The sequence below is a fragment of the Pseudoduganella sp. GW821-FHT05F09 genome, assembly GCF_059419605.1.
This window is the reverse complement of record NZ_JBWKSD010000013.1, coordinates 1-56,096: the sequence shown is the minus strand read 5'-3', so window position 1 is coordinate 56,096 and position 56,096 is coordinate 1. Positions and strand designations below refer to the sequence as shown.

Sequence of the window (56,096 nt, the reverse complement as noted above, 5' to 3'; positions counted from 1 at the left end):
GCGCCGCGCGCCATGTCGGTGAACTGGCAGCCCAGGCGGCGGTTGGATTTGTTGTTGAGCAGCGTCAGGTCCAGCGAGTTGCGGATTTGCAGGCTGGTCACCACCGGGCCGACTTCCGGCAGTTCGATGCGGCAGTCCGTGTACTGCTTGCCGATGCTGTCGCCCAGCAGCAGCTTGTTGTCCAGCATGGCGATGCCGCCGCAGCTGATGTCGGCCAGCGGGAAGCTGCTGCTGCCGCCGCCCAGCTCGGCCGGCAGCGGGATCACCACGCGCACCGGATTGCTGACCGGCGTGCTCATGCGGTAGTACTCGCGGCGCTGCAGGCGTATCAGCGCCTGCGGCAGGGCGATCTTCAGCGCCGGCGCGCCTTCAAAGGTGCATTTTTCCACCCGTTCGCTCTCGAACAGGATGCGGATCTTGTCCAGCGTGGTCTCGTAGGACAGCGACTTGGCGGCCAGGATGCGCTGGTTTTGTTCGGTGTTGATGGAGCAGTCGAGGATGACGCTGTTGTTGTCGGCGTCCACTTCCAGGATGGACGTGACGCAGACGTCCGCTTCGCCTTGCACCAGCATGCGGATCAGCTGGTTTTTCTCGCCGATGCTGCGCAGCAGCGCAATAATTTCCCTGCGCGACACTACCTCGAAGTCATGCCAGTTTTCCAGGTCCGCGTCTTGTCTGTTTGATTGCATTATTGTTCTTCTTGGTCTCTAAGTGGAGAGCTGGTATCCGGGGCCGGGGGCGGGGGCTGGCCGGATTTTTGCGCTGATTCAATATGATATAGCCACGCTAGTAGTTCCGCAATTGTGCGGTACAGCGCGGGGGGGATTTGTCGATCCAGATCAACATCCATTAGCAGAGACACAAGCTCTTTGGACTCGTGGATGTGCACGCCGTGCTCGTTGGCAACGTGGATGATCTGTTCGGCCACCAGGCCGCGTCCCTTGGCCACCACTTTCGGGGCCGGAGAGTCGTTCTTGTAGGTCAGGGCGACGGCGCTTTGCAGCGGGCGGCGCGGGGCATCATTCGCCATGGGCGTCTCCGGGCAGGGCGTCCACCGCCGGCACGGCCGCACCGTCCACGGCGGCGGCGCTGCCGCCTTCGGGCGCGATGCTCAGCGAAGCCAGCGGCGAGCCGGCCGCTTCCATGGCCAGCTGCAGCTGGCCGGACCAGGCGCGCAGGGTGGCCGCGCTGTCGTCGTCGCCGGTTTGCACCTGGATATGGACTTGCTCGCCCACCAGCGTGACGGCGGCCGAAATGCGGCCCAGCAGCGGCAGGCGGAAGCGCACGCCGCTGCGCCACACCGCGTCATTGTCCCGCCCTTCCTCCTGGCCTTGCTGGCTGTGCTGGCCGCCGTCGCGCTGGTCGCGCTGGATTTCCCATTGCATGGGCTGGCCCGGCCAGGCCTGGCCGTTCCACTGCACGCGCTGCTGCTCGTGGGCGTGCAGCTGCTGGTTGATCAGCTGCGCCGCGCTCAGGTCCGGGCTGGCCAGGGCGGCGCGGGCCAGGGTTTCGCTGGTCTGCGGGCCGCCTTGCGCGGCGGGTGCGTGGGGACGCTGGTTTTGCGGTTCGCGCATCAGTTCCTGCAGCGGGCGTTTGCCTTCGGCCCATTCGGCCACGTGCGATTCGTAGAACAGGCCGCTTTCGCCCAGCGCGCTTTTCAGGTTGTGGGCCAGCTGCTCGGCGTCCGGCACGCCGGCCGACACCAGCGGCGTCTTGCCGTTGATGGTGGCGGGCACGCCGGGGCCGTTGTAGGCCGTGGCCAGCGCGCTGGCGATGGTGCGGGCGGCCGCACTCAGTGTGGCGGCGGGCGCGTCGCGGCCCAGGTCGGGCAGCTGGTCGGCCGGCGTGAGCGGCGCGCGGCCGAGCAGGGTGGCGGCCAGGCTTTGCGGACGCACTTGTCCGGCTGGCGCGGCATTGCCGGACTGGGCTGCGGCGCCGGCGGCCGCCTGCGCAGCGGCTTGCGCCGCTGTCTGCGTGGCGCTTTGGGCGGTGGACTGGGGCTGGGCTGGCGGCGCGGTCTGGCTTTGAACCTGGCTCTGAACCTGGCCCTGAGTCTGGGCTTGAGCTTGCGCGTTCGCCTGGGCCGCCGTTTGCGGATTGGCTTGCGTGGCGGCTGCGCCGGCCTGTCCGGGCAGCCCGGCCTGGGCCTGGGCGGCGCCGGGATTGGCTGCCGCCGCTGCGGCCGGATTCGCTGCCGGGTTCGCAGCCGGATTCGCTGCGGCATTGGCAGGGTTGCCCGCCGCATTGGCGGCGCCGCCCGCTGTGCCGGCGGCGTTGCCGGGCAAGCCGGCCTGGCCTTCGCCGGGCAGTCCGCCCGCCGCTGCGCCGGGCTGGGCAGCCGTGCCCTGGCCGGGCGCTGCGGGCGTGCCGGGCTGGCGGCCGGATAGCGTGGTGGTGTCCTGCGAGGGCAGGCGGCCCGGCGTGGCGGCGGTATCGGGATTGGCGCCGGGCGGCAGGCCGGCTTCGGTGTAGAGCTGGGTGGTCTGGCCGCCCTGCGCGGGATTGCCCACCTGGAAAGTGGGCCGGGGCGTGACGGTGATCAGGGTGAGCGGTACTTCGGCGCCCACTTGCGCGCCGCCCGGCAGCAGCATGCGGGCCGAGTTGCCCGCCACCCGCACCAGGTAGCTGCCGTCGTCATACTTGGACAGCACTTCGCCCTTCAGCGGCTGGCCCACCAGCCCGCTCAGCGCGCGCTGCAAGCCAGCCTGGCGCGCGTCGCTGACGGGAATGGCGGCCGGCGCGGGCGACAGGGCGCCGACAGGCCTGACGCCGGCGGCGTCCAGACGTGGCGGCAACATGGGCTGTCCCTATCCCGGCGTCAGACGCTGCCGTAAGCGTTGACCAGGCGCCGCTCGGTGCCGGCGCTGTTGATCAGGGCGGACAGCTGCGCCATCCACGGCATGGCCAAGTCGCGGATCTGGCGGTCGGCGGTCAGCATCTGGCGGATCAGCTCGACCTTGCGCTCGCGTTCGGCGCCCTGCAGCGGAGCCGGATTTTCCTGTCCCTGCAGGGTGCGCACATGGCTGGCGCAGCGCTGTTCCAGCACCATCAATTCGTCCCATTCGCCCTGGGTGGCGTGCGCCAGCATGCGTTCGGTCAGCGCGGCCATGTCGGCGTACACGGATAAAACTTCTTGATTCGTCATCATAAATCAGGCGCTCGCGTATTTATTGGTTTGGGTGGGGGCGGTGGCGGGCGCTTTCACGGCCGGGGTGTCGCCGATCTGGTTCCAGGCGTCGCGCAGCTCGGTCAGCAGGCGCTGCACTTCCTCCAGGATGGCCGGATCGTTCTTCAGGTTGGCCGTCAGCAGGCGGCCGCTCATGTATTCGTACAGCGCGTCCAGGCCTTCGGCGATCTCGCCGCCCACTTTTTTGTCGAGCGCGGCGCGCAGGCCGCTGTCGATAATCATGATGGCCTTGGAAATGGCCTTGCCTTTTTCCCCGATATTGCCGGAGCGCATATTCAGCAGGGCGTTGGTGATGGACACCAGCGCGCCGTCAAACAGCATGACGATCAGTTTGTGGGGGCTGGCTGCGACCACGCCGGTCTCCATGCCCACTTTTGCATAGGCATTGACGCCAGTTTGCCTTGATCCGAACATACTTTATCTCCTGTTAATACGGTTACTTGCCGTGCGATTACTTGCTCAGGGCCGCGAACTGCTGGGCCAGGAACGAGGCGGTGGTGCTCAGGCTCGACAGGGTGGTGTCGAGCGCCGTGTATTGTTTGCGGTAGCGCGCTTCAATATCGACCAGCTTGGCGTTGAAGGCGTCCTTCTGCTTGCCGATGTCCTTGACCGAATTGTTCAAGCCGTTGGTGCGGCCGCTGAGGATGCCGGTGCCGCCCAGGTAGGTCTTGGCCAGGTTGTCCATCTGGTAGGCATAGCCCTGCGAGAAGCCGATGGTGCCGCGGCTGCCGATGGTGTCGCCCTTGATCTCCAGCTTCAGGCCGGCGGTGGCGGCGCCGGGCGCGCCGGTCAGGTTCTGGCCGTCGCCGGTGGCGGCATAGCCGCCTATGGTGCCGGCCACGTCCACGCCGTCGACCGAGGTGGCGGCGCCGAAGATGTCGGCCACGGCGGTGCCGGTTTCGCTGGTCAGCGTGATATTCGACTTGCCGCCGTACTTGGTGGACGACAGCGCCAGCGTGCCGTCGTCGTTGACCTTGACGGCCACGGTGGAGCCGGCGTCGGAGAAGCGGGTGGTGCCGTTGATCGAGGCCTGCAGCAAGGTGGCCAGCGCTTCCGGCGTGTAGCTGCCGGCCGTCAGCTTGACGGTGGCGGTGTTGTTGCCGTTGCTGGGCAGGGTGTCGTTCAGCTTGACGGTCCAGGTGGTGTCGGCGGCGATCACGGTGGTGGCCGGCAGGGCGGCCGCGCTGGTCAGCGCGCCCTGGGTGGCCAGGCGCGAAATTTCGATCTCGTAGTCGCCCGCCTTGGTCTGCGAGGTGGCGCTGACGAAGGCAACATTGCTATCGCTGGCGCGGCCCACGGCGGCGAACAGGCCGGCGATGTCGTTGAAGTTGCTGGTGATGGCTTTTTGCAGCTTGCCCGAGTCCAGCGCCAGCGAACCGTCCTTCTGGAAGGCGATCCCGACCTGGGACAGCGAGGTCAGCTTGCTGCCCTCCAGGCCGGTGATCGCGCCGGTGAGCTGCTTGCGCAACTGCGACTGCAGGGTCTGCACGGTGGAGTCGCCCAGCAGCACGCCGCCGGTCTTGGTTTCCGCGTTGTAGCCGTTCAGGCCCTTGATCTGGTTGTTCAGGTCGTTGTACGCCTTGACGAAGCCGTTGATCGACGTGGTCAGGGTGGAGGTGTCGCGCGCCACGGTCAGCGTGGCGCTGCCGACCTTGCCGGCGGTCAGCGAAATGCCCTCCAGCGCGCCGGTGATGCTGCTACTGCTGCTGGTGACGGCGATGCCGTTGACCACCGCCTTGGTGTCCTGGGCGGCGGTTTTCTGGCTCAGGTTCTGCGCCCCGGCCGGGTCGTAGCCGAGCAGCGCCACGATGGCCGGGTCGGCCGGATCCGCGCCGTCGCCGCTCAGGCTGATCTTCATGTTCGAATTGGCCCCGGTGGCGCTGGAATTGAGCACCAGGTGGAAGGGGGTGCCGGTGCTGCCGTCCGAGACGATGGAGGCGGTCACGCCGAAGTTGGCCTTGTTGATGGCGTCGCGGATGCCCTGCAGCGTGTTGTTGGTGCTGTCGATGACGATGTTGCCGCTGCTGCGCGTGCCGTCCTGCGTGAAGGCCGCGCCCTGGTAGGCGCCGCCGATGCCGGCGGCCAGGCCGGCGGCGGTGGGATTGCTGCCGCCCACATTGATCTGGGTGCCGTTGGCCGAGACCAGCGAAATCGAGCTGCTGGCGATGGTGTTGAAGCCGGTGTTGGCGGTGCCGCTGTTGCCGATGCCGCCGGTGACGGCGCCGCTGACGGTTTCCGTCACGGCCAGGTTGGAGCCGTCGGCATTGCTGAATTTCAAGTCGCCGGCGGCCGCGGTGCCGGTGTAGGTGATGTTGGCGTTGTGCAGCGCCTGCGTCACGCTGTTGCTGCCGCCCAGCAGCGCGTCGAGCGAGGCGGCGTCGATGGCGCCGCCGGCGCCGGCTTCCTGGCTGGCCAGCTCCACGCCGCCCACGCTGAGCGCATAGCTGCCGCCGCCGCTGGTGTCCACCGCGCCGAAGGTGGACGCGCCGCCGCTGCCGAACAGGGTGGCGCTGGTGACGGTGGGCGCGGCCGTGGCGGACACGCCGGTGGTGGTGCTCTTGGCGTTGATGGCGTCGGCCAGCAGCTTGGCGCTGCGGGTGCTGCCGTCGGTGAGGATGGCGGTGCCGTTGATGCTGAGCGCGCCCGGTGTGATGCCGCCGGTCAATACGCCGGCGCCCAGCACGCTGCCGCTCAGGCCGAAGCTGCCGCCGGCCAGCGTGCCGAGCTGGATGTTGATGGTGGTCTTGCCGCCCACGCCTATGGTGGTGGCGGCGGTCTTGTAGCCGCCCGAGGCCAGGGTCTGGGCCTGCGCGATCTGGCTGATGTCGACCTTGTAGTTGCCGGGCTGGGCTTTCGAGGTGGCGCTGCCGGTCAGGATGGCGGTGTCGCTGGAGGTGCTGCTCAGGGCCTGGAAGCTGGACAGCGAGGTCAGGCTGGTGAGCGAGCTCTGGAAGGTGCTGAGCGCGCCGGACAGGCTGCCGAAGCCGGTCACTTTGGCCAGGTAGCTCGCGCTTTTCTTGTCCATGGTGGCCAGCGGCGCGGACTCCACGGCCATCAGCTTGGTGATGATGGCGTTGACGTCCAGTCCATTGGAACCGATACCCGGTGAAGAAATGCCCACGATGTACTCCTAGCGAAAACGATAGATTAAGTCATTATCGGCATATTCAAATAGGACTTGAGAGGGGAAAACCCGGGCTTGTTCAATGAAAGCTTAAAAAAGCGGCAGGCGCGGGTGCGCTAAAGGGAATGCTTAAGGGCAGTATATGCCGCCATGCTGCCACGGCGGTAAAAAAAACGGCGCGCTTCAGAGGCTGAGCGCGCCGTGTTTGCCGTCAGGCGGTCTGCCGTATCAGCAGACCCTTGGTGGTGTCGAGCGATTTGGCGATCTCCAGCGCCTCGGGCGAGGGGATCTGGCGCAGCACCTCCTTGGTGGTCTGGTCGACCACTTTGACGATGGTGCGCTTGCTGTCGTTGTCCACTGAAAACTCCAGGCCTTGCGACTTGGCCTGGGACGACTTGTTCAGCTCCGACACGGCATTGTTGACCTGCTCCAGCGTCGGCGCCGGGGTATTGCCGCGTACTGCGGCGGCCGTTTCCAGCGTGGCGGCGGGCGTGCGGCCGGCGCTTTGCAGCGCCACCGGCTCGGCGCCGGCCGCGCTGCGCTCCGCCGGGCGGGGCGCGCTGGCGGCGCTGATGGAATCGATAGTCATGATGCTTCCTTTGTGAAAAATCCCCGGCGGACCAAGTCAGCCGGGGAACCGATTGTCAACCGTGGCTGACCATCACACTACATGGCTAATTAGCCACGCAGCAGCGACAGCACGCCGTTCGGCAGCGAGTTCGCTTGCGCCAGAATCGCGGTACCGGCTTGCTGCAGGATCTGGCCGCGGGTCAGGCTGGCCGTTTCCGATGCGAAGTCGGTGTCCTGGATGCGGCTACGGGAAGCCGACAGGTTTTCCGTGGTCGTTTGCAGGTTCGAGATGGTCGAAGCGAAACGGTTCTGGATCGCACCCAGTGCTGCGCGGTTGCTGTTGATCTGGTTCAGCGCGGCATCGATGGTCAGCAGGGCCTTGTTGGAACCGTCCACGGTGCTCACGTCCAGCGAGGACACTGCGTCCAGGTTGGAGCCGACACCGGCGGCGTTGCCGGCGATCACAGAGCTGCCGGTGATCGAGAAGCCGCTGTCGGACGAGAATTCAACACGGCCGCCGATGGTGATGTCGGCCGAGGTCAGCGCCACGGTGGTGGTCGATGCTGCACCGCCCACGTCCGCGCCGCGCACCAGGGCGTTGGCCAGGCCGCCGTTGTTGGCGCCAGGGGTGATGTGGATGTCGTCACCGGTGGCGTTGTCCAGCTGCAGCTCTTTCAGGCCGGTAGCCTGGTCGATCTTGACCGAAGCGGTCACGTTGGTGGTGCCGCTCTGCGCATTGATGGCCTGGGCCACTGCCGCCAGGTCGCCGTTCTTGACCGAAGCGGTGATGGTGACGGCGGTGCTGTTCGAGCTCTTCAGGTCGAACTGGATCGGGCCGTCGGCCACCACGCCGGTGGCGTCGGTACCGATGTATTGCAGGGTGGCGCTGGTCTTGGCCTGGGCCGACACGCCGCTGGTGCTGCTCAGGGCGTTGACTTTGTCAGCCACGGCGCGGGCGCTGTCGCTGGTCTTGGCGATCACGGTCGAGGTGACGCCGTTGCCGGAGTTGATGGTCAGCGTTTCGTCGGCGGTCAGCAGGTTGGTCGCGGTGGCGGTCGCTTGCGACAGCGAGGTGGCGGTATCGACCGGACGGATGGTGTTGTTGCCCAGGTCCGAAGCCTTGGCGCTCTGCACGCCGATGTTGATGGTCTGGTTGGAGTTGGCGCCAACCTGGAACTGGGTGTTGGTCAGCGAACCGTCCAGCACGTTCTGGCCGTTGAACTGGGTGCTGTTGGCAACGCGGTCCAGCTCGGACGACAGGGCCGACACCTCGTTCTGGATCGATTTGCGGTCGGACGCGGAGTTCGAACCGTTGGCCGACTGCACGGCCAGTTCGCGGATACGCTGCAGCAGGTCGCCGGCGGTGCTCAAACCACCTTCAGCCGTTTGCGCCAGCGAGATACCGTCGTTGGCGTTGCGGGCTGCCTGGTTATTGCCGCGAACTTGCGAAGTGAAACGTTCCGAAATTGCCAGACCCGCAGCGTCGTCTTTGGCGCTGTTGATGCGCAGGCCGGACGACAGGCGTTGCAGGGAGGTGCCCAGCGCGCCTTGCGAGGAATTCAGGTTACGCTGCGCGTTCAGCGAGGCAATATTGGTATTGATGGTTTGTGCCATGATGTTTCTCCGAAACTTGTACTACGAATTGGGCGACATGCTCATTTCACTTTGGCCCGCCCCGCTGTTCCGGGGCGATCAAGCCGCTGTTGTAATGGGTAACGGTTGCCCCATGGGAAAATTAAGGGAGAAACAGGCGCGAAATTTTTTCGATTCACCCTACAATTTGCATCCTCATGCACGCTTAAGCGGCGTGTTTCGGCTGAACTTTAGGGTGAAAATAATTTTATTTTGCGCAAAAAAAACGGCCCGCTGTGGAGCGGGCCGGATTGCCGGGAGGTGGAAGTTGTTTGTTTGGTAAGCTAGTCGGCAATGACGACGCGGTTCTTGCCGGTCTGCTTGGCCTGGTACATGGCCTTGTCGGCCCGTTTCACCAGCTCGGTCTGGTCTTCGTGCGGGCGGCGCAGGGCCACGCCGGCCGAGAAGGTGATCAGCACTTTCTCGTTGTCGTGCATAAAGAAGTGGCGGGTCAGCTCGCGCTGCAAACGCGTCATGGTCTGCGAGGCGGCCTCGATGGTGGTCTCGGGCAGCAGGATCAGGAATTCCTCGCCGCCGAAGCGGGCGATCACGTCCATCGAGCGCAGCGTGTCCTTGACGATCTTGACCAGGTGCTTCAGCGCCGCGTCGCCGGCGATGTGGCCGTAGGTGTCGTTGAGCTTCTTGAAGTCGTCCAGGTCCAGCACGGCGATGCACAGCGGCGTGCCGCGCCGGTCGGCGCGGGCGGTTTCGCGCTCGAACACGTCGTCCAGGCCGCGGCGGTTCAGGCTGCCGGTCAGCTGGTCTTCGCGCACCAGTTCGCTCATATGCTGCAGCTTGGCCTCCAGCTGGTGGATGCGGGCCTCGGCGTCCTGCACTTCCTGGCGCGCCATCATCATATTGTCGCGCGCCTTGAGCGCCTCGCCCTGCACGATGCGGGTTTCCTTCAGCACCTCGTCCAGGATCTGGTTCAGCTCGGTGATGTTCTCGGCCTTGCTGATCTTGCTGGAATAGCCGCCTATCTTCTCGTGGAAATCGCCGGTCGAGGCGGCCACCTGGCCCAGGCGGTCGATAAAGGTCATCATCATGTTCTTGACGGTGAGCTTGACGTCCGACAGGCTGTGTTTGAGCTGGCTTTGCTTGTAGATCACGTCCTTCAGGCTGCGGGTGGCGTCCTCCAGCGCGCGCTGGTCCAGCGGGCCGGCGATCAGGTTCTGCACCGCGTCGATCTGGCCGCGCAGCCAGGAGTCGTCGTCCAGCAGGCCGTTGACGTTGTCGAGCAGCAGGCGGAACAGGCGCAGCAGCAGTTCCTGCTGCTCGGCCGTGTCGCCGCTTTTCAGCTCGATCTGGTAGCACAGCTGCTTCAGGCGCAGCGCGATCTCGGACAGCGCCGCCTCGGTGTGGGCTTCCTTGGTGGCCGCGCCCAGCGCCTCGGCCTCGGCCACCAGGGCCGGAGTGCCGCTCAGCAGCGAAGCCACCGCGAAGCTCAGGGTGCGGCTCAGCATTTCGCGCAGGGCCTTGGTGTGCTCGCCGTCAGGAATGTCGGCCACGTCGATGCCGCGCTTGACGGCGGCGGGGCGTTCGGCCAGCTGGGTCAGCGTGCGGGCGTAGCCTTCCCAGTCGCGCGACTTGGCCGCGCGGCTCAGGCGGCGGCCGAACTCGGCCAGGTCGCCGGGCTGCTCGCCCAGGCGGCTGGCGAACTGGTACAGCATCAGTTCCGGACCGGGATCGGCCGGCGCGGCGGTGCCGGCCAGCACCGGCGGCGTGGGAATGCCAGCGATTTCATTGTAGATGTCGCGGTAGGCCTCCGGCGTCGGCGCAATGCGGCGCGTGGCCAGCCGGCGGAAGGCTTCGCGCGCAATGTCGGCCGGATTTTGCTCCATCGCGGCGGGAGGGGGAGATTTGCTGGACATGTGACGCACGGCCTCTTATCTAGGTTTACTGACTGGCTCCATGATAGTTCACGCCTGGGCGCGCTTATGCGGGGATAAGCGGGCGGAACAGCACTTACTTTTCGGCATGAAACAATATCGAACCAGCAATAGCACCCTGTCGTCCGCCTACTCGATCAGCTGGTTCTTGATCGCGTAGTGGGTCAGCTCCGCGCTGTTTTTCAGCTTCATCTTGGCCAGCAGGCGGGCGCGGTACTCGCTGACGGTCTTGACCGACAGCGACAGCTCCTTGGCGATGGCGCCCACCGTTTTGCCGGAGGCGATCATGGTCAGGGTCTGGTACTCGCGGTCGGACAGCGTTTCGTGCGGCGGCGCCTCGTGGTCCTCGCCCACGTGGTTGGCCAGTTCCTGGGCCAGTGCCGGGCTAATGTATTTTAACCCGCCGGCGACCTGGCGGATCGCCGTGACCAGCTCTTTCGGCGCGCTCTGCTTGGTCAGGTAGCCGGCCGCGCCGGCCTTGAGCGAGCGGATCGCGTACTGGTCCTCGCGGTGCATGGACAGCATCAGCACCGCCAGCTCCGGCTTGTCCTTCTTGACCTGCTTGAGCACTTCGATGCCGCTGCGGTCGGGCATGGAGATATCGAGCAGCATGACGTGGCAGCCGGACTTGCGGAACAGCTTGAGGGCGTCCAGGCCGTTTTCCGCTTCGCCGGCCACCACGATGTCGCGGGTGTCGGCCAGGATTTGCTTCAGGCCTTCGCGCACGATGGCGTGGTCGTCGGCGATAAATACTTTGATGAGAGCTTTGTCAGACATGGGGGCGGTGGCGCTGCCGAATTATTTCATCGCGGCAATTATGTGGTGTTGCTTATTGTAGCGCCGCCAAGCGCCGCGGGCGAGGGCGGCACGGCGGTTTCGCGCTTAATCTTGATGGCGACCACGGTTCCGCCGCCCGGCGCGTGGCTTAGCGTCAACGTTCCGTTCAGCGCGCGGGCCCGTTCGGCCATGCCGCGCAGGCCGAAGGACTGCGGCTTGGCGCGGTCGGCCGGGGCGATGCCGCGTCCATTGTCGCTGATCTTCAGGTTGATATAGTGGCGCGTGCGGCCCAGCTGCAGCGCCACCTTGCTGGCGCGCGCGTGCTTGGCGATATTGTTGAGCGCCTCCTGCACGATGCGGAACAGCGCGCTGGCGCGGTCCGGATCGAGCGCGATCTCGCGTAGCGCGCTGTCGAAGCTGACCTCGATGCCGGCCTGGGTGCCGAACTCCCGCGCCTGCCATTCCAGCGCCGCCACCAGGCCGAAGTCCAGGATGGAGGGGCGCAGGTCGAGCGAAATGCGGTGCACCGCGTCGATGGTGCGGTCCACCAGCGCGTCCACGTAGGCGGCCTTCTCGTGCAGCGCGGCGTCCTCCTGCGGCAGGCGGCGGCTCAGCATGGCCAGCGCCATCTTGATGGCGGTCAGGTTGCCGCCCAGGTCGTCATGGATTTCGCGCGCGATGCGGGTGCGCTCCTGTTCCTTCACCGTCTCGATGTGGGCGGTCAGCTCGGCCAGGCGGGCGCGGCTCTGGCGCACTTCCAGCTGCTCCAGCTTGCTCTCGGTGATATTGGTCATGATGCCTTCCCAGCGCACCGTCCCGCCTTCCGCCAGCACATGGGGCGTGCAGCGCAGATTGATCCACTTCACGTCCTTCCAGGCGTCGACCCAGATGCGGCCCTCCCAGTTCCAGCTCCACAGCGAAGTGGCCGAGGCCTGCATGGCGTCCAGGTAGGACTTGCGGTCCTCCTCGAGTATCAGCTCGAAGAAGCGCTGCGGCTGGGCGTGCAGCTCGGCGGCCGGCAGGCCCAGCAGGGCCTGGCAGCCGTCGCTCAGGTAGGGGAAGGCCACGCTGCCGTCGGCGCGGCGCTCGAACTGGTACACCAGGCCGGGCGTGTTGCGCACGATGGCGTCGAAGCGGGCCTGGGCCTGCTGCAGCGCCTGCACGATGGCGGGCTGCTCTGCGGCCGGGGCCGGCGCGGCGGACCGCGGCTTGCTCATGGCGCGCGGCGGCGCGCGCGCCACTGGGTAATGTAGCGGCGCAGCAGGCGCCACAGGCGGTTGCCGTTGCGCGCGTGCTTGACCGGATGCAGGCGCGCCCACAGCGCCTGGCGCCAGGCGCGCACGGCGGCGGCCAGCGCCGACACTTCGCGCCAGGCGCGGGTGGCGCGCAGGCGCCCGGTCCAGTCGTCCTTGAGCGCCATGAAGCGGGCATGGCACCAGGCAAACCAGCGCAGGCACAGCAGCGAGGGCAGGGTCAGCGCGTAGATGCGCGCCACGGCGGCCGCGCCGGCCACCTTGGCCAGCAGGATGGTGCACACGCCGGTGAAGGCGTGGCCCTTGGCGATGGCCAGCAGGGCCAAGATCTTGACCGGAAACAGCAGCAGTCCCGGCAGCACAAACAGGCACAGCGCGGCCACCGGACCGAGGCCGGCGATCCAGCGCGCCAGGCGCGGCAGCGGCACCACGCGGGTGATGGCCGCCATCAGGCGCGCGCCCAGGTCCCACAGCCATTCCTCTATCAGCAGGACAACGGCGGCCAGGTAGACCAGGGGCGCCAGCAAACGGCGCCTGAGTGTGTACAATCGCTTCATAGAGGCATGATACGTGAAAAGGTATGAGTAAAGCATTCACCAAAGAAACCGACAACGACGATGACGACGAAGCCGCCGCGCTGGCGCTGGCCATTCCTCCGGGGTCGAAAAACTACATCACCCCGGCGGGCTACCAGCGCATCAAGGACGAGCTGCTGCAGCTGATCGACGTCGACCGGCCGGAAGTGGTGCGCGTGGTGCACTGGGCCGCCTCCAACGGCGACCGCTCCGAGAACGGCGACTATATCTACGGCAAGAAGCGCCTGCGCGAAATCGACCGCCGCATCCGTTTCCTTACCAAGCGCATGGATCTGGCGGAGGTGGTTAATCCCAGCGTGCACCATGGCAGCGACCAGGTGTTCTTCGGCGCCACCGTCACCTACAGCAATGCGCAGGGCGACGAACGCACGGTCACCATCGTGGGGATAGATGAGCTCGATCCGCTGAAAGGCAAGATCAGCTGGATTTCGCCGGTGGCGCGCACGCTGACCAAGGCGCGCGAAGGCGACACCGTGACCCTGCACACGCCGACCGGCGTGGAGGAGATTGATATTCTGTCGGTGAGCTACCCGGCGCCGGCCCCGGAGTGAGGCGGCGCCGGCCGCTTAGCTGCGTTCGCGCAGGATGCGGTTGACGCCGGCCACGCGGCGCACGTTGCGCAGCAGGCCGGCCAGGTGCACGCGGTCCTTCACCTGGATGGTGAAGCGCAGCTGGTGCAGCACGTGTTCCTTGTCCTCGTCCATGCCGACGAAGGTGATGTTGCCGTCCGATTCGCCGATCTCGGCCGCCACGCGCGCCAGGATGCCTTTTTCATTGTTGATGAGCAGCTTGATGCGGCTGTCGAAGCGGCGGTTGATGTCCGCGCCCCATTTGACGGCGATCCAGCGGTCCGGCTCCTTCTGGCGCTGGCGCTTGGCCACCGAGCAGTCCGAGGTATGCACCAGCAGGCCCTGGTCGCGCCGCAGCTGGCCGATGATGGCGTCGCCCGGGATCGGCAGGCAGCATTGCGCCAGCTGCACCGACACGCCTTCGCTGCCGCAGATGGTGACCGGGTCCAGTTCGGCGGCGCTGTTGTGGTCCACCGGCGCGGCGGCCGATTCCCCGCCCAGCAGGCCGAAGATGTGGCGCGCCACCAGCGCCGCCATGCGCTTGCCGATGCCGATGTCGGCGTACAGCTCGTCCAGGGACTTGGCGCTCGATTCGTTCAGCAGGCGCTCGGCCAGCGCTTCCGGCAGTTCCGGGTCGATGCTGACGGCGGCCAGCGCCTGCGCCAGCAGCTGGCGGCCCAGCGCGATCGATTCCGGCAGGTTGATGGTGCGCAGGTGGTGGCGGATGGCCGAGCGCGCTTTGCCGGTGCGCACGAACGACAGCCAGCTCGGACTCGGCCGCGAGCTCGCGTCCGTGACGATCTCCACGATGTCGCCGTTGCGCAGCTCGCTGCGCAGGGTGGACGGCTCGCCGTTGATGGTCACCGACACCGTATGGTCGCCGATGCCGGTGTGGATGGCGTAGGCGAAGTCGATCGGCGTGGCGCCGCGCGGCAGCGCAATGATCTTCGATTTCGGCGTGAACACGTACACCGAGTCCGGGAACAGGTCGACCTTCACGTGTTCCAGGAATTCGGCCGAGTCGCCGGTCTGCTGCTGGATGTCGAGCAGCGACTGCAGCCAGGCGTGGGTGCGCTGCTGCATGTCGGACAGGTTGATGTCGCCGGTCTTGTACAGCCAGTGCGCGGCCACGCCGGACTCGGCGGTGCGGTGCATCTCCTGGGTGCGGATCTGGAATTCCACCGGCGTGCCGTAAGGGCCGATCAGCGTGGTGTGCAGCGACTGGTAGCCGTTCAGCTTGCGGATCGCAATGTAGTCCTTGAACTTGCCCGGCATGGGCTTGTACAGCGAGTGCAGCGTGCCCAGCGCCACGTAGCAGTTCGGGAAGCTGTCGACCACCACGCGGAAGCCGTACACGTCCAGCACCTGCGAGAACGACAGGTGCTTGCTGCGCATTTTCTTGTAGATGCCGTACAGCGTCTTTTCGCGGCCGTACACTTCGGCCTCGATTTCCGCCATCGCCAGCGTGTTCTTGACCGACTCCAGGATCTTCTTCACCACTTCGCGGCGGTTGCCGCGCGCCGCCTTCACGGCCTTGGCCAGCACGTGGTAGCGCAGCGGGTACAGGTGCGAGAAGGAGATTTCCTGCAGTTCGCGGTAGATGTTGTTCAGGCCCAGGCGGTGCGCGATGGGCACGTACACTTCCATGGTCTCGCTGGCGATGCGGCGCTTCTTGGCCGGCGTCATCACGTCCAGCGTGCGCATATTGTGCAGGCGGTCGGCCAGCTTGATCAGGATCACGCGCACGTCCGAAGCCATGGCCAGCAGCATCTTGCGGAAGTTCTCCGCCTGCGCTTCGATCTGGCTCTGGAACTCGATCTTCTCCAGCTTGGACAGGCCGTCCACCAGGTTGGCCACCGGCGCGCCGAAGCGCTCGATCAGCTCGTCCTTCTTGACGTCCTGGTCCTCCATCACGTCGTGCAGCAGCGCGGCCATGATGGCTTGCGCGTCCAGCTTCCAGTCGGCGCAGATTTCAGCGACCGCGATGGGGTGGGAAATGTAGGGTTCGCCCGATTTGCGCACCTGGCCCAGATGCATCTCGTCCGAGAAACGGTAGGCTTCCTTGACCTTTTTCAGGTCGGACGCCGTCATGTATTCGGACAGCTTTTCGGTCAGGTGGGTGACGGACGCAACGCCTGCCGTCAAAGTGGGGGTGGCGAGTGGCGAAGAGGTCACAGGTGGTGGTGCGGAGGGTGCGGAAACGGGAACGCCCGGCTCAGTTTTGGCCGGGCGCCTGGCCCGGCTGGCGGGCTTGCCTGTAACATCGGTGTCAGTCAGGTCCATACATGTCCAGTGTCGGTGTGCTTGGGCTAAAACCTCGTACTACACTGGGCGGGAAGCTTGGGCTCCCAACTTACATGGGGACCTTTTTCAGCATTTCCAGGCCGACCTTGCCGGCGGCGATTTCACGCAGTGCGACCACGGTCGGCTTGTCCTTGGCGTCCACCTTGGGGGTGTGGCCTTGCAGCAGCTGGCGGGCGCGGTAGGTTGCGGCCAGGGTCAGCTGGAAGCGGTTCGGTACATTCTTCAGGCAATCTTCAATCGTAATACGGGCCATCTTAACTCCTAAAAATACGGCTGGTGCTTGGTTTCAGCGGTTTAATCTGCGTGTTCGGCGTGGATGCCCAGCTGGGCAAAGAGTGCTACGTTGCGGGCCGCTTGTTGCGCAAACCGGCAACGGGCCGCTCTCACAATCGCGCTCAGTTCGGACAAGGCGACCGGAAAATCCTGATTGATAATAACATACTCGAACTCCGGAGCGTGTGCGATTTCGCCGCCTGCCGCCAGCAGGCGGCGCGTGATCACGTGCGGCTCGTCCTGGCCGCGCTTGTGCAGGCGCTCTTCCAGCGCCGCGATGGACGGCGGCAAGATGAAGATGCCGGCCGCCTGCGGGAACTGCTTCTTCACCTGGCGCGCGCCTTGCCAGTCGATCTCCAGCAGGATGTCGGTGCCGGTGCGCATTTGCTCTTCGACGAAGATGCGCGAGGTGCCGTAGTAGTTGCCGTGCACTTCGGCCCACTCCAGGAATTCGCCCGCTTGCGCGCGCGCCACGAAGTCTTCCGGCGTGGTGAAGAAGTACTCGCGGCCGTGCTCCTCGCCCGGACGCGGGGCGCGGGTGGTGGTCGAAATCGACAGCTTGATGGTGGGTTCCTGCGCCAGCAGCGCGTTGACCAGGGTCGATTTGCCGGCGCCGGAAGGCGCGGCCACCATGAACAGGCTGCCGGAGAAGGCGGTGGTTTGGCTCATGTTGTTCTTTCGAAAACTAATGTGGGCTTGCGGCAAAAGCCATCGCCCAAAGGCGTATTCTACCAAGAGCCATTGCCATCAGTCACGTACCGCGTTGCGGGCGCCGGCCCGAGGCCGCTCAGGCCGGGTCTGCCAGTCTGGCCAGCAGCCGCATCGCCGCCGCCGGCGCGCGCTCCTTGGCGCCGTTGATAAAGTAGATGAACACGTCGCGCCCGGCGGCCTTGGCGGCGGCCGGCGGCGCGGCGCAGGGCAGCCCGGCGGGCTGTCCGCCCGCCTGCCATTGCGCCGCGCGCGCCGCCCATTGCTCCAGGTCCGGCCCGCTGTAGCCGGTCTCGATGCCGGCTTGCGCGCACATCAGCCGGGCGTAGACGAAGTCCGCCGTCAGGTCCGCGTAGGAGGGGTATTTGTCCGAGTCCGTGTACACCGTGGCGATCTTGTGGCGGCGCGCCAGCTTCACATAGTCCTCGCACATAAAGCTTTCGTGCCGCGTGTCGAGCACATGGCGCAGCTTGTGCGTGCCCAGCTTGGCAGGCAGCAGCTGGAAGAACGCTTCCAGTTCGTCCGGGTCGTAGCGCTTCGTGGGCGCCAGCTGCCACAGGATGGGGCCGAGCTTGCTTCCCAGCTCGGCCAGGCCGCTGTCCATGAAGCGCTGCACCGATTCGCCGGCTTCGTCCAGCGCCTTGCGGTTGGTGCAGTAGCGGCTGGCCTTGACAGCGAAGACGAAATCGTCCGGCGTCTGCGCGGCCCAGCTGGCGAAATGTTCCGGCTTGGCGTTGCGGTAATAGGTGCCGTTGATCTCGATGCTGCTGACTTGCCGGCTGGCGTATTCCAGCGCACGCTTCTGCGCCAGCCCGGCCGGATAAAAGGTCTCGCGCCACGGCGCAAAGTCCCAGCCGCCTATGCCCACCCGGATCTGTTTTCCCATACCGCCTCCTTGTTTGGATGATAACGTCAGATAGCGCTTGACCGCTAGACCGACCGGTCTATAGAATTCAATCATGACAACACGTCCCACGCCCACCACCCGCGAGCGCCTGGTCGCCGCCATGATCCACACTTTGCAGCACACCGGCCTGCACGGCGCCGGCCTGAGCGACATCCTGGCGCAGGCGCAGGCGCCCAAGGGCGTGCTCTACCACCATTTCCCCGGCGGCAAAAACGAGCTGGCGGTGGCCGCCATAGAAAGCACCGTGTCGTATATGTGCGCCATGCTCGACAAGCTGATGCTCAGCGAACCGGACGCGCGCGCCGCCATGCGGGCGTGGATAGGGCGCGCGCTGCGCGGCCTGGACGGCAGCGGCTTCGAGCGCGGCTGCCCGCTGGCGGCGGTGGCGCTGGAATCGACGGCGGCCGACGTGGCGCTGCGCCAGGCGCTGGCCGACGGCTTTGCCGCCATCCGCGCCCGCATCACCGCCGCGCTGGTGGCGGCCGGGCACGGCGAAGCGCGCGCGCAAGGCATCGCCGCGCTGATGGTGGCCGCTTATGAAGGCGGCCTGCTGCAGGCCCGCGTGGCGCACGACGCCACCCCCATGCTGCAAGCCACCGAAACCCTGCTGTCCCTGCTCGACGCCCAACCCTGAACGCACGAGGAACGCCATGACCACCGCCCAATTCAAGCTCGCCGCCGCTTCCGCCGCGCCATCCGCCGCCGGCCAGCCCGAACGCGTCACCCTGCACGCGGCCGACGGCTATGCGCTGGCGGCGCTGCGCTACCGCAGCCAGGGGCCGGAGCGGGCGCGCCTGATCGTGGCCGGCGCCACCGGCGTGCCGCAGGGCTTCTACCGCCGCTTCGCCGAATACGCCGCCGCCAACGGCTACACCGTGTTGACGCTGGACTACCGCGGCATCGGCCTGTCCAAGCCCAAGACCTTGCGCGGCTTCCGCATGGACTACCTGGACTGGGGCCGGCTGGACCTGGCGGCGGCGGTGGAGGCCGTGGCGGGCGAGGGCGCCGGCGCCGGCGCCGGGCCGGGGCGTGCGGTGCCGCTGTACATGGTGGGCCACTCCTATGGCGGCCATGCCTTCGGCCTGCTGCCCAACCACGACAAGGTGGACGGCCTGTACACCTTTGCCACCGGCGCCGGCTGGCACGGCTGGATGCCGCTGCTGGAGCGGGTGCGCGTGAAAATCATGTGGAACCTGATCGGCCCGCTGCTGACGCGCTGGAAAGGCTGCCTGGCGTGGAGCAAGCTGGGCATGGGCGAGGATTTGCCGCTGGACGTGTACCGCCAGTGGAAGCACTGGTGCCGCTACCCGCACTATTTCTTCGACGACCCGGAGATGCGCCAGGTGGCGGCCGGTTTCGACACGGTGCGCGCGCCCATCATGGCGGTCAACGCGGTGGACGACCTGTGGGCGCCGCCCAACTCGCGCGACGCCTTCATGCGCGGCTACCGCAACGCGCCCTGGTTCGGCATCACCATCGACCCGGCCGCGTCCGGCATCGGCAGGATCGGCCACATGGGCTACTTCCGCCCCCAGGCCCACACGCTGTGGGCCGCCGCCCTGGACTGGTTCGACGGCATAGGCCGCGAGCGCCCCCGGCCGCATCCGCCGGTCTGAGCCGGATGGAGTTGAACTGGCGGCCCGCATGCGATACCGTGGAGCCATGAATACACAATTCAAGACGGTCCACGGCGCCATGCAGGCGTGGGTGGACCAGGAAATTCTGGCGGGCGCGTCCTGCGCGCTGCTGGCGGGCGGCGAGGTGGTGGACCGCCATTGCGTTGGCTGGGCCGACAAGGAGGCCGGCGTGGCGCTGCGCGAGGACCATCTGTTCCGGGTCTTTTCCAACACCAAGCTGGTCACCAGCGTCGCCGTCATGCAACTGGTGGAGCAGGGCAGGCTGGCGCTGGATGCGCCGCTGGAAAGCTATCTGCCCGCGCTGGGCCGGCGCCGCGTGCTGCGCCCCGGCGCCACGCGGCTGGACGACAGCGAACCGGCGCGCCGCTCCATCACCGTGCGCCATCTGCTGTGCCACAGCGCCGGCCTGAGCTACGGTTTCCTCGACCCCGGCAGCCTGATCTACCAGGCCTACAGCGCAAGCCGCGTGATGCATGCGGACAGCTCGCTGGAAGGCCTGATCGAGTCGCTGGCGCCGCTGCCGCTGACCTTCCATCCGGGCGAGCAATGGGAGTACTCGATCGCGTCGGACGTGCTGGCGCGCGTGGTGGAAGTGGCCAGCGGCCAGCGCTTCGACCGCTACCTGGCGCAGGCGGTGTTTGCGCCGCTGGGCATGGTGGACACGTATTTCGTCATCCCGCCGGAAAAGCACGAACGCCTGACCGCCTACTACGCGGGCGCCAGCCGGGGCGATCCCACCGCGCCCGGCCTGCGCCGCCTGGCCGGTTCGCCTTTCCCTGGCGCCTATCTGACCCCGGTGGCGCGCTACTCGGGCGGCGGCGGCCTGGTGTCCACCCTGTCGGACATGGTGGCGCTGCTGCGCAGCTTGCTGCCCGGTTCGCGCAGCGCGCTGCTGCGGCCGGACACCGTGGCGGACATGATGCGCAACCAGCTGCCGGCCGGCGTCAGCATCGGCTTCCCCACCGTGGGCGCGGTGCCCGGCAAGGGCTACGGCCTGGGCGGCGCGGTCACCTTGCAGCCGGGCGCGGGCGACCCGCAGGCCTCGGCAGGCGAGTTCGAATGGGGCGGCATCGCGGGCACCCAGTGGTGGATCAACCCGCGCCACAACATCGCCGGCGTGCTGATGGCGCAGCGCCAGATGGGCTTCTGGAATCCCTACACCTTCGAGTTCAAGCGCCTGGCCTACCAGGCCTTGCTGGCCAATTAATCTGCCTGGAAGCGTTCCCACTGGACGTAATAGTGCTGCTCGGGCAGCACATGCAGCAGCTGGATGCGGGAGTCGTTGATACGCTTGCTGTACAGCGTATTGCCGATGCGGTACAGCGTGGCGCTGCGCTGCATCTGGCCGTGGTTGGGCACCTTGTCCATGAGCGCGCCGCTGCGCTCCAGCGTCACCACATGCAGGCCGTCGCTGCCGCAGCGCCACTTGCCCGGCTCCACCCGGCGGCTGGCGACAGGCCGGTTGTCCATCAGGTAGCTGAGCAGCAGCGCGCCGTCGTCCGCAAAGACGATCGAGAAGGAGTGCTTGCGCCCCTCCGCGCTACCCTGCGCGATGAAGCCCAGCGTGACCCAGGCGGCATAAATGTTCGGCTGCCGGCCGGCGGCATCCACCGGTTCCCAGGGACGGGCGTTGGGGTCGAGATAGGTGCCGGCCACGTCGCGGCAGTTGGCCGACATGCCGGTGAGCGGCGGCCATGCGGCGGGATAGTCCTGGACCGAGGTGGTGCCGCAGGCGCTGCGCAAACCGCGCTTAGTAGGCCACGCGCAGCTGCACGTAGGCCATGCGCGGCGCGCCCACCATGCGGCCCAGGTTGCCGTCCACGTTGCGGGTGTAGTAGCGCTTGTCGGCCAGGTTGTTCACGCCGGCCAGCACCTCGTATCCCGCCTTGGCGCCAGGCTTGCCCGGCAGTTTCCAGTTCAGCTGCGCGTTCCACAGGCGGAAGCCGGGAATCTCGCCCACGCCGGCGTTGGCCGCCTCGGCCACGGTGTTGGCCGCGTCCGAGAACTGCCTGGTCTGGTGCGTGCTGGACAGGTTCGCGGTCCACGCGCCGATGCGGTAGCGCGCGCCCACGGTGTCGGTGTTGCGCGAGTAGAACGGCACGTCCTTGCCGGCGGTGCTGCCCGATTCCTGGATGGCCTTGGTGTAGCTGTAGTTGGCGAACAGGTTCAGGCCGGCCAGTGCGCCGGCGTCGTCGAAGCTGTAGTCGACGGCGGTTTCCACGCCCTCGTGCCTGGTCGCGCCGATGTTCTGGAACACGGGCGGCGTGGAGCCGGGCACCTGGATGATCTGGTTGTCGAACTTCAGGCGGAAGGCGGTCAGCTCGGCGCTCACGGCGGCGGTCTTCCAGCGCGCGCCCAGCTCCTGGGTCTTGGCCAGTTCCGGCTTGAGCGGATTGGCGGCCGTCTGCGAGTTGAGCTGGGTGTTCTGCACCGAACCGAAGGAGGTCTGGTAATTGGCGAACACGGTCAGCGCGCGGTTGAGCAGGTAGGCCACGTTCAGCGACGGCAGGGCCTTGTCGTTGTCGGTGGTGAAGCTGCGCTGGGCGCTCACGTCCAGGCGGTCCGAACTGATGCGCTCGAAGCGCACGCCCGGGGTGACGCGCCAGGCGCCGTAGGCGATGCGGTCGTCGAGGTAGACGGAGTGCGCGTCGGTGGCGTTGACGAAGGTGGAGATGGCGCCGTTGGCGCCGGTGGCCACGGTCTGCACGTAGTTGTTGTCGTCGCCGCGCTCGCGCAGGTATCGGTAGCCCACGGTCAGGTCGTGCGTCAGGCCGGCCACGGCGAAGCGCTGCGTGTAGCGCGGCTCGATGCCCAGCACCTGGTAGCTGCGCGGCTGGTAAGTGATCTGGGTCTTGGCCGCGTTGATTAGCGCGCTGCGCCGGTCGCTCTCGTTGTAGTAGGCCTTGATCTCGAATTCCTGGGTGGCCGACAGCGTGTTCAGGTAGCCCAGGTCCGCGCCCTTGCGCTCGCCGTCCCAGAAGTCGGTGGGACGGGTGTTCTGGAAGGCATTGGCGTTGTACTGGGCCACGGTCAGGCCGCCCGGCGTGCGCGAGGTCACGTTGTAGTAGCTCAGCTTGCCGTACACCTCGCTGTGCGCGTCGAGCTTGTAGCGCAGCTTCAGCGCCAGGTCGTTGACCTTCTCGTCGCTGCCGGCGCGCCATTCGCTGCCGTCCATGCCGGAGTACAGCAGGGCCAGGCCCAGGCCGTTGTCCAGCTGCGAGCCGACGAAGGCGCTGTACTGGGTGTTGTGGCCGCCTTCGCCGAAGTGATTGTAGCGCACCGAGGCGTCGCCGCTCAGGCCCGGGGTGTCCGGCACCGTGCGGCTGCGGAAGTTGATGATGCCGCCCACGTTCTGCGGGCCGTAGCGCACCGCGCCGCCGCCGCGCACCACGTCCACCGATTCGATGTTGTTCAGGCTGACCGGCGCGAACGACAGCTGCGGCTGGCCGTAGGGCGCCACCGCCAGCGGGATGCCGTCCAGCAGCACCGTCGAGCGCGGCGAGTAGCGCCCGGTCAGGCCGCGCACGCCGATGTTGAGGGAGATGGTGCTGCCGGCGGTGCCGGAATTGTCGGTGCTCTGCACGCCGGGAATGCGGCGCAGCACGTCGCCGATGCTGGCGGCGCCGGTGTTGTCGATGTCCTCCTTCTGCAGCACGGTGCGCGCGCCGGCGAAGTTCTTCACGCTGTTCTGCAGGCCCGAGCCGAGCCAGCTGCCGGTAATCTGGATGGTTTCCAGCGGCGCGGCATCGGCAGCGGGAGCCTCGGCCTGCTGCGCGCGCAGCGCCGGCGAGGCCATGGCCAGCGCGGCCGCTGCGGCGGCGATCAGGGGGGGGCGGAAGGGCAGGGCGGAGGTGAGCTTGGACATGTGGGAAGCCGGCGCGGACGCAAAGTTTGCAAATAAATGAGAATGATAACACTTCTCATTTGCAAGTGTCGACCGGCCGGCTATTATTCCTTCAGCCTCCAGATAAAGCGGGCGCCGTCGCTGCCATCGGAATTGGGGCCGGGGCTGTCCGCCGCGACGGCCCCGGTCTGCGGATCGATGCGGACAAAGCGCTGCGTGGCCAGCGACATCAAGGCCAGGTCGCCATCGGGCGTCTCTATCCATTGCAGGCTTTGCGCCGGGCCCGGCTGGCCGGCTTGCAGCGTGAGCCTGGCGTCCTTGTCCACAGTCAGGAATTTGCCGTCGCGGCCCAGGGCCACGCGGCCCAGCTTCATGTCCCGCACCGCGAAGGCGCCCGACAGGATGGTAGACGGCGCGTCCGTCAGCTGGATCCGCTTGCCGAAGGGGATGGGGCGCATCAGGCCGTTCGGGTGGGGTTCGTGGATGTCGATCGCGTCGAAGTCGGCGAAGCCGCCCGCCGCGCCGGCGGTGTTGAAGTTGAACAGCCCGTAGCGCACGCCCTGGAAGGTGAGCAGCTGGAACACCATGGCGCGCTCTTTTCCTATCGGCGCAAAGGACTTGCCGTCCACCGAGTAGCTGAATTTCGCCCGTTCCGAAATGAAGTCGCCATCCATGCGCAGCCACACGCGCTCGGCCTGGAGCGGGGCGCGGGTATGCTGGCCGGTCTCCTCGTCGAACAGCACGACCTGGCGGCCTGCGGCGGTCTGCTCGACGCCCAGCCATGAATACGGCCGGCCGAACAGCGCCAGTCCGGCCACGTCGCCCGGCTGCAAGCCCTGCAGATCCAGGACGACGGTCGCGCTCGAATCCGGGCCGATGGCGCGCTGCGTGAGCGTGTTCTTCGCTTCCCACAGGTTTTTGGCCGGCAGGCTGTGCAGGCGCAGGCTGCCGGGGCGTTCCGTGAGGGACCAGCGGCTGTTGTCCGGCACGTGGTTCCACTGCCATATCGGCTGCAATGCGGAGCCGGCGAAGTCGTCACTACGCCGATAGGGCGCGTGCGGCAGCGCCGGCGCCGCTGTTTTCGGCTTGACCCAGGTGCGGGGCGTGCGGCCAAGATTGCCCGGCAAGCCGAAATACGGCCAGCCATCCTTCCACGTCACCGGCGACAGGTTGAGCAGCCGGCCGACGGAGTTGTAGTCCATCATCGAGAAACCCCACCATTCGCCGAGCGGGGTCTGGACCACGCCGCCCTGGTGCAGGGAGACGCGGCCATTCGGCGCCTTGTTCGGCGGCTGCAGCTTGAACGGCGGCGCCTTGTTGCCGGCCAGCCGGTAACCCTCGTGCAGGCCGAAGTCCTCGTCCATGCTGATCGCCGGATTGACCTCGTAAGGCCCTTCCGGCCGGTCCGCCCGCGCGGCGGGCATGCGCATGCGGCCGTTGTACCAGGCCGAGATGATGAAGTACTTGCCGTCGATCTTGTAGAAATGCGAGCCTTCCCCCATGCCCGAGCCCTGCTTGATGATCACGCGCTCCGAGCCCGGCACGATGTCGCTTAGTTCCTCGTTCAGCTGCGCGAGCTTGACCTCGTCATAGCCCCAGATCACATAAGCCTTTCCGTCGTCGTCGAACAGGACGGAGAGGTCGTGGAAGGAGCGCTTCATCGCGGTCTGGGTCCATGGGCCGGCCGGATCGGCCGCCGTGAACAGCTGGGTGGTGTAGCCGTTCACATTGCTGAAGATGTAGAACTTCCCCTTGTGGTAGCGGAAGCTGGGCGCCCAGATGCCACGGCCATACACGTTTTTCCCGTCCTCCAGCCGGAAAGCGGGGGCGAGGTCGAGCTTGGGCGAGGCGTAGGCGACGAAATGCCAGTTCACCAGGTCCTTCGAGCGCAGGATGGGCAGGCCGGGCATGGCGTGCATGGTGGTGCCGGTCATGTAAAACGCGTCGCCGGCCTTGATGATGTCGGGATCGGAAAACTCGTCGTAGAAAATGGGATTGGTGTAAGTGCCATTGCCATTGTCCGCCGTCCAGGTCTTGGGTTCTTTGGCCAGGCAAGGGGCCATGCAAACAGCCGCAGCCAATGCAAGCGCCGCATAAAGCGGCGTAATGAAACGGGACATCCCCGGCTCCTCTTTGTTATATGTTTCAGGGGGTGTCCAGTGTGACGTATTTCCCGGGCGGGACCGATCACATTTTTTCCGGCACTGATAGCTTTTTCGGCATGGCGCACGCGGCAAAAAAATGCCCGCTATGGCAGCGGGCATTATCTGATTCAACGCAAGGTAAAACCTTACTCCAGGTTTTGCACCTGTTCGCGCATCTGTTCGATGAGCAGTTTCAGTTCCATCGACGCGTCCGCCAGCTCTTTCACCGAGGCTTTGGCGCCCAGCGTGTTGGCCTCGCGGTTCAGTTCCTGCATCATGAAGTCCAGGCGCTTGCCGACCTGGCCGCCTTTTTTCAGGATGTGGCGGGTTTCGGTCAGGTGGGCCGACAGGCGGCCCAGTTCCTCGGCCACGTCGATGCGGATGCCGTACAGGATCACTTCCTGGCGGATGCGCTCCATGGCGTCCTGGCGCGACAGGCTGGTGTTGGAGCCCTGGCAGGCCAGGCCCAGCGCTTCCTGCATGCGCTCGATGGCTTTCTGCTGGAAGGCCGCCACCACCTGCGGGATCAGCGGCGTGATGCGCTTGACGATGGCTTCCATGGATTCGATGCGGGAAAGCAGCATGGCCTCCAGCGCCGCGCCTTCGCGCTGGCGGCTGGTGACGAAGGCGGCCACGGTGCGCGCGGTCAGCGCGGCCACGTCCGCTTGCAGCGTCTCCTGGCCGATCTGGGCTTCCTCCACCACGCCGGGCCAGCGCAGCAGTTCGGCCACGCTCATCACCGGGGCGGCGACGAAATGCTTGCCGACCTCGGCCTGCAGGCGGGCCAGCTCTTCCAGCAGCGGGGTATTCAAGGCGGTGGCGCCGGCGCCGGCGGCTTTGCGACCGAAACTGAGCCGCAATTCAACCTTGCCGCGCGTAATGGCGGCCATAATGGCGGTGCGCAAATCGGGTTCCAGCGCGCGCAAATCGTCGTTTATTCGAAACTGCAAGTCAAGAAAACGTGAATTGACGCTCTTGATTTCTATTGTCAGTGTCCCGGCCGCGCTTTCGCTGGTGGCAACCGCGTAGCCTGTCATGCTGGAAATGCTCAATGGATGTCCCCGATTTAAACTTTACAAAACAGTGATTTATCCACACAATCCGGATGTTGAAGCAAGGAAATCCTATGGCTGCACAGAACAACGCTCCACTACCGGATGGGCTGGAAATAGCTGGATATCGCATTGTAAAGAAAATTGCGTCTGGTGGGTTCAGTATTGTTTACCTCGCCTATGACGCGGAAGGCAATGCGGTGGCGGTAAAGGAATACCTGCCGAGCGCGCTGGCGCTGCGCCAGCCCGGAGAATTGGCCCCGGTCATAGCGAAAGCCAATCTGCCGGTGTTCCGCATCGGCCTGAAATGCTTCTTCGAAGAGGGGCGGGCGCTGGCACGAATTTCGCATCCAAATGTTGTAAGAGTGTTGAATTTCTTCCGCGCCAACGAAACCGTGTATATGGTGATGGCCTATGAATCGGGTCATTCATTGCAAGAATATATACAGCGGCAGCGCGCCAAGGGCAGCAAGGCGGGCGAGGCCTTCATCCGCCAGATCTTCACCCAGGTGCTCAAAGGGCTGCGCGAAGTGCACGCCAACCAGCTGCTGCACCTGGACCTGAAGCCGGCCAATATCTATCTGCGCACCGACGGCACGCCCATGCTGCTGGACTTCGGCGCGGCGCGCCAGACCATCAACAGCGACCTGCCCAAACTCACGCCGATGTACACCCCCGGCTTCGCGCCGCCCGAGCTGTATGTGAAGACCGAGCCGCTGGGACCGTGGACCGACGTGTACAGCATAGGCGCGTCGATGTTCGCCTGCATGGTCGGTTCGCCGCCGCAGCCGGCCGACCAGCGCCGCAAGGAGGATAAAATGGACGGGCATTTCGCCAAACTGGACGGCCTGTACACGCCGGAGCTGGTGGCGCTGGTGCGCCGCGCGCTGCAGCTGGACCCGCTGGCGCGGCCGCAAAGCCTGTTCGAAATGCAGAAAGTGCTGCAAACTCCGGTGGCGCTGCCGGCTCCGGCGGGCAATTTGGGCACGCTGGACCGGCTGGGCGGCCACGTGCGCGGCCTGCTGGGCCGCTTTGGCCGCAAAAACGCGGCGCAGACCACGCAATCCTGACCGATAAGGACGATCCAGGGACCATGCAATTCTCCGTATATCAGGAAAGCCACATCGGCGGCCGCAAGGTCAACCAGGACCGCATGGGCTACAGTTTCACGCGCGACGCGCTGCTGCTGGTGCTGGCCGACGGCATGGGCGGCCATTTGCGCGGCGAGGTGGCCGCCACCATCGCCATGCAGACCATCTCCACCCTGTTCCAGCAGCAGGCCATGCCCTATGTGAAAAAGCCGGAGCGTTTCCTGGAGGAGGCCTTCATGGCCGCGCACCAGGAGATCCACCGCTACAAGGCCATGCACAACCTGCCGGAAACCCCGCGCACCACCGTGGTGGCCTGCCTGATCCAGCACAATATCGCCGTCTGGGCGCACTGCGGCGACTCGCGCCTGTACTGGATGCGCGGCGGCCAGGTGCTGGCGCGCACGCGCGACCATTCGCACGTGGAAAACCTGATCGCCAAGGGCCTGGTGCCCGCTTCCGAGCGCGCCACCCACCCGGACCGCAACAAGCTGTACAACTGCCTCGGCGCGACCAGCCTGCCGAAGGTGGAATTGTCGCGCCGCGCCAGCATGTTGCCGGGCGACGTGATGCTGCTGTGCTCGGACGGCCTGTGGTCGGTGCTGGACGACGAGGACCTGGCGCACCGCCTGGCCACGCAGACCGTGGTGCGGGCCGTGCCGGACATGCTGCAGACGGCGGTCGCCATCGGCGGCGCCAGCGGCGACAACGCCACCGCGCTGGCCATCATGTGGCAGGGCGGCACGGTAGCCGACGGTGCGCCCACCACGGCGGTGGGCATGTCCAGTATGATCTCGACCGAAATGCTGCCGGAAGACCAGGTCAACACCACCATCAGCCGCGCAGTCCAGGCCGAGGCGCGCGGACCCGCGGCGGCGGCCGACGTTTTCGACGACGACGAGATCGAGCGCGCCATCGCCGAGATCCGCGGCGCGATAGAAAAATCCTCCCAACACTTACCCCGAAAGACCGAGCCATGACTTTTGAATCCCGCCCCAGCGGCCGCCCCGTCGACGCGCTGCGCGCCATCCGCCTGACGCGCCAGTACACCAAGCACGCCGAAGGTTCGGTGCTGATCGAATGCGGCGACACCAAGGTGATCTGCACCGCCAGCATCGAGGACCGGGTGCCGGGCTTCCTGAAGGGCAAAGGCCAGGGCTGGCTGACGGCCGAATACGGCATGCTGCCGCGTTCCACCCACACCCGCATGGACCGCGAAGCGGCGCGCGGCAAGCAAAGCGGCCGCACCCAGGAAATCCAGCGCCTGATCGGCCGCTCGCTGCGCGCCGCCTTCGACCTGGAAGCGTTCGGCGAGCGCACCCTGAACCTGGACTGCGACGTGATCCAGGCCGACGGCGGCACCCGCACCGCCTCCATCACCGGCGCCATGGTGGCAGCCTACGACGCCTTCTCCAAGCTGGTCGAGCGCGGCGCGATTCCCGCTGTGCCGCTCAAGCACTTCGTGGCCGCCATCTCGGTCGGCGTGTACAAGGGCATGCCGGTGCTGGACCTGGACTACGTGGAAGACTCGGACTGCGACACCGACATGAACGTGGTCATGACCGACGCCGGCCACTTCATCGAAGTGCAGGGCACGGCCGAAGGCGCCGCCTTCGACCGCGCCGGCATGAACCGCCTGCTGGACTTGGCGCAGGGCGGCATCGCCGACCTCGTCAAGCTGCAAAAACAGGCGCTCGGCCTGCCGGCCTGACTGCCAAGCTGAGCTGAGCCGCATTCGGGGTCAGACGGGGACGCCGAGTTCCCGAATGCGGCTCAGCTCGCTTTGGGTAAGGGAGTACAATATCGGCTCCCGAAATTAGCCGATCTTCGCCATGACCCAACGCCTCATCCTCGCTTCCAACAACGCGGGCAAGCTCAAGGAATTCAACGAACTGCTCGCCACCGTGGGCTACGACGTGCGCGCCCAGGGCGAGTACAACGTGCCGGAGGCGGACGAGCCGCACCATACTTTTGTTGAAAATGCACTGGAAAAGGCGCGCCACGCGGCCCGCCTGACCGGCCTGCCCGCGCTGGCGGACGATTCCGGCGTGTGCGTGACGGCGCTCGGTAACGCGCCCGGCGTGTACTCGGCGCGCTACGCCGGCGAACCGAAGTCGGATGCGGCCAACAGCGCCAAGCTGATCGCGGACCTGGCCGCGCATGCGGACAAATCGGCGTACTATTACTGCGTGCTGGTGTTCGTGCGCCATGCGGACGATCCGCAGCCGGTGATCGCGGATGGCCGCTGGAACGGCCAGATCATCGCCGAGGCGCGCGGCAATGGCGGCTTTGGCTACGACCCGCATTTCTTCATCCCGGAGCTGGGCAAGTGCGCAGCCGAACTCACGGCCGATGAAAAGAACCGCCTGTCCCACCGTGGCCAGGCCCTGCGCGCTTTGGTAGAGAAACTGAAATGATACCGATCAAGCTTGTTGGCGCAACGCCGGAGCATACCCACAAGCAGGCTGCCGCCAGCACGGCGCTGCACTACCTGCAGCCGGGCGCGCTGAACCTGGCCGCGCTGCCGCCGCTGTCGCTGTACATCCATTTCCCCTGGTGCGTGCGCAAGTGCCCGTACTGCGACTTCAATTCGCACGAAGCGAAGGGCGGCGGCTTCCCCGAGGAGGAGTACCTGGCCTCGCTGCGCAGCGACCTGGAAATGGCGCTGCCGCTGATCTGGGGCCGCAGGATACACACCATCTTCATCGGCGGCGGCACGCCCAGCCTGATGTCGGCCGCTGGCCTGGACCGTTTGCTGTCGGACGTGCGCACCTTGCTGCCCATGGACGCGGACACCGAAATCACCATGGAGGCCAACCCCGGCACCTTCGAGGCGGAGAAGTTCAAGTCCTACCGCGCCAGCGGCATCAACCGCCTGTCGATCGGCATCCAGAGCTTCAACGCGGAGCATCTGTCGGCGCTGGGCCGCATCCACGACGGCGGCGAAGCGCGCCGCGCGGTGGAGATCGCGCTGGCCAACTTTGATAACTTCAACCTGGACCTGATGTACGCGCTGCCCACGCAGACGATGGAGCAGGCCCGCGAGGATATCGAAACGGCCATGTCCTTCAAGCCGCCGCACCTGTCGCTGTACCACCTGACGATGGAGCCGAACACCCTGTTCGCCAAGTATCCGCCGGTGCTGCCGGACGACGACGCCAGCGCGGACATGCAGGACATGATCGCCGAGCTGACCGCCGCCCAGGGCTACGGCCAGTACGAAGTGTCCGCCTACGCGCAGCCGGGCCACCGCGCTAAGCACAATCTGAACTACTGGCATTTCGGCGACTACCTGGGCATAGGCGCCGGCGCGCATTCGAAGATATCGTTCCCGCACCGCGTGCTGCGCCAGGCGCGCTTCAAGCAGCCCAAGGCCTATATGGAAGCGGTCAAGGCCGGCAACCCGGTGCAGGAGGAATACGAGATCGGACGCGGCGAGATGGGCTTCGAGTTCATGCTCAACACGCTGCGCCTGCACGAGGGCTTCGAGCCCAATCTGTTCAGCGAGCGCACCGGCCTGTCCATCAACGCCATCGAGCAGCAGCTCAACGCGGCGGAAGCCAAGGGCCTGCTGTACCGCGACTACAAGCTGATCAAGCCGACGGAATTAGGGCAGCGCTTCTTGAACGACCTGCAGCAGATGTTCCTGGGTTCCTGAGGCGCGGCTGTTCGTTGCCCAGCTTGAAGGACGCCGCCACGCTGGCCAGGCTGGCGGCCTGCTCCTGCATGCTGGCCGCCGCCGCCGCGGCCTGTTCCACCAGGGCGGCGTTCTGCTGCGTCACCTGGTCCATCTGCGTGATGGCGCGGTTCACCTGCTCGATGCCGGTGCTTTGCTCGTTGCTCGATGAGCTCATCTCCGCCATGATGTCGTTCACGCGCCGCACGCTGGCCACCACCTCGTTCATGGTGGCGCCGGCCTGCTGAACCAGCGTGGTGCCGGTGTTCACCTGCTGCACCGAGTTGCCGATCAATTCCTTGATTTCCTTGGCCGCCGCCGCGCTGCGCTGCGCCAGCTGCCGCACCTCGGACGCCACCACCGCGAAGCCGCGCCCCTGTTCGCCGGCGCGCGCCGCTTCCACCGCCGCGTTCAGCGCCAGGATGTTGGTCTGGAAGGCGATGCCGTCGATGACGCCGATAATGTCCACGATCTTGCGCGCCGAGGCGTCGATGGCGCCCATGGTGTCGACCACCTGGCCGACGATGGCGCCGCTTTTCACCGCCACGTCGGAGGCGGCCTGCGCCAGCTGGTTGGCCTGGCGCGCGCTGTCCGCGTTCTGGCGCACGGTGGCGGTCAGCTCTTCCATCGAGGAGGCGGTTTCCTCCAGCGAGCTGGCTTGCTGCTCGGTGCGGGTGGACAGGTCCATATTGCCGGAGGCGATCTCGCTGGATGCGCTGGCGATGGCCTTGGTGCCGGTCTGCACCTGGCTCACCACATTGCGCAGCGCATCGTTCATCGTTTGCAAAGCCGTCATCAGCTCGCCGATCTCGTCGTTCGTTTTGTCCTGGCTGAAGGTGGTGGTCAGGTCGCCCTGCGCCACGGTGCAGGCTACCCCCAGCGCGGAGCGCAGCGGCTGGGTAATGCTGCGCGAGATGATATAGGCGGCCAGCGCGCCCGCCGCCAGCAGCAGCACGCCCATGACGGACATCAGTATGGTGCTGCGGGTGTTGGCCGCGTCAATTGCCTTGGCGGTGTCGTCGATGTCCTTGCGCTGGTGCTCCAGCAGGAACAGCACGCGCTTCTGGTAGGTCTCCGCAGCGGGCATGAACACGTCCTTGAACGCGCGCTCAGACTCGGCGGCGTCGCCGGCCTTCTTGGCGTCCATGACCTTGTTCTTGGCGTTCTGGTACTGGTTGCGCATGCCGACGATGGATTTCATGATCTCCCTTTCCTCGTCGGTGTCCAGCAGATCCTCTATCTTCTTGATCAGCGCCGAGCCGCGCTTGGTGCTGTCGGCCACCACGTCGGCAAACACCACGGGCAGCTTCTCGTCGCTGGTGCGGGCGAACAGCGCGGTGCGCGCAATGGCTGAGTAGATCAGCACATACCAGTCGGACACCAGGCGCTCGGTTGCCAGCGGATTAGCCATCATCTGCTTGGTGGCTTCGGCGGTGGCGCGCGCCTGCACCAGGGCGTAGCCGGTGGCGGCTACTGACAGCGCCAGCACAATGGTGAACCCGGCAGCGAGCCGGGTGGTGATGCGCATATTGGACAGAAAATTCATGGAATCCCCCCGTCAAGTCGGCCGCCCATCGGCTTCGACGAGTATGCGCCGACTGGCGGCCAGGGGGCAACTGTTTTCAGAACGGGGCGGTTAGTGACAGGTCCGGTTTGTCGCACCAGCGCGCAAAGGCCTCTGCCATGCGCTCGCTTTCGCCGATGGCGCGGGTCCAGTCGCGGATGCGGGTGTCGTGGTTCTGGCCGTAGAACTTGAAGTCGGCGCGGTCGGGCATTTTACCGTTGGGGAGGGTGGCCAGGAAGGACTTCGACGGCGACACCAGGATCACGTTCTCCACGGCGGCGTCGCGCGCGCGGCGCCAGGGCATGGATTTGTCCAGCCAGCCGGGCACGATGTAGTCGCTGAAGTGCGGGTAGAGCACCAGGCCGGGGTCGCGCTGGTAGGGCAGGTGCAGGTGGTAGTCGATCAGGCCGCCGTCCCAGTAGGCGCCGCCGGGAGCGCCGGCAATGCCGGACACCGCTTCCAGCACCATGGGGATGGAGCCGGAAGCCAGCAGCGCGTCGCGCAGATTGTGTTCGGACAGGCCCACGAAGTGGTTGGCGAAGGCGTCGAATTCCTGGCGCAGCCAGTCCTGGCCGTCGCGCGCGTCGTGGAACACCACGCGCTCCATGGCGCCGGCCAGGCGGCTGCGCGAGAGCGCGTTGCCTGCTGCGGCGCGCAAAAAGCCGGACAGTTCGCGCCAGCGGCTGCCCGCCGCCTGCGCCAGCGGCCCCACGCCGCGCGCGGTGATGATGGACAGCGAGTACTGCGGGTTGTTCAGTGTTTCGGCGGCGCGCCCGTCCAGCAGCTCGTCGAGCAGGGCGCGGCAGGTGTTGCTGACGTAGGCCGCGTCCACCTTGGCCGGGTAGCGCTGGTGCGCGTACAGGTGGGCCAGGCGGCGGTGGGCCGCGTCCGGATCGTGGAAGGCGGCGGCGGCCATGCGCCAGGCGCCGATGGAGGCGCCGATCAGGCGACGCTGGCGCGGCGCCTGTTGCAGGAAGTCGCCGAACAGCCAGCGGTCCAGGCCATGCAGGATCAGGCCTTTCGGGCCGCCAGCCGCAGCCGGGATGATGGCCACGTCGGCCGCCTGCATGCCCTCGGCCGCGATGCGCTGGCGCGCCCGCTGGCCGAGGCGGATGGTGATGGGGGAGGAAGTCATGGGGGATATTTTAACCCGCCATGCCGGCGCCTACTTGAGCCCTCCGCCCAGCGCCCGGTACAGGTCGATGGCGCTGGTGGTGCGCAGCAAGCGCGCCTGCACCAGCGACTGCTCCGCGCTGAACAGTTCGCGCTGCGCGTCCAGCACATCCAGCGAGCTGGCCACGCCGTTGTCGAAGCGCAGCTGCAGCAGCTTGAGGCGGTCCGCCTGCGCATCCTGCACGGCGCGCTGCGCGGCCACCTGGCTGCCCAGGTAAGTGCGCGCAGCCAGCGCATCGGCCACTTCGCGGAACGCGGTCTGGATGGTCTTTTCGTAGTCCGTCACGGCGATGTTCTTGCGCACTTCGCTCAGGTTCAGATTGGCGCGGTTGCGGCCGGCGTCGAAGATGGGCAGAACCAATTGCGGCACGAAGGACCAACTGCCGGTGCCGCTGTCGAACAGTCCCGAGAAGTCCGGGCTGCTGCTGCCGATGGCCGCCGTCAGGCTGATGCGCGGGAAGAAGGCCGCGCGCGCCGCGCCGATATTGGCGTTGGCCGACTTCAGCCGCTGCTCCGCGGCGCGGATGTCCGGCCTGCGCGCCAGCAGCTCGGACGGCAAGCCTTCCGGCACCGCGCTCATGGCGTCGATGGTGGCGTCGCTGGCCATGGCGCCGCTGGCGGCCGAGGCGGGCGCCTGGCCCACCAGCAGCGTGAGCGCGTTCTCCGCCTGCGCGCGCTGGCGCGCCAGCGTGAGGGCGGCCACGCGCGCCGTTTCCATCAGCGTTTCATTGGAGCGCAGGTCCAGGCGCGAGGATGCGCCCACTTCCAGGCGCTGCTGCGTGAGCTGGTAGGTGCGCGCGCGGGCCTCGTAGGTCTGCTGCGCCAGCTTGTACTGTTCGGCATAGGCGCGCTCGGTGAAGTAGGCTTTCGCGACTTCCGCCACCACGCTGATCTGCGCGGCCTGGCGCGCTTCGTCGGTGGCCAGGTAGGCGGCCAGGGCGGCGTCGTTCAGGCTCTTCACGCGCCCGAAGAAGTCCAGCTCGAAGGACGAGATGCCCACGCCGGCGTCGAAGCGGGTGCTGGTGATGTCGGCGCCGGTGGTGGATACCGAGCGCGGCGTCTTCACGCGGCTGCCGCCCAGCGTGCCGTTCAGCGTGGGCAGGCGGTCGGCCGACTGGATGTTGTAGGCCGCGCGCGCTTCCTCGATGCGCAGCGCCGCCGTGCGCAGGTCGCGGTTGTATTCCAGCGCGGTGGCGATCAGCTGCTGCAGGCGCTCGTCGGGGAAGAATTCGCGCCAGCCGGTATCGGCGGCCGGTTTGCCCGCCGTGGCGGTGGCGCCAGCGCTGCCGGCGGCTGCCGGCATGGCTGGATAGCCCGCCGCCACCGGGGCGTCCGGGCGCAGGTAGGCCGGCGCCATGGAGCAGCCGGACAGCAGCAGCGCCGCAGCGGCGCCGATGGCGCCAAACTTGTAGTCAGTCTTCATCATACTTTTTTCTCCGGGAGGTCGAGTTCATGCGCGGCCAGACGGCGCTGGCGTTCGCTTCCCTTGAATATCTTGCGCACCACCACAAAGAACACCGGCACCAGGAACACCGCCAGCACGGTGGCGGTGATCATGCCACCCATCACGCCGGTGCCGATGGCGCGCTGGCTGGCCGAACCGGCGCCGCTGGCAACCACCAGCGGCAGCACGCCGAGGATGAAGGCCAGAGACGTCATGATGATGGGGCGGAAGCGCAGGTGCACCGCCTCCAGCGTGGCCTCGACCAGGCCTTTGCCCTGCGCCTGCAAGTCCTTGGCGAATTCGATGATCAGGATCGCGTTCTTGGCCGACAGGCCGATAATCGCGATCAGGCCCACCTTGAAGTACACGTCGTTGGGCAGGCTGCGGATGGTGGCGCCCAGCAGCGCGCCGAGCACGCCCAGCGGCACCACCAGCAGCACCGCCACCGGAATCGATTCGCTTTCATACAGCGCGGCCAGCACCAGGAAGGCCGCCAGCATGGACAGCGCGAACAGCGCCGGCGCCTGCGAGCCGGAGGTCTTTTCTTCCAGCGACTGGCCGGTCCATTCGATGCCGAAGCCGGGCGGCAGCTGCGCCGCCAGGCGTTCCAGTTCGGCCATCGCCTCGCCGGTGCTGCGGCCCGGGGCCGCGTTGCCGGTCAGCTTGATGGCGGGGTAGCCGTTGTAGCGCACCAGCTGCACCGGACCGTTGATCCACTTCGACGTGGCGAAGGACGACAGCGGCACCATGGACCCGGACGCCGAACGCACGTTCAGGCGCAGCAGGTCTTCCGGCTGCAGGCGCTGCGGCGCGTCGGCCTGCACCACCACGCGCTGCTGGCGCCCGCTGCTGGTGAAGTCGTTCACATAGCTCGAACCGAAAGCCACGGACAGCGCGCTGTTGATGTCGGCGAAGGCCACGCCCAGGGCGTTGGCCTTGTCGCGGTCGATGTCCACCTGCAGCTGAGGCGCGTCTTCCAGGCCTTCAGGGCGCACGCCGGCCAGGATCTCGCTCTTGCCCGCCATGCCGAGCAGCTGGTTGCGCGCGGCCACCAGCGCCGCGTGGCCTTGCGAGCTGCGGTCCTGCAGGCGCGCCGTGATGCCGGTGGCGTTGCCCAGCTCGCGGATGGGAGGAGGGCTGAGCGGGAAGATGATGGCGTCCGCAATGCCGGACAGCGCGCCGAAAGCGCGGCCGGCGATCTTGTCGGCCGTGTCTTCCGGCCCGCGTTCGCTCCAGTCCTTCAGCGGCACGAACACCAGGCCGGCGTTCTGGCCGTTGCCCGAGAAGCTGAAGCCCGCCACGGCGATGGTGCGCGCCACGCCGGGCTGCTTGGCCAGGTATTCCTCCACCTTGCTCAGCACCGCTTCGGTACGGCTCTTGGAGGCGCCGGGCGGCAGCTGCACGTTGGTGATGATGTAGCCCTGGTCTTCGTTCGGCAGGAAGGACGACGGCAGGCGCGCATACAGCCAGCCCACCACGCCGCAGATCAGCAGGAAGATGAGCATGTAGCGGCCGGTGCGGGTCAGGATCCTGGCGATCACGCCCTGGTAGCCGGTGGCGGTCTTGGCGAAACTGCGGTTGAACCAGCCGAAGAAGCCCTTCTTCTCGTGGTGGTGGCCCGCTTCAACGGGTTTCAAAATGGTGGCGCACAGCGCCGGCGTGAGCGTCAGCGCCATCAGGGCCGAGAACACCATGGACGACACCATGGACAGCGAGAACTGGCGGTAGATCGCGCCCACGGCGCCGCCGAAGAAGGCCATGGGGATGAACACGGCGATCAGCACCAGCGTGATGCCGATGATGGCGCCGGTGATCTGCGACATGGCCTTGCGCGTTGCTTCGCGCGGCGACAAGCCTTCCTCGCTCATGATGCGTTCCACGTTTTCCACCACCACGATGGCGTCATCGACCAGGATGCCGATCGCCAGCACCATGCCGAACATGGTGAGCACGTTGATGGAGAAGCCGGCCAGCTGCATCACGGCGAACGTGCCCAGCAGGGCCACCGGCACCACGATGGTGGGGATCAGGGTGTAGCGGAAGTTCTGCAGGAACACGTACATCACGATGAACACCAGCAGCACCGCTTCCAGCAGGGTCTTGACCACTTCCTCGATCGAGATCTTGACGAACAGCGAGGTGTCGTATGGGACGGTGTAGGTCAGGCCGGGCGGGAAGAACTTGGACAGCTCTTCCATCTTGTTGCGCACCAGTTCCGCCGTGGCCAGCGCGTTGCCGGTCAGCGACTGCTGCACGGCGATGGCGACGAACGGCTTGCCGTTCAGGCGCGCGCTGATGTTGAAGTTGGCGCCGGCCATTTCAATCCGGGCCACGTCCGCCAGGCGCACGGTGGCGCCGGTGCCGCTGGCGCGCAGCACCACCTTGCCGAATTCCTCGGGCGAGGTGAGCTGGCCCTGCACCACCACGGGCGCGGAGTAGGTCTGGAAGCGCGGCGAGGGCAGGTCGCCCAGCGTGCCGGCGGTGACCTGCGCGTTCTGCGCGCGGATGGCGGCGGTGACGTCGGCCATGGTCAGCTTGTAGCCCACCAGCTTGGCCGGGTCCACCCACACGCGCATGGCGCGCTCGGTGCCGAACAACTGGGCCTGGCCCACGCCCGGCAGGCGCTTGATCTCGTTGACCACGTTGCGGGCCAGGTAGTCGCCGATGGCGGCCGGGTCCATCGAGCCGTCGTTGGACGAGGCGCCCACGAACATCAGGATGTTGGAGCGTGCCTTGTTGACCTGCACGCCCTGCTGCGTAACAGCCTGCGGCAAGCGAGATTCCACGCGCTTGATGCGGTTCTGCACGTCCACGGCGGCCAGGTCCGGATTGGTGCCGGGCAGGAAGGTGACGGTGATGGTGACCGAGCCGTTCGCCTCGCTCTGCGATTCGACGTACTGCAAGCCGTCGGCGCCGTTCATTTCCTGTTCGATCACGCTGGTGACCGCGTCGTCCAGCACCTGGGCGGTGGCGCCCGGGTAGTTGGCGGTGATGACGATGGACGGCGGCGCGATGGTGGGGTACTGCGCCACCGGCAGCATGGTAATCGCCAGCGCGCCACCCAGCAGGATGAACAGGGCGATCACCCACGCGAAGACGGGGCGGTCGATGAAGAATTTTGCCATCTGAGCTCCCGGTTATTTGCTGGCCGCAGGGGCGGCAGCGGCCGGCGCGGCGGGCGCCGCCGGAGCTGCAGGGGCTGCCGGTGCCGCCGGGGCCGCGCCCGGCGCGGCTTCAACGGGTCCCTTCCACGGCGCCGGAGTCACGGTGCCGCCCGGCTTGGTCTTCTGGAAGCCTTCCACGATCACGCGCTCGCCGCCTTTCAGTCCGGAGCTGACGATCCAGCTGCCGTTCTGCGCCGCGTCGGCTTTCACCGGCACGGCGGTGACCTTGTTGTCGGCGCCGACCACCATCACGGTGGCGCCTTCCGGACCGCGCACCACGGCCTGTTGCGGCACCTGCAGCGCGGACTCGTTGACCGCCTGTTCCAGCCGCGCGCGCACATACATGCCCGGCAGCAGGCTGCGGTTGGGATTAGGGAATTCGGCGCGCATGGACACCGATCCGGTGGTTTCATCCACCGCCACGTCCGAGAACAGCAGCTTGCCGGATTGCGGGTAGGGCTGGCCGTCCTCGGTCACCAGCGTCACCTTGGCGGCGCCCGCATTTTTCCCGTCATCGGCGCGCTTCAGTTTGCCGGCCGCCAGCGCGCGCTGCAGGCGCAGCACGTCGGTGGACGACTGGGTGATGGTCACATAAATAGGATCGAGCGTCTGCACGGTGGCCATCGGCGTCGCTTCGCCCTGGCCCACCAATGCGCCTTCGGTCACCAGCGCGCGGCCCACGCGGCCGGAAATGGGCGAGGTCACGGTGGCGTAGCCCAGCGTCAGGCCGGCGGTGGTGCGGGCGGCGCGGGTGGTGGCCAGGTCGGCGGCGGCCTGCTTCTGGGCCGTCACCGCGTCGTCGTATTCCTGGTTGCTCACGGCCTGCGCTGCCAGCAGCGGCTTGTAGCGCTTCACCTTCAGCTCGGCCTGCGCCAGGTTGGCTTCGGCCTTGGCCACGGCCGCTTGCGCGCTGTCGTAGGAGGCCTGGAACTGGGCCGGGTCGATGCGGAACAGGATCTCGCCCGCCTTCACGTCCGTGCCTTCCTTGTACACCCGCTGCAGCACGATGCCCGGCGTGCGCGCGCGCACCTGCGCCACGCGCGACGCTTCCAGGCGGCCCGGCAGTTCGGTGGAGAGGGTGATGGTGGCGGGGGCCACGGTGAAGACGGCGACTTGCGGTGGCGGCGGCGCACCGCCGGCCTTGTCATCTTTCTTGCCGCAGGCGGCAAGCATGGAGAGGGTGATGATGGCGGCGGCGACGGGAGTGCAGCGAGGGACTGATCTCATAGATGTCTCTTGAGTTGTGTGTTGAGGTATACAGATGTGCGGGACATTGTATAACACTGACAAATGTAACGTTTTGTACAGGTTTCGGAGCCCAAACGTAAAAAAGGCCAGGCGCACGTCGGTGGGCCTGGCCGGTTCCGCGCTGCGGAAAGATCAGCGCATGCCGGAGATGATTTGCTTCAGTTTGCCCGAGTCGGCGCAGAAGGCGCGGATGCCTTCGGCCAGCTTTTCGGTCGCCATCGCGTCTTCGTTCATCATGAAGCGGAAGGTTTTTTCATCGACCGCAATCTTGCCGATGGTGGCGTTGGCACTGTCGGCCGCGCTCAGCTTGCGCTCGACCGGGGTGTTGGCGTCGGCCAGCGCCTGCAGCAGGTCGGGGCTGATGGTGAGCAGGTCGCAGCCTGCCAGTTCCAGGATCTGGCCGGTGTTGCGGAAGCTTGCGCCCATCACTTCGGTTTTGTAGCCGAACTTGCGGTAGTAGTTGTAGATGCGCTTGACCGACTGCACGCCCGGATCTTCCGCGCCCACGTAGTCGATGCCGGTGCTTTTCTTGTACCAGTCGTAGATGCGGCCGACGAAAGGCGAAATCAGCTGGGCGCCCGCTTCGGCGCAGGCGATGGCCTGGCTCAGCGAGAACAGCAGCGTCATATTGCAGCGGATGCCTTCCTTCTCCAGGATCTCGGCGGCGCGGATGCCTTCCCAGGTGGAGGCGATCTTGATCAGCACGCGCTCGCGCGGAATGCCGGCTTTCTCGTACAGCGCGATCAGTTCGCGGCCCTTGGCCACGTTGCCGGCGGTGTCGAAGGACAGCTTGGCGTCGATCTCGGTGGACACGCGGCCCGGGATGATCTTCAGGATCTCGGTGCCGAAGGCGATCAGCAGGTGGTCGATGATGTCGCCGGTGGACGCGTCCGGATTGTCGCGCACCGCTTTTTGCAGCAGCGGCTTGTACTCGTCCTTCTGCACGGCCTTCAGGATCAGCGACGGGTTGGTGGTGGCGTCGCGCGGGGTGTAAGCCTTGATCGACTGGAAGTCGCCGGTGTCGGCAACAACGGTGGTGTATTGCTTGAGCTGTTCGAGTTGGTTCATGGTTGCGCGCAGGGCTGCGGTTGAGGTTAAGGACTGGGTGTCATATTGTACACAATCCACGGCGCACGTTTGCGCCCCGTCAAGGCGCGCTTGGAAAATGAATCCTCGCCGTTGCGCAACCACTTCTAGCTTGTCCCGGGAGCTGGAAATACCGCTTGCCAAACCGTGGCTGTTTCGATAATGTAGATATCCCTTTAACCAGAGCCACAGATGAAAGGAGTTAATCATGATTGCATCACAAGAGACGACTACTTCGATGGGCCTGGATACCCGCGTGCGCAAGCCAGTCAGCTAAGCGTTACCGCCAGTGCCCATTTCCAAAGGACTACACATGGAAATCAAGAATGGGCAAATTCATTCGCAATGTGTCCGACCGCGCATCTGTCGTGGCGTCGGACGACCTGTGGCTGGAAGGCGCTGCGCTGCAGCAGCTCCAGACCACGTCCCTGCTGGCCGGCATGCGCCGGGTGGTGGGCTTACCTGACCTGCATCCCGGCCGCGGCTATCCGGTCGGCGCTGCCTTCTTTTCGGCCGGCCGTTTTTATCCCGCGCTGTGCGGTGGCGATATCGGCTGCGGCGTGAGCCTGTGGCAAACCGGCCTGCTTGCGGGCAAAGTGAAACTCGATAAGCTCGACAAACAGATCGGCAACCTGGATGCGCCGCCGGACGACGCCGAGCTGGCGCGGCTGGCGGAATTGCAGTGCGCGCTCGATGCGGACCGGGACGGAGCTGTCCCCTTGGCAGTTGGACTTGAAGGCGCGCTGGCATCGCTGGAGCGCGAACTGGCGGCGGCAGGCCTGGACGCGGGCAGCATGCATGCGCTAGGCACCATCGGCCTGGGCAACCACTTCGTGGAGCTGCAATCGGTGTCCGCCGTCTTGCGGCAGGAGCTGTTTGACGGCGCCGGGCTGCAGGCAAAGCGCTTGCAGCTGATGGTGCACAGCGGCTCGCGCGGGCTGGGCCAGATCGTGCTGCGCCGTCACGTGGACCTGCACGGCCACGCCGGCCTCGAAGACGGCACCCCGGCGGCGCGGGTTTACCTGCGGCAGCACGATGCCGCGCTCTCCTACGCGCATTTGAACCGGCGCCTGATCGCCCTGCGCATGCTGCTGCGCCTGCGCAGCGAAGGCGCGATGGTGCTGGACGCGGACCACAATCTGGTGACGCCCGCCGTCATCGACGGCGAGGCGGGCTGGCTGCACCGCAAGGGCGCCAATCCGTCCGACCGGGGCATGGTGATGCTGCCCGGCTCGCGCGGCGACTACAGCTATCTGCTGCAGCCGCTGGCCGCGCCGGACAGCGCGAGCCTGCAATCGCTGGCCCACGGCGCCGGGCGCAAATGGATACGCGGCGACTGCAAGGAGCGGCTGCAGCGCAAGGCCACACCCGCGCAGCTTGCGCGCACAGCGTTTGGCGGCCGCGTGATCTGCGAGGACAAGGCGCTGATTTACGAGGAAGCGCCCCAGGCATACAAGGATGTCGGCAGTGTGCTCGACAGCATGCAGGGCGCCGGCCTGGTGGCAGCGGTGGCGCGTTTCCAGCCGCTGCTGACCTACAAAACACGCGGGGAGTGCTGCTGATGATACTGCTGCAATTAACCGCCAACACGGGACCTGCGGAGTGCTGCCTGGCGGTGCGGCATGCGCTGGCGGCGCTGATGCGCGAAGGCGCGAAGGCGGGCGTAAAGGTCGAAGTGCTGGAGGAGGAGCCGGGCGCGGTGCCCGGCACATACAGTTCGCTGCTGCTCGGCCTTGCCAGCAAGGAGGAGAACAGGATGGCGCTCGGACTGGCGCAGAACTGGTGCGGCACCCTGGTGTGGATTTGCGACAGCCCTTACCGGCCGGGGCACAAGCGCAAGAACTGGTTCATCGGCGGCGCTTTGCACGCGGCGCCGGAGCCGTTGCCGGACAGCGAAATCCGCTTTGAAGCGATGCGCGCGTCCGGCCCCGGCGGACAGCACGTGAACAAGACCAGCAGCGCTGTCAGGGCGACGCACATTGCCAGCGGACTGTCGGTAAAAGTGCAGGCGCAGCGCAGCCAGCTGGCCAACAAGCGGCTGGCGGCCGTGCTCCTGGCAGGCAAGCTGGCGGAGGCGCAGGCTGGACGGAGCAAGGCGGCGCAAGCTGCGCTGCGCGCGCAGCACACCCAGGTCGAGCGCGGCAGCGCGCGCCGCACTTTTGTCGGCAAGAGTTTTATCGAGGCGGGGTAGCGCAGGCGCGCGGCCTGCCTAGCCGATGAAGGAGTCGAACTGCAGGTCGAACTCCTGCAGCGCCTTTTGCGCGTTCTGCATCTTCTTGCGGAACTCCGGGCCGCGCTGCAGGGCCAGGCCTACGGCCAGCACGTCGATCACCACCAGGTAGGCCAGGCGCGCCGAGATCGGCGTGTAGGGATCGATGTTGAAGATCAGGTCGATCGGGATCAGCACGTTGGCCAGTTCGGCCAGCGGCGTGCCGGACGGGGCCAGCACGATCACGTCCGCGCCGCCGCGCCGGGCCAGCTTCACCGAGCGCACCAGCGCAGGGCTGTTGCCGCGCTGCGAAATGGCCACCACCGCGTCGCCGGTGCGCAGCAGGGCGGCGGCGATGCTGTGGATGGACGGGTCGGCGTAGGCCACGGTGGGCACGCCGGAGCGGAAGAACTTGTGCTGCGCATCCGCCGCCACGATGCCGGAGGTGCCCTGGCCGTAGAACTCGATCTTGTTGGCGCGCTTGAGAATGTCGAGCGCCTGCTGGATCGCTTCCGGCTTGAGGTTGTTGCGCAGGTCGAGCAGGGTGTTGATGGAGCGGCTGCAGATCTTGTTGACCAGGTCCGCCGCCAGGTCGTCCTGCGCCGGCTGTTCGTTCAGGCCGGGCAGGGCCAGGGCCAGGCCCTGCGCCAGCTTCAGCTTGAACTCGTGCCAGCCGTCGTAGCCCAGGGTGCGGCAAAAGCGCACCACGGTGGGTTCGGACACCTGCGCGGCGCGCGCCAGCGCCGTGATGTTCTGGTCGACGATCAGGTTGGGATGGTCCAGCACCGCCAGCGCGACTTTGCGCTCGGACTTCGAGAGCGAATCGAGCTGGGTGCGGATGGAATCGAGGAGCACGTGCTTAGCCTTCGCTTAGTCTTCAGGCAGGGCTTCTTCGCGCCATTGCAGGCCGTCGCGGCCTATCAGTGCGCTGGCGGCGGCTGGACCCCAGGTGCCGGAGGCGTAAGGCGTCGGTGCGCTTTCATCCTGCTCCCAGTGGTTCAGGATAGGCTCCACCCATTCCCACGCCGCTTCCAGTTCGTCGCCGCGCATGAACAGGGTCAGCTGGCCGCGCAGCACGTCGAGCAGCAGGCGCTCATAGGCGTCCATGCGCGGCGATTTGAAGGTTTCGCGGAAGTCCAGTTCCAGCTCGGCCGGCTTGAGGCGCATGCCTTCGCCCGGCGTTTTCGCCATCAGGTTCATGCGCAGGCCTTCGTCCGGCTGCAGGCGGATCACCAGGCAGTTCGGCTGGAAGCTGTTGGTCGGCTGGTTGAAGATGGAGTGCGGAATCTGCTTGAAGCGTACCACGATCTCGGCCAGCGAATCGGCCATGCGCTTGCCGGTGCGCAGGTAGAAGGGCACGCCGGCCCAGCGCCAAGTGTCGATTTCCGCCTTCATGGCGACGAAGGTCTCGGTGCGCGATTTCTGCGGCGCGTCCGGCTCGTCGCGGTAGCCCGGCACGGCCTGGCCGTCCACGTGGCCGGCGCGGTACTGGCCGCGCACGATGTTCTGCGCCAGCGTGGCGGGGGTGAATTTTTTCAGCGAGCGCAGTACCTGCAGCTTCTCGTCGCGCACCGCGTCCGGCGCGATGGAAGTGGGCGGCTCCATGGCCACGATGCACAGCAGCTGCAGCAGGTGGTTCTGCAGCATGTCGCGCAGCGCGCCCGAGGTGTCGTAGTAGCCGATGCGGTTGCCCACGCCCAGCTTCTCGGCGATGGTGATCTGCACGTCCGAAATCCATTCGCGGCGCCACAGCGGCTCGAACAGGATGTTACCGAAGCGCAGGGCCAGCAGATTCTGCACGGTCTCCTTGCCCAGGTAGTGGTCAATACGGTAGATCTGCGATTCTTCGAACACCTGGCCCACTTCGGCGTTGATCTGCTTGGCCGAGGCCAGGTCGCGGCCCAGCGGCTTTTCCAGCACCACGCGCGAGTTCTTGGTGGCCAGGCCGTTCTCTTTCAGGTTGTCGCAGATTTTCGCGAACAGGTGCGGCGGCGTGGCCAGGTAGTAGACGCGGGTCAGGGCCGGATCGACGCGCAGCGCCTCGACCAGCGCGCCGTAGGTGGACGAGTCGGTGGCGTTCAGCGACACGTACACGATGCGGGCGGTGAAGCGCGCCCACGCTTCCGGCGTGACGGCCGGCGACTTGATCAGCGGCTTGGACGTGGTGTTGACCACGTTGATAAACTCCTCCTGAGTGGACTCCTGGCGGCCGACGCAGATAATGCGCGCGGTGGGCGGCAGGTCGCCGCAAACGTCGCGCGAGTACATCGCGGGCAGGAGTTTACGCATCGACAGGTCGCCGCTGCCGCCAAACAGAACCAGATCAAAATCGGTAAGAGCCATAATCGTATTGTCGCAGGTGGTGTGGGGGACTATAGTATCAGCAGCCTGGCCGCGCTCGCGCGGTGGCCGCTAGTCTGTGGTGCTGCAAATGTAAATTTACTACTCATTTGTGGCGATTGCAAGAAATTTTACTACATTTTCGGTATTTTCAGCGGCCTCTGCCGCCGTCCGTGCCCGTTCCCCGTACCAGGCTCAGGGCCGATAGACGGGGGCGGGCAGGCCTGGCACCGGGACGCGCACTTGCAGCACGCGGCCGCTGAGCGGCATGGCGGCCAGCTCCTCGGAAGGGCGCTTGCTGGCGGTGGTGATGTAAAGCGTTTTCAGGTCCGCACCGCCAAAGGCGACCATGGTGGGACAACGCACCGGCAGCACGATTTCGTCGAGCTGCTCGCCCGAGGGCGACAGCTTGGCGATGCGCCCGCCTTCAAACATCGCCACCCAGTAATTGCCTTCGCTGTCCACGGCCGCGCCGTCCGGGCGGCCGCCGTAGTTGCTGGTCTTGTCGGCCGAGAACTGGTGCAGCACTTGCGGATTGGACGGCGTGCCGCTGGCCAGGTCGAAGTCGTAGCGCGTGACGCGGTGGGCGGCGGTGTCGGCGTGGTACATGGCGCTGCCGTCCGGGCTGAAACCGAGGCCGTTGGAGTTGGTCATGCCGCCCGACCAGGCCAGGCGCACCTGGCCGCGCTCCAGCACGTACATCTCGGCGGCCTGCTTGTCGCGCGGCTCGTAGATGGTGCCGACCCAGAAGCGGCCCGCCGCGTCCACCTTGCCGTCGTTGAAGCGGGTGGTGGCCGTGTCGTAGGGCGCGGGCGCGATGGCGTGCAGGGTGCCGTCTTCCGGATCGAAGCGCATGAAGCCGGCGCGGGTGGCGACCGCCAGGCCGCCGCCGGCGCTAATTGCCAGCGCGGACGGCTCGCTCGCCATCGGCCACTTGCGGTGCTCGCCGGTGGCGGGCTTCAGGCTGTGGATGGCGAAGCCTTCGATGTCCACCCAGTACAGCGTCTGTTCGCCGTGGTGCCACAACGGGCTTTCGCCCACCAGCATGGTCTCGGCGCTGAATGCTTCCACGTGGTAGCTCATCCCGCTCACCGCAGGTTCTGCGCGGCTTTCGCCAGCGCGATCAGGCCATTGGTGGAGCTGTCGTGGCGCGCGGGCTGCGCTTCGCCGGTGAGCTCGGACTGGATGTTCTTGGCCAGCACCTTGCCCAGTTCCACGCCCCACTGGTCGAAACTGTTCACGTCCCACAGCACGCCCTGCACAAAGGTCTTGTGCTCGTACAGCGCAATCAGCGCGCCCAGCGCGGCGGGGCTCAGCACGTCCACCAGGATGGTGTTGGACGGACGGTTGCCGGGGAAGGTCTTGTGCGGCGCCAGCTCGTCGATCTGCGCGGCGGGCAGGCCTTGCGCTTTCAGTTCGGCGCGCACTTCGTCCTCGGTCTTGCCGGTCATGAAGGCTTCCGACTGGGCGAAGCAGTTGGCCAGCAGCGCGTCGTGGTGGCCGGGGTGGTCGTGCGTGGGGCGCAGCGCGGCGATGAAGTCCATCGGCACGATGTCGCTGCCCTGGTGCAGCAGCTGGAAGTAGGCATGCTGCGCGTTGGTGCCGCACTCGCCCCAGACCACGGGGCAGGTCGGCGTATCGACCGCCGAGCCGTTGCGCGTGACGCGCTTGCCGTTGCTCTCCATGTCGAGCTGCTGCAGGTAGGCAGGGAAGCGGTTCAGGTCCTGGTGGTAGGGCGCGATGGACAGCGAGGCGCAGCCCAGGAACTGGCGGTTCCAGAAGCCGATCAGGGCCAGCAGCACCGGCAGGTTCTGCTCCAGCGGCGCGGTGCGGAAGTGTTCGTCCAGCTCGTGCGCGCCGGCCAGGAAATCGCTGAAGTAGCCGAAGCCGACCGCCAGCGCCACCGGCAGGCCGATGGCCGACCATACCGAATAGCGTCCGCCCACCCAGTCCCAGAAGGGGAACATATTGTCGGCGTCGATGCCGAAGGCGGTGACGGCCTGCGTGTTGGTGGACACGGCCACGAAGTGCTTGGTCAGCGCCGCTTCCGTGCCGTGCTGCAGGAACCAGCTGCGCGCGGTCTGCGCGTTGAGCATGGTCTCGGCGGTGGTGAAGGTCTTGGAGGCAACGATGAACAGCGTGCTGTCCGGATTGACCTGGGCCAGCACGGCGTCCAGGTCGTGGCCGTCCACGTTCGACACGAAGTGCATCTTCAGGCGCGGATGGGCGTAGGAACGCAGCGCCAGGCAGGCCATTTTCGGACCCAGGTCCGAGCCGCCGATACCGATGTTGACGATGTCGGTGATGGCTTTGCCGTTGTGGCCCAGCCAGGAACCGTTGCGCACCTTGTCGGTGAACACGCGGACCCGGTCCAGCACCGCATGCACGTCGGCCGCCACGTCCTGGCCGGCCACATTCAGCTCCTTGCCGCGCGGCATACGCAGCGCCGTATGCAGCACGGCGCGGCCTTCGGTAGTATTGATTTTTTCGCCGGCGAACATGGCGTCGCGGCGCTGTACCAGGCCGCGCGTGCGCGCCAGGTTGGCCAGCAGGGCGATGGTGTCGGCCGTCAGGCGGTTTTTCGAATAGTCGAGATACAGGCCGGCGGCGTCCAGCGACATGGCGGCAAAGCGCTGCGGCTCGGCGGCGAACAGCTGGCGCAGGGTCTGGTCCTGGATGTCGATGTAGTGGGCGGCGAGGGCCTGGTAGGCGGCGGTCGTGGTGAGGGCGGGCTGGCGCATAATGATTGGCTCGGGTCGGCTCTGGGTTGCAGGGATATTGTTCATAATACAGTAAAAAGAGGTAAATTCACTACAAAATGTCTAGCGAACGGCTCTTGCGCTGGCGCTGCTGCCTGATGACGGGGCTGGTTTTCGTACCGTTTTGCTAAATCAGACGGCGCATTCCGCAATTTTTGTAGTAAAATTTCACGCAATTACTTCATAAGGAACGATCATGGCGGTGCATCCTGTACTTGAAACCGTAACTGCGCGGATAATCCAGCGCTCCCGGCCATCGCGCGGCGCCTATCTGGCGCACTTGGAGGCGGCCCGCGTCAAGGGGCCGCAGCGCGGCGTGCTGGCCTGTACCAATCTGGCGCACGGATTCGCCGCCTTCCCGGCCAACGACAAGCTGGCGCTGAAAGAGCTGAAGAAGCCCAGCGTGGCGATTGTGTCGGCCTACAACGACATGCTGTCGGCGCACCAGCCCTTCGAAGGCTTCCCGGCCATCATCAAGGACGCCGTGCGCAAGGTCGGCGCGGTGGCGCAGTTCGCCGGCGGCGTGCCCGCCATGTGCGACGGCGTGACCCAGGGCCAGCCTGGCATGGAGCTGTCGCTGTTCTCGCGCGACGCCATCGCCATGGCGGCCGGCATCGCGCTGTCCCATAATATGTTCGACTCCGCCGTCTACCTGGGCGTGTGCGACAAGATCGTGCCGGGCCTGCTGATCGGCGCGCTGCACTTCGGCCATCTGCCTGCGGTGTTCGTGCCGGCCGGCCCGATGACCACCGGCCTGTCCAACAAGGAAAAGGCGTCCATCCGCCAGCGCTACGCGCAAGGCAAAGCCACCCGCGACGAGCTGCTGGAAGGCGAATCGCAGTCCTACCACGGCGCCGGCACCTGCACCTTCTACGGCACCGCCAACAGCAACCAGATGCTGATGGAAGTGATGGGCCTGCACCTGCCGGGCGCCGCCTTCATCACGCCGGGCACGCCGCTGCGCGACGCGCTCACCGCCGCCGCCGCCCAGCGCGCGGCGCAGATTACCGAGCAGGGCGAGTACCTGCCGGTGGGCCGCATCGTTGATGAAAAATGCATCGTCAACGCCGTGGTCGGCCTGCTGGCCACCGGCGGCTCCACCAACCACACGCTGCACCTGGTGGCCATCGCCAAGGCGGCCGGCATCGTGATCGACTGGAACGACTTCGACGAGCTGTCCAACGTGGTGCCGCTGCTGACCCGCATCTACCCGAATGGCGACGCCGACGTGAACCACTTCCACGCCGCCGGCGGCACCGGCTTCGTGATCCGCGAACTGCTGGACGCGGGCCTGCTGCACGACGACGTGACCACCATCCTGGGCAAAGGCCTGCGCGCGCACTGCACCGAGCCTTTCCTGAATGAGAGTAAGGGTGACGGTCAACCCGGCGTGGTCTGGAAAGACGCCGTGGCCGAATCGGGCGACGAGAAAGTGCTGCGCAAGCATACCAATCCATTCTCGCCGGACGGCGGCATGGTGCTGGTGCAGGGTAACCTGGGCCGCGCCGTGATGAAGGTGTCGGCAGTGAAGGAAGAGCACCGCACGGTGGAAGCGCCGGCGCTGGTGTTCAACTCGCAGGAAGAATTCATGGCCGCCTACAAGGCCGGCAAGCTGGACCGCGACTTCGTGGCGGTGCTGCGCTTCCAGGGTCCGCGCGCCAACGGCATGCCGGAACTGCACGCGCTGACCCCGGCGCTGGCCAATCTGCAGGACGCCGGCCGCAAGGTGGCGCTGGTGACGGACGGCCGCATGTCCGGCGCTTCCGGCAAGGTGCCGGCGGCCATCCACGTGTCGCCCGAGATCCTGGCGGGCGGTCCGCTCGGCCTGGTGCGCGACGGCGACATCATCCGCGTGGACGCCTTCACCGGCGCGCTGGAAGCGCTGGTGCCGAGCGACGTGTGGCATGCGCGTTCGCTGGCCACGGCCGACCTCACGCCGAACGGCGTCGGCATGGGCCGCGAGCTGTTCGCCATGTTCCGCAACAGCGTGTGCGAAGCAGAGAAGGGCGCCACCACGTTCCCGCTGCCGTCGCCGATCCCGACCACGGTCGGCCTGCATGACGCCGACCCGGTGGGCAACACCGTGCCCGGCTCCGATGAAGACTACTCGATGAAGAAGGACTGACCATGACCCTGCTGGACATTATGCGCACCTCCGCCGTGATCCCCGTGATTGCGATCGACGATCCTGACCACGCCGTGCCGCTGGCCAAGGCGCTGGTGGCGGGCGGCATCCGCGTGCTGGAAGTGACCTTGCGCACCAGGCACGGCCTGGGCGCGATCAAGGCCATGTCGGCGGTGGAAGGCGCCATCGTCGGCGTCGGCACCTTGACGCAGCCGGAAGAATTCGCCGCAGCGCGCGACGCGGGCGCGGTGTTCGGCGTGTCGCCGGGCCTGACGCCGGCGCTGATCGCCGCCGCCAAGAGCAGCGGCCTGCCGCTGCTGCCGGGCGTGATGACGCCGTCCGAAGTGATGGCCGCGCGCGAGCAGGGCTTCCAGCAGCTCAAGCTGTTCCCGGCCGTGCCGGCGGGCGGCGTGGGCATGCTGAACGCGCTGGCCGGTCCGCTGGGCGACATCACCTTCTGCCCGACCGGCGGCATCTCGATCGACACCGCGCCGCAGTTCCTGAAGCTGAAGAACGTGGCTTGCGTGGGCGGCTCCTGGCTGACCCCGAAAGACCTGATGCAGGCCGGCGACTGGGAAGGCATCACCGCCCTGGCCAAAGCGGCCAGCGCGCTGCGCTGATTTAGCGGCGGCGTACCCCCGCCGTCAGGCCTGGTGCGCCGCCACGCGGTTGCGGCCCGCGCGTTTGGCGGCGTAGAGTGCGCGGTCGGCTGCGCCGATCAGGGCCGGGACGTCGAACGGCTGCTCGGGACTGTGCGTGGCAACGCCCACGCTGACCGTCACCTGCCCGTTGCCTTCGGCCGCGTAGCGGTGCTCAAGGTCCAGCGCCAGCACGCGCTGGCGCAAGCTCTCCGCCATTTTCATGGCCTGCTCGGCGTCCGTGTCCGGCAGGATGATGGCGAATTCTTCGCCGCCGTAGCGCGCCAGCAGGTCGGTGGAGCGGTGCAGCATGGCCGTCAGCGCGGCAGAGACCTGGATCAGGCACTGGTCGCCATGTTGGTGGCCGTAGTGGTCGTTGTAGGCCTTGAAGCAGTCGATGTCTATCATCAGCAGCGACAGCTTGCCGCCGTTGCGCTTGGCGCGCCGCTGTTCCTTGTCGATGGCGACGTCGAAATGGCGGCGGTTGGCCACGCCGGTCAGGCCGTCCGAGAAGGTCTGCGAGCGCAGCACCATGGCCTGCTCGCGCAGCACCTTCTCGCGGTTGGCGGCGATGCTCACGTCGGTGATCTGTATCAGGCAGTGGCGCTCCCCCGCGCCCGCCGCCACCGTCACCGGCGTGACGGCGATGGCCTGCTGCAGGCGCTCGCCGCGCGCCGCCGCCGAGCGGTTGGCGTGCAGCGGGAAGGGCGACTTGTTCAGCGTTTGCGACAGCAGCGAGGGGAAGTTGCTCACCAGCGCCTGCTGGATCGCCATGCCGATGCGCTGGCTGCGCATCTCCGGGAACAGCGTATAGAAATCGCGGCACAGCACGTCGCTGGCCGGCATGGCGGAGTACTGTTCCATCCAGCGGTTCCACAGGACGATGCGGCCCTGCGCGTCCAGCACGATGGCGCCCAGGTGGACTGCGCCCAGCACGCTCTCCAGCAGGCCGAGACGGTTTGCTTCCAGTTCCATGGTCAATTGCGGCCCATCACGCGGCTCAGATAAAGATTAATCTGCTCCTTCAGGTCGCGCAGCGCCGACACGTCCAGGATAAAGGCCACGTAGCCGTGGATCTGGTGCATCTCGAGAATAAAGTCGATGTGCAGCATCATCACCACCGAGTCGGCGGCGCTGCCGGACGCGCTCAGGATGTCCTCGCTGGTGCCCACGTGATACACCGGCAGCGAGCCTTGCAGCTCCTGCTCGAAGATGTTGGCCAGCGTGCCGACGCAGGAGTTGAGGATGATGTTGCCGATCTCGCTCATGGCCTCCTGTTCCATCTCGGTCAGCTCGGACAGCGGCACCAGCTCGCCCACCATCAGGCGCACGATCTCCAGGCTTTTATCCTCGGGGAACATGAGGATGGCTTCGGTCTCGAACGCGCCATCGTAGTGCTGGCTCACGCCGCAGATGCGCTGCGCCTGCTCGCCGCGGTGGCCCAGCAGGCTGGCGGCATCGGCGCGGTTCAGGAAACTGATCGACGGCACCGACATGGTCACCGCCTCGTTGACGATGCCGCTCATGGCGGCGGCGGCCTGGCCCACGCCGATGTTGAAAATTTCCACCAGCGCGTCGTGTTCCAGTTCGGACAGGGTGAAGGACATCAGGCCTCCAGCGGCGCGATCAGCTGGGCCACGCGCGCCTCCGTGATGGGCTTTTCCATGAAGGCCACGCCGATTTCGGCGGCCCGGTTGCGGGTGGCGGTCTGCACGTTGGCCGTCAGCAGCGAGATATGGGTGTGCGGCAGGCGCGCGCGCAGCTGCTCGGCGGCGGCCATGCCGCCCATGCCGGGCATGTTCACGTCGATCAGGATCAGGTCGGGCGTGTAGCCTTCGATTTTCTGCAGCGCTTCTTCGCCGGAGGCCGCTTCTTCCACGAGCCAGCCGGCGTGCATGCTGAGGATGTATTGGCGCGCCATCAGGCGCGAGACGCGGCTGTCGTCGACGACCAGTATCTGTTTGACGGACTCCATGCGCTTTCCTGGCGGGCTATGTCGGGGTCTTATTCTCGCATAAACACGCGGGGGCGCGGTTGCGATCCGCTAAAATAGCGGCAATTCGATTTCCCGCATTCCTACTCTTAATTTTTTATCATGACCCAAGACGAACTGAAACAAGCCGTAGCCCGCGCCGCCATCGCCCACGTGGAAGGCGACATCATCGGCGTCGGCACCGGCTCCACCGCCAACTTCTTCATCGACGAACTGGCCAAGATCAAGCACCAGATCAAGGGCACCGTGGCGTCCTCGGAAGCCACTGCGGCGCGCCTGGCCGCGCACGGCATCCCGGTGCTGGACCTGAACGACGTGCCGGAGATCGCGGTCTACATCGACGGCGCCGACGAGATCACCGAGCAGGGCGCCATGATCAAGGGCGGCGGCGCGGCACTGACGCGCGAGAAGATCGTCGCCTCCGTGTCGAAAAAATTCGTCTGCATCGCCGACGGCTCCAAGCTGGTGGACGTGATGGGCAAGTTCCCGCTGCCGGTGGAAGTGCTGCCGATGGCGCGCAACGCCGTGGCGCGCCAGCTGGCCGCGCTGGGCGGCCAGCCCAAGCTGCGCCTGAAGGCCGGCACCGACGTAGCCTTCGTCACCGACAACGGCGGCAACATCCTGGACGTGGCCGGCCTGGCCATCACCGATCCGAAGGGCCTGGAAGCGCAGATCAACCAGATCGTCGGCGTGATCGCCGTGGGCCTGTTTGCCGCGCGCGGCGCCGACGTCTGCCTGCTGGGCACCGCCGACGGCGTGCGCACGCTGACCTACTAATCCCTGCCCAGGACGTCTATGAAACGCTTGCTGTTGCTGTCTGTCGTGGTATTGAGTGCCTGTTCGCATGTGCCGTTCAAGCAGGACCGGGAACAGGAAGCCGAGGCGGCCCGGCGCGCGGCCACGGTGCGCAAGCCGGTGGAGTCCGAGCTGGCCAGCGACGGCAGCAAGCGCGTGGCGGTGGACGGGGTGGAGATCGAAAAAGTGGCCTTCCGCGCCGGCGCCTCGTCGGCCACGGTGGAGCGCATGGCGCGCAAGGCCGGCTGCGACGGCAACGGCGGCCCCGGCGCCGGGCTGCTGTCCGGGCCGGGCCCGGTCGAGGTCTACCGCATGATGTGCAGCAACGGCACGGCCTACCTGGCCAAGTGTGAACTGCGGCAGTGCAAGCCTTTGCAGCGCTGAGAAATACCCAAACGCAAAAAGGGGTCAGGGTTAATTAAATGTTGCTCATTTAATTAACCCTGACCCCTTTTTGGTGGGCGGAAATTTTAGTCTGCCGGGGGGACGTAGCCGGCTGCCGCGTCGGCGCCGTCGCCGAAGAAGTGCTTTTCCATCTGCGTGGCCAGGTATTTGCGCGCGCGCAGGTCGGCCAGGTTCAGGCGGTTCTCGTTGACCAGCATGGTCTGGTGCTTGAGCCAGGCGCCCCAGGCTTCTTTCGAGACGGACAGGTAGATCTTCTTGCCCAGCTCACCCGGGTAGGGCGGGAAATCCAGGCCTTCGGCTTCCTTGTTCAGTTTGATGCAATGGACGGTGCGGGCCATCTTTGGTGCTCCTAATGCGGTGTGGTGAAAGCGTGATTATAAGGTTTTAATCAGAACCTGGGATTTGCGCTGCCAGTTATACATGCGCTGGCGGTCCTTCGGCAGCGCGTCCACCGTGGCCGGCACGAAGCCGCGCTTGATGAACCAGTGCGCGGTGCGGGTGGTGAGCACGAACAGCTTGGACAGCCCCAGCGCGCGGGCGCGGTTTTCCATATGCTTGAGGATGCGCTCGCCGTCGCCCTGCGCTTGCACGTCGGGGTTGACGGTCAGGCATGCCATTTCGGCCATCTTTTGTTCCGGGAACGGGTACAGCGCGGCGCAGCCGAAGATCACGCCGTCGTGCTCGATGACCGAGAACAGGTCGATTTCGCGTTCGATCAGCTCGCGGCCGCGCTTGACCAGCGTGCCGTCCGCTTCCAACGGTTCGATCAGCTTGATGATGCCGCCCACGTCTTCAATCGTGGCCTGGCGCAGCGATTCCAGGTTCTCGTGCGAGATCATGGTGCCCACGCCATCGTGGGTGAACAGCTCCAGCAGGGCCGAGCCGTCCATGGCGAAGGGCACGATGTGGGAGCGCTCCACGCCGTTGTTGCAGGCCTTGACGCAGTGCTTCAAGTAAAATGCGGTGGCGTCGGGCAGGAAGCCGGCCATCAGCACCGCTTCGGCCTGGTGCGAGGACAGCTCGCGGATCTCGGCGCCGGCGGCGTCGGTCATCATGTCGGTTTCGGTGATGAAGATCAGCTTGTCGGCGTGCAGGGCGATGGCGGCGCTGCAGGCCACGTCTTCCATGGTCAGGTTGAAGGTCTCGCCGGTGGGCGAGAAGCCCAGCGGCGACAGCAGCACCAGGCCGTCCGAACCCAAAATGGAGTGGATGGTCTCGGCGTCCACCTTGCGCGTGATGCCGGTCAGTTCCAGGTCCACGCCGTCGATCACGCCGAGCGGACGGGCGGTGATGAAGTTGCCGGAGATGATGCGGATGGCGGCATTGGACATGGGGGTGTTGGGCAAACCCTGGCTGAACGCGGCCTCGATGTCCAGGCGCAGCTCGCCAGCCGCCTCCTTGGCGCATTCCATGGCGGCGGTGTCGGTAATGCGCACGCCGTTGTGGAAGCGGCCTTCCACGTTGCGCAGCGCGAGCTGTTCGGCCACCTGCGGGCGCGAGCCGTAGACCACGGTCACGTTGATGTCGAGCGCCTGCAGCAGCGACAAATCATGGGCCAGCACCGGCAGGGCGCCAGCCGATACGAGTTCGCCGGGAAAGGCGACCACGAAGGTCTTGCCGCGGAAAGCGTGGACGTAGGGTGCGACGGAGCGCAGCCATTGGACGAATTGGGTAGGGTTTTCCATTTGCCGCATTATAATTCGGTGCGCGGTTTTCGCGCCAAATACTAGTAAAAAACATGTCAGAAGCCAGCAAGAAGCCACCAGTTTCCACTCCGCAGCAGCCATCCACCGCTCCCGCCGCCTCCGCCACCGCCCCCAGGGGGGATGCGCCCGCTGTGACGCGCGCGCCACAAGGGGGGCAACGCGGCGCCCAGCGCGGCGGCCAGCAGGGCCAGGCCGGCCGCGCCGCACGCGCGCCGGG

51 protein-coding genes (1 of these 51 running past the window's edge) are annotated in these 56,096 nt (G+C 66.4%); 16 read left to right on the top strand and 35 right to left on the bottom strand.

Translation table 11 applies throughout. From position 1 onward, the window contains the following. The 12 genes from AC07S4_RS29135 to AC07S4_RS29080 all read right to left on the bottom strand — a co-directional run. Positions 1–689, bottom strand: partial view of a flagellar brake protein gene (locus AC07S4_RS29135; protein ID WP_494989919.1) — the 5' portion only. The gene continues 73 nt to the left of window position 1, outside the view; the window shows 689 of its 762 coding nt (coding positions 1–689); it begins with the start codon at positions 687–689; the stop codon falls past the left edge of the window. Beyond that, positions 689–1,030, bottom strand: coding sequence for an EscU/YscU/HrcU family type III secretion system export apparatus switch protein (locus tag AC07S4_RS29130; protein WP_161073655.1), 342 nt, complete (start codon positions 1,028–1,030; stop codon positions 689–691). The genes AC07S4_RS29135 and AC07S4_RS29130 overlap by 1 nt, the downstream gene beginning before the upstream one ends. Further along, entirely contained in the window at positions 1,020–2,798 is a 1,779-nt protein-coding gene (fliK, locus tag AC07S4_RS29125) for a flagellar hook-length control protein FliK (RefSeq protein ID WP_494989918.1), read from the bottom strand. Before fliK ends, AC07S4_RS29130 begins: the two co-directional genes overlap by 11 nt. Positions 2,799–2,818: 20 nt before the next feature. After that, entirely contained in the window at positions 2,819–3,148 is a 330-nt protein-coding gene (locus AC07S4_RS29120; RefSeq protein WP_494989917.1) for a flagellar protein FliT, read from the bottom strand. 3 nt (positions 3,149–3,151) lie between these two features. Beyond that, positions 3,152–3,601 carry a flagellar export chaperone FliS gene (gene fliS / locus AC07S4_RS29115; protein ID WP_161073652.1) on the bottom strand — a complete coding sequence of 150 codons (450 nt, stop codon included), beginning with the start codon at positions 3,599–3,601 and terminating at the stop codon, positions 3,152–3,154. Between the two features lie 37 nt (positions 3,602–3,638). Beyond that, positions 3,639–6,308 (bottom strand): flagellar filament capping protein FliD, encoded by a 2,670-nt coding sequence (gene fliD / locus AC07S4_RS29110; RefSeq protein ID WP_494989916.1) that lies wholly within the window; start codon positions 6,306–6,308, stop codon positions 3,639–3,641. 214 nt (positions 6,309–6,522) lie between these two features. After that, positions 6,523–6,900 (bottom strand): flagellar protein FlaG, encoded by a 378-nt coding sequence (locus AC07S4_RS29105; protein WP_494989915.1) that lies wholly within the window; start codon positions 6,898–6,900, stop codon positions 6,523–6,525. Positions 6,901–6,989: 89 nt separating this feature from the next. Then, positions 6,990–8,495 carry a flagellin N-terminal helical domain-containing protein gene (locus AC07S4_RS29100; RefSeq protein WP_494989914.1) on the bottom strand — a complete coding sequence of 502 codons (1,506 nt, stop codon included), beginning with the start codon at positions 8,493–8,495 and terminating at the stop codon, positions 6,990–6,992. A gap of 302 nt (positions 8,496–8,797) precedes the next feature. Further along, positions 8,798–10,384, bottom strand: a complete 1,587-nt coding sequence (locus AC07S4_RS29095; RefSeq protein WP_494989913.1) for a GGDEF domain-containing protein — start codon at positions 10,382–10,384, stop codon at positions 8,798–8,800. Between the two features lie 147 nt (positions 10,385–10,531). After that, positions 10,532–11,179 carry a response regulator gene (locus AC07S4_RS29090; protein ID WP_494989912.1) on the bottom strand — a complete coding sequence of 216 codons (648 nt, stop codon included), beginning with the start codon at positions 11,177–11,179 and terminating at the stop codon, positions 10,532–10,534. A 38-nt stretch (positions 11,180–11,217) separates the two neighbouring features. Beyond that, positions 11,218–12,396 (bottom strand): PAS domain-containing sensor histidine kinase, encoded by a 1,179-nt coding sequence (locus tag AC07S4_RS29085; RefSeq protein ID WP_494989911.1) that lies wholly within the window; start codon positions 12,394–12,396, stop codon positions 11,218–11,220. After that, positions 12,393–12,959, bottom strand: a complete 567-nt coding sequence (locus tag AC07S4_RS29080) for a hypothetical protein (protein ID WP_494989910.1) — start codon at positions 12,957–12,959, stop codon at positions 12,393–12,395. The genes AC07S4_RS29085 and AC07S4_RS29080 overlap by 4 nt, the downstream gene beginning before the upstream one ends. 53 nt (positions 12,960–13,012) lie before the next feature. Here AC07S4_RS29080 and greB point away from each other — a divergent pair, with 53 nt between their 5' ends. Further along, positions 13,013–13,579, top strand: a complete 567-nt coding sequence (greB, locus tag AC07S4_RS29075; RefSeq protein ID WP_494989909.1) for a transcription elongation factor GreB — start codon at positions 13,013–13,015, stop codon at positions 13,577–13,579. 15 nt (positions 13,580–13,594) lie between these two features. On the opposite strand, the gene AC07S4_RS29070 is transcribed toward greB, so the two are convergent. From AC07S4_RS29070 to AC07S4_RS29055, 4 genes are all read right to left on the bottom strand, one after another. Continuing rightward, a complete protein-coding gene (locus AC07S4_RS29070; protein ID WP_494989908.1) occupies positions 13,595–15,880 on the bottom strand; it encodes a RelA/SpoT family protein in 2,286 nt (761 codons plus the stop codon). A gap of 70 nt (positions 15,881–15,950) precedes the next feature. Then, positions 15,951–16,154 (bottom strand): DNA-directed RNA polymerase subunit omega, encoded by a 204-nt coding sequence (gene rpoZ / locus AC07S4_RS29065; RefSeq protein WP_093557479.1) that lies wholly within the window; start codon positions 16,152–16,154, stop codon positions 15,951–15,953. A 41-nt stretch (positions 16,155–16,195) separates the two neighbouring features. Next, positions 16,196–16,843 (bottom strand): guanylate kinase, encoded by a 648-nt coding sequence (gmk, locus tag AC07S4_RS29060; RefSeq protein WP_161073642.1) that lies wholly within the window; start codon positions 16,841–16,843, stop codon positions 16,196–16,198. Positions 16,844–16,961: 118 nt separating this feature from the next. Further along, entirely contained in the window at positions 16,962–17,768 is an 807-nt protein-coding gene (locus AC07S4_RS29055) for a DUF72 domain-containing protein (protein WP_494989907.1), read from the bottom strand. A 73-nt stretch (positions 17,769–17,841) separates the two neighbouring features. Here AC07S4_RS29055 and AC07S4_RS29050 point away from each other — a divergent pair, with 73 nt between their 5' ends. Genes AC07S4_RS29050 through AC07S4_RS29040 form a run of 3 tightly spaced genes read left to right on the top strand, consistent with a single transcriptional unit; the run spans position 17,842 to position 20,633 of the window. Beyond that, the gene (locus tag AC07S4_RS29050) at positions 17,842–18,423 is read left to right on the top strand and encodes a TetR/AcrR family transcriptional regulator (RefSeq protein ID WP_494989906.1); all 582 of its coding nucleotides are present in this window, start codon (positions 17,842–17,844) and stop codon (positions 18,421–18,423) included. Positions 18,424–18,439: 16 nt separating this feature from the next. Next, complete coding sequence (locus tag AC07S4_RS29045; protein ID WP_494989905.1) at positions 18,440–19,405, top strand: alpha/beta hydrolase family protein; 966 nt, start codon at positions 18,440–18,442, stop codon at positions 19,403–19,405. Positions 19,406–19,451: 46 nt separating this feature from the next. After that, positions 19,452–20,633 carry a serine hydrolase domain-containing protein gene (locus AC07S4_RS29040; RefSeq protein WP_494989904.1) on the top strand — a complete coding sequence of 394 codons (1,182 nt, stop codon included), beginning with the start codon at positions 19,452–19,454 and terminating at the stop codon, positions 20,631–20,633. On the opposite strand, the gene AC07S4_RS29035 is transcribed toward AC07S4_RS29040, so the two are convergent. The 4 genes from AC07S4_RS29035 to AC07S4_RS29020 form a co-directional block, all read right to left on the bottom strand. Then, positions 20,630–21,169: a hypothetical protein gene (locus tag AC07S4_RS29035; protein WP_494989903.1), complete on the bottom strand. Its 540-nt coding sequence runs from the start codon at positions 21,167–21,169 to the stop codon at positions 20,630–20,632. The genes AC07S4_RS29040 and AC07S4_RS29035 overlap by 4 nt on opposite strands. A gap of 7 nt (positions 21,170–21,176) precedes the next feature. Further along, complete coding sequence (locus AC07S4_RS29030) at positions 21,177–23,291, bottom strand: TonB-dependent receptor family protein (RefSeq protein ID WP_494989902.1); 2,115 nt, start codon at positions 23,289–23,291, stop codon at positions 21,177–21,179. 83 nt (positions 23,292–23,374) lie between these two features. Beyond that, the gene (locus AC07S4_RS29025; RefSeq protein WP_494989901.1) at positions 23,375–25,333 is read right to left on the bottom strand and encodes a family 43 glycosylhydrolase; all 1,959 of its coding nucleotides are present in this window, start codon (positions 25,331–25,333) and stop codon (positions 23,375–23,377) included. 227 nt (positions 25,334–25,560) lie between these two features. Beyond that, a complete protein-coding gene (locus AC07S4_RS29020; protein ID WP_494989900.1) occupies positions 25,561–26,451 on the bottom strand; it encodes a YicC/YloC family endoribonuclease in 891 nt (296 codons plus the stop codon). A gap of 89 nt (positions 26,452–26,540) precedes the next feature. Here AC07S4_RS29020 and AC07S4_RS29015 point away from each other — a divergent pair, with 89 nt between their 5' ends. The 5 genes from AC07S4_RS29015 to hemW all read left to right on the top strand — a co-directional run bounded on the left by AC07S4_RS29015 (position 26,541) and on the right by hemW (position 31,212). Continuing rightward, positions 26,541–27,536, top strand: coding sequence for a serine/threonine protein kinase (locus AC07S4_RS29015; RefSeq protein WP_494989899.1), 996 nt, complete (start codon positions 26,541–26,543; stop codon positions 27,534–27,536). 23 nt (positions 27,537–27,559) lie between these two features. Beyond that, entirely contained in the window at positions 27,560–28,534 is a 975-nt protein-coding gene (locus AC07S4_RS29010; RefSeq protein ID WP_494989898.1) for a PP2C family protein-serine/threonine phosphatase, read from the top strand. Beyond that, the gene (rph, locus tag AC07S4_RS29005) at positions 28,531–29,265 is read left to right on the top strand and encodes a ribonuclease PH (RefSeq protein WP_494989897.1); all 735 of its coding nucleotides are present in this window, start codon (positions 28,531–28,533) and stop codon (positions 29,263–29,265) included. Before AC07S4_RS29010 ends, rph begins: the two co-directional genes overlap by 4 nt. A gap of 121 nt (positions 29,266–29,386) precedes the next feature. After that, positions 29,387–29,971, top strand: coding sequence for an RdgB/HAM1 family non-canonical purine NTP pyrophosphatase (gene rdgB, locus AC07S4_RS29000; RefSeq protein ID WP_161073633.1), 585 nt, complete (start codon positions 29,387–29,389; stop codon positions 29,969–29,971). Beyond that, positions 29,968–31,212, top strand: a complete 1,245-nt coding sequence (gene hemW, locus AC07S4_RS28995) for a radical SAM family heme chaperone HemW (RefSeq protein WP_494989896.1) — start codon at positions 29,968–29,970, stop codon at positions 31,210–31,212. Before rdgB ends, hemW begins: the two co-directional genes overlap by 4 nt. Here the strand turns inward: hemW and AC07S4_RS28990 are convergent. The 6 genes from AC07S4_RS28990 to tal all read right to left on the bottom strand — a co-directional run bounded on the left by AC07S4_RS28990 (position 31,148) and on the right by tal (position 40,891). Further along, positions 31,148–32,776 carry a methyl-accepting chemotaxis protein gene (locus tag AC07S4_RS28990; RefSeq protein ID WP_494989895.1) on the bottom strand — a complete coding sequence of 543 codons (1,629 nt, stop codon included), beginning with the start codon at positions 32,774–32,776 and terminating at the stop codon, positions 31,148–31,150. The two genes, hemW and AC07S4_RS28990, sit on opposite strands and share 65 nt — an antisense overlap. Before the next feature lie 76 nt (positions 32,777–32,852). After that, complete coding sequence (locus tag AC07S4_RS28985) at positions 32,853–33,929, bottom strand: patatin-like phospholipase family protein (protein ID WP_494989894.1); 1,077 nt, start codon at positions 33,927–33,929, stop codon at positions 32,853–32,855. 30 nt (positions 33,930–33,959) lie between these two features. After that, complete coding sequence (locus AC07S4_RS28980) at positions 33,960–35,393, bottom strand: efflux transporter outer membrane subunit (protein ID WP_494989893.1); 1,434 nt, start codon at positions 35,391–35,393, stop codon at positions 33,960–33,962. Continuing rightward, on the bottom strand, positions 35,390–38,536 hold the full coding sequence (locus AC07S4_RS28975) for an efflux RND transporter permease subunit (protein WP_494989892.1): 3,147 nt from the start codon (positions 38,534–38,536) through the stop codon (positions 35,390–35,392). The genes AC07S4_RS28980 and AC07S4_RS28975 overlap by 4 nt, the downstream gene beginning before the upstream one ends. Before the next feature lie 12 nt (positions 38,537–38,548). Further along, the gene (locus AC07S4_RS28970; RefSeq protein ID WP_494989891.1) at positions 38,549–39,802 is read right to left on the bottom strand and encodes an efflux RND transporter periplasmic adaptor subunit; all 1,254 of its coding nucleotides are present in this window, start codon (positions 39,800–39,802) and stop codon (positions 38,549–38,551) included. Positions 39,803–39,955: 153 nt separating this feature from the next. Then, positions 39,956–40,891 (bottom strand): transaldolase, encoded by a 936-nt coding sequence (gene tal / locus AC07S4_RS28965; RefSeq protein WP_161073626.1) that lies wholly within the window; start codon positions 40,889–40,891, stop codon positions 39,956–39,958. Positions 40,892–41,235: 344 nt separating this feature from the next. On the opposite strand from tal, the gene AC07S4_RS28960 reads away from it, so the two are divergent. Together AC07S4_RS28960 and prfH are read left to right on the top strand one after the other, a co-directional pair. Further along, positions 41,236–42,471, top strand: coding sequence for an RNA ligase RtcB family protein (locus AC07S4_RS28960; protein ID WP_494989890.1), 1,236 nt, complete (start codon positions 41,236–41,238; stop codon positions 42,469–42,471). Beyond that, positions 42,471–43,100 carry a peptide chain release factor H gene (prfH, locus tag AC07S4_RS28955; RefSeq protein WP_494989889.1) on the top strand — a complete coding sequence of 210 codons (630 nt, stop codon included), beginning with the start codon at positions 42,471–42,473 and terminating at the stop codon, positions 43,098–43,100. The genes AC07S4_RS28960 and prfH overlap by 1 nt, the downstream gene beginning before the upstream one ends. 18 nt (positions 43,101–43,118) lie before the next feature. On the opposite strand, the gene AC07S4_RS28950 is transcribed toward prfH, so the two are convergent. The 4 genes from AC07S4_RS28950 to pgi form a co-directional block, all read right to left on the bottom strand. Further along, positions 43,119–43,973, bottom strand: coding sequence for an SIS domain-containing protein (locus tag AC07S4_RS28950; protein ID WP_494989888.1), 855 nt, complete (start codon positions 43,971–43,973; stop codon positions 43,119–43,121). A 15-nt stretch (positions 43,974–43,988) separates the two neighbouring features. Further along, a complete protein-coding gene (gene zwf, locus AC07S4_RS28945; RefSeq protein WP_161073621.1) occupies positions 43,989–45,461 on the bottom strand; it encodes a glucose-6-phosphate dehydrogenase in 1,473 nt (490 codons plus the stop codon). Positions 45,462–45,653: 192 nt separating this feature from the next. After that, positions 45,654–46,541, bottom strand: coding sequence for an SMP-30/gluconolactonase/LRE family protein (locus AC07S4_RS28940; RefSeq protein WP_494989887.1), 888 nt, complete (start codon positions 46,539–46,541; stop codon positions 45,654–45,656). A gap of 5 nt (positions 46,542–46,546) precedes the next feature. After that, positions 46,547–48,199 carry a glucose-6-phosphate isomerase gene (pgi, locus tag AC07S4_RS28935; RefSeq protein WP_494989886.1) on the bottom strand — a complete coding sequence of 551 codons (1,653 nt, stop codon included), beginning with the start codon at positions 48,197–48,199 and terminating at the stop codon, positions 46,547–46,549. Between the two features lie 214 nt (positions 48,200–48,413). Between pgi and edd the strand changes: the two genes are divergently transcribed. Both edd and eda read left to right on the top strand, forming a co-directional pair. After that, the gene (gene edd / locus AC07S4_RS28930) at positions 48,414–50,342 is read left to right on the top strand and encodes a phosphogluconate dehydratase (protein ID WP_494989885.1); all 1,929 of its coding nucleotides are present in this window, start codon (positions 48,414–48,416) and stop codon (positions 50,340–50,342) included. A gap of 2 nt (positions 50,343–50,344) precedes the next feature. Beyond that, positions 50,345–50,962, top strand: coding sequence for a bifunctional 4-hydroxy-2-oxoglutarate aldolase/2-dehydro-3-deoxy-phosphogluconate aldolase (gene eda, locus AC07S4_RS28925; RefSeq protein WP_494989884.1), 618 nt, complete (start codon positions 50,345–50,347; stop codon positions 50,960–50,962). Positions 50,963–50,986: 24 nt separating this feature from the next. Here the strand turns inward: eda and AC07S4_RS28920 are convergent, their stop codons facing one another. From AC07S4_RS28920 to AC07S4_RS28910, 3 genes are read right to left on the bottom strand one after another with little or no spacing between them, the layout of a single operon-like run. Further along, positions 50,987–51,955, bottom strand: a complete 969-nt coding sequence (locus AC07S4_RS28920) for a GGDEF domain-containing protein (protein ID WP_494989883.1) — start codon at positions 51,953–51,955, stop codon at positions 50,987–50,989. A gap of 2 nt (positions 51,956–51,957) precedes the next feature. After that, the gene (locus AC07S4_RS28915; RefSeq protein WP_494989882.1) at positions 51,958–52,587 is read right to left on the bottom strand and encodes a chemotaxis protein CheC; all 630 of its coding nucleotides are present in this window, start codon (positions 52,585–52,587) and stop codon (positions 51,958–51,960) included. After that, positions 52,587–52,955, bottom strand: a complete 369-nt coding sequence (locus tag AC07S4_RS28910; RefSeq protein ID WP_494989881.1) for a response regulator — start codon at positions 52,953–52,955, stop codon at positions 52,587–52,589. Before AC07S4_RS28910 ends, AC07S4_RS28915 begins: the two co-directional genes overlap by 1 nt. A gap of 120 nt (positions 52,956–53,075) precedes the next feature. On the opposite strand from AC07S4_RS28910, the gene rpiA reads away from it, so the two are divergent. Both rpiA and AC07S4_RS28900 read left to right on the top strand, forming a co-directional pair. Next, entirely contained in the window at positions 53,076–53,750 is a 675-nt protein-coding gene (rpiA, locus tag AC07S4_RS28905; RefSeq protein ID WP_494989880.1) for a ribose-5-phosphate isomerase RpiA, read from the top strand. Between the two features lie 18 nt (positions 53,751–53,768). Next, positions 53,769–54,152, top strand: a complete 384-nt coding sequence (locus AC07S4_RS28900; RefSeq protein ID WP_494989879.1) for a hypothetical protein — start codon at positions 53,769–53,771, stop codon at positions 54,150–54,152. 86 nt (positions 54,153–54,238) lie between these two features. Here AC07S4_RS28900 and AC07S4_RS28895 read toward each other — a convergent pair whose 3' ends face one another. Next, positions 54,239–54,511, bottom strand: coding sequence for an oxidative damage protection protein (locus AC07S4_RS28895; protein WP_494989878.1), 273 nt, complete (start codon positions 54,509–54,511; stop codon positions 54,239–54,241). A 36-nt stretch (positions 54,512–54,547) separates the two neighbouring features. Further along, complete coding sequence (gene argA / locus AC07S4_RS28890) at positions 54,548–55,858, bottom strand: amino-acid N-acetyltransferase (RefSeq protein ID WP_161073609.1); 1,311 nt, start codon at positions 55,856–55,858, stop codon at positions 54,548–54,550. Positions 55,859–55,911: 53 nt separating this feature from the next. Here argA and AC07S4_RS28885 point away from each other — a divergent pair. After that, positions 55,912–56,096: hypothetical protein (locus AC07S4_RS28885; RefSeq protein WP_494989877.1), on the top strand; the 185-nt coding region annotated here is incomplete at its 3' end.

Coding starts and splice junctions, on each gene's coding strand:
- AC07S4_RS29130 (WP_161073655.1), bottom strand. CDS start 1,030: ATGGCGAATGATGCCCCGCGCCGCCCGCTGCAAAGCGCCGTCGCCCTG.
- fliK (WP_494989918.1), bottom strand. CDS start 2,798: ATGTTGCCGCCACGTCTGGACGCCGCCGGCGTCAGGCCTGTCGGCGCC.
- AC07S4_RS29120 (WP_494989917.1), bottom strand. CDS start 3,148: ATGATGACGAATCAAGAAGTTTTATCCGTGTACGCCGACATGGCCGCG.
- fliS (WP_161073652.1), bottom strand. CDS start 3,601: ATGTTCGGATCAAGGCAAACTGGCGTCAATGCCTATGCAAAAGTGGGC.
- AC07S4_RS29105 (WP_494989915.1), bottom strand. CDS start 6,900: ATGACTATCGATTCCATCAGCGCCGCCAGCGCGCCCCGCCCGGCGGAG.
- AC07S4_RS29100 (WP_494989914.1), bottom strand. CDS start 8,495: ATGGCACAAACCATCAATACCAATATTGCCTCGCTGAACGCGCAGCGT.
- AC07S4_RS29095 (WP_494989913.1), bottom strand. CDS start 10,384: ATGTCCAGCAAATCTCCCCCTCCCGCCGCGATGGAGCAAAATCCGGCC.
- AC07S4_RS29090 (WP_494989912.1), bottom strand. CDS start 11,179: ATGTCTGACAAAGCTCTCATCAAAGTATTTATCGCCGACGACCACGCC.
- AC07S4_RS29085 (WP_494989911.1), bottom strand. CDS start 12,396: ATGAGCAAGCCGCGGTCCGCCGCGCCGGCCCCGGCCGCAGAGCAGCCC.
- greB (WP_494989909.1), top strand. CDS start 13,013: ATGAGTAAAGCATTCACCAAAGAAACCGACAACGACGATGACGACGAA.
- AC07S4_RS29070 (WP_494989908.1), bottom strand. CDS start 15,880: ATGGACCTGACTGACACCGATGTTACAGGCAAGCCCGCCAGCCGGGCC.
- rpoZ (WP_093557479.1), bottom strand. CDS start 16,154: ATGGCCCGTATTACGATTGAAGATTGCCTGAAGAATGTACCGAACCGC.
- gmk (WP_161073642.1), bottom strand. CDS start 16,843: ATGAGCCAAACCACCGCCTTCTCCGGCAGCCTGTTCATGGTGGCCGCG.
- AC07S4_RS29055 (WP_494989907.1), bottom strand. CDS start 17,768: ATGGGAAAACAGATCCGGGTGGGCATAGGCGGCTGGGACTTTGCGCCG.
- AC07S4_RS29050 (WP_494989906.1), top strand. CDS start 17,842: ATGACAACACGTCCCACGCCCACCACCCGCGAGCGCCTGGTCGCCGCC.
- AC07S4_RS29045 (WP_494989905.1), top strand. CDS start 18,440: ATGACCACCGCCCAATTCAAGCTCGCCGCCGCTTCCGCCGCGCCATCC.
- AC07S4_RS29040 (WP_494989904.1), top strand. CDS start 19,452: ATGAATACACAATTCAAGACGGTCCACGGCGCCATGCAGGCGTGGGTG.
- AC07S4_RS29030 (WP_494989902.1), bottom strand. CDS start 23,291: ATGTCCAAGCTCACCTCCGCCCTGCCCTTCCGCCCCCCCCTGATCGCC.
- AC07S4_RS29025 (WP_494989901.1), bottom strand. CDS start 25,333: ATGGCCCCTTGCCTGGCCAAAGAACCCAAGACCTGGACGGCGGACAAT.
- AC07S4_RS29020 (WP_494989900.1), bottom strand. CDS start 26,451: ATGACAGGCTACGCGGTTGCCACCAGCGAAAGCGCGGCCGGGACACTG.
- AC07S4_RS29015 (WP_494989899.1), top strand. CDS start 26,541: ATGGCTGCACAGAACAACGCTCCACTACCGGATGGGCTGGAAATAGCT.
- AC07S4_RS29010 (WP_494989898.1), top strand. CDS start 27,560: ATGCAATTCTCCGTATATCAGGAAAGCCACATCGGCGGCCGCAAGGTC.
- rph (WP_494989897.1), top strand. CDS start 28,531: ATGACTTTTGAATCCCGCCCCAGCGGCCGCCCCGTCGACGCGCTGCGC.
- rdgB (WP_161073633.1), top strand. CDS start 29,387: ATGACCCAACGCCTCATCCTCGCTTCCAACAACGCGGGCAAGCTCAAG.
- hemW (WP_494989896.1), top strand. CDS start 29,968: ATGATACCGATCAAGCTTGTTGGCGCAACGCCGGAGCATACCCACAAG.
- AC07S4_RS28990 (WP_494989895.1), bottom strand. CDS start 32,776: ATGAATTTTCTGTCCAATATGCGCATCACCACCCGGCTCGCTGCCGGG.
- AC07S4_RS28985 (WP_494989894.1), bottom strand. CDS start 33,929: ATGACTTCCTCCCCCATCACCATCCGCCTCGGCCAGCGGGCGCGCCAG.
- AC07S4_RS28980 (WP_494989893.1), bottom strand. CDS start 35,393: ATGATGAAGACTGACTACAAGTTTGGCGCCATCGGCGCCGCTGCGGCG.
- AC07S4_RS28975 (WP_494989892.1), bottom strand. CDS start 38,536: ATGGCAAAATTCTTCATCGACCGCCCCGTCTTCGCGTGGGTGATCGCC.
- AC07S4_RS28970 (WP_494989891.1), bottom strand. CDS start 39,802: ATGAGATCAGTCCCTCGCTGCACTCCCGTCGCCGCCGCCATCATCACC.
- tal (WP_161073626.1), bottom strand. CDS start 40,891: ATGAACCAACTCGAACAGCTCAAGCAATACACCACCGTTGTTGCCGAC.
- AC07S4_RS28960 (WP_494989890.1), top strand. CDS start 41,236: ATGGGCAAATTCATTCGCAATGTGTCCGACCGCGCATCTGTCGTGGCG.
- prfH (WP_494989889.1), top strand. CDS start 42,471: ATGATACTGCTGCAATTAACCGCCAACACGGGACCTGCGGAGTGCTGC.
- zwf (WP_161073621.1), bottom strand. CDS start 45,461: ATGGCTCTTACCGATTTTGATCTGGTTCTGTTTGGCGGCAGCGGCGAC.
- AC07S4_RS28940 (WP_494989887.1), bottom strand. CDS start 46,541: ATGAGCTACCACGTGGAAGCATTCAGCGCCGAGACCATGCTGGTGGGC.
- pgi (WP_494989886.1), bottom strand. CDS start 48,199: ATGCGCCAGCCCGCCCTCACCACGACCGCCGCCTACCAGGCCCTCGCC.
- edd (WP_494989885.1), top strand. CDS start 48,414: ATGGCGGTGCATCCTGTACTTGAAACCGTAACTGCGCGGATAATCCAG.
- eda (WP_494989884.1), top strand. CDS start 50,345: ATGACCCTGCTGGACATTATGCGCACCTCCGCCGTGATCCCCGTGATT.
- AC07S4_RS28920 (WP_494989883.1), bottom strand. CDS start 51,955: ATGGAACTGGAAGCAAACCGTCTCGGCCTGCTGGAGAGCGTGCTGGGC.
- AC07S4_RS28915 (WP_494989882.1), bottom strand. CDS start 52,587: ATGTCCTTCACCCTGTCCGAACTGGAACACGACGCGCTGGTGGAAATT.
- AC07S4_RS28910 (WP_494989881.1), bottom strand. CDS start 52,955: ATGGAGTCCGTCAAACAGATACTGGTCGTCGACGACAGCCGCGTCTCG.
- rpiA (WP_494989880.1), top strand. CDS start 53,076: ATGACCCAAGACGAACTGAAACAAGCCGTAGCCCGCGCCGCCATCGCC.
- AC07S4_RS28900 (WP_494989879.1), top strand. CDS start 53,769: ATGAAACGCTTGCTGTTGCTGTCTGTCGTGGTATTGAGTGCCTGTTCG.
- AC07S4_RS28895 (WP_494989878.1), bottom strand. CDS start 54,511: ATGGCCCGCACCGTCCATTGCATCAAACTGAACAAGGAAGCCGAAGGC.
- argA (WP_161073609.1), bottom strand. CDS start 55,858: ATGGAAAACCCTACCCAATTCGTCCAATGGCTGCGCTCCGTCGCACCC.